This window comes from Alteromonas sp. AWM4_230 (assembly GCF_056158305.1).
On record NZ_JBSWTB010000001.1, the window covers coordinates 3,334,361 to 3,392,031 of the forward strand.

Below are 57,671 nucleotides of genomic sequence, written 5' to 3' on the forward strand. Positions count from 1 at the left end.
CACCCTAGCTGCAAGCGCGTCACAACCAGAAAAATTCACTAATACGCATATCGAATATAAAACGACATGGCGAGACATGTGGAAAGTGACTAAAGCGTATTTTCGTGACAATAGAGATTCTGCAACGCCAACGTTTGACATACCCGTGTCGGCACTTACACCACAAATGCTTGACGCAGTTGCAGAAGATAGCGTGATAAAGCTGGGCCACTCTACTACCCTATTGAAACTTGCCGAGCGTTATATATTGATCGACCCAGTATTTAGTGAACGGGCGTCTCCCGTTCAATGGATGGGACCCAAGCGTTTCCACCAAACGCCAATTTCACTGGAAGACTTGCCTAAATTAGATGCCGTTATCATAAGTCACGATCATTACGACCATTTAGATAAGGGCAGTATTGAAATATTAAAAAACAAAGTGGACATGTTCATCACACCGCTAAAAGTAGGTAATCATTTACGTGACTGGGGTGTAGATGCAAACAGAATTGTTGAATTGGATTGGTGGCAAAACACTGAGATTGGCGATATTGAAATTGTCGCCACCCCGTCTCAGCATTTTTCGGGCCGAGGTTTATTTGATAAAGATGAAACCCTTTGGGCTAGCTGGGTGATCAAATCTTCAACTACGAATATTTTCTACAGCGGTGACTCGGGCTATTTTGAAGGCTTTAAAGCGATTGGAGATAAATATGGCCCGTTTGATTTGTCGATGATTGAAACCGGCGCGTACAATGAGCTATGGTCTGAGATTCATATGATGCCTGAAGAGAGCTTGCAAGCACATATTGATATTCAAGCCAGCGTTATGATGCCAGTGCACAACAGCACCTTTGATTTAGCGCTGCATAATTGGAACGAGCCCTTAATAAAAATTACTAAACTTGCCAGTGCCAAAGGTGTCCCTACCAGCATTCCGGTTTTTGGCGAAATAGTGCCTATAAAACATGCTGGTGAAGCGCCTAATAAGACATGGTGGCTGGATAACAGGTAAAACGTATAGGCAAGGTAAACGCTTTATTACTACTCGCTTAACATTTTGTTTTACTGTACATTTGTGGTTACATTGTATAATTCGCACTCATCCATCGTATAAGCTACAATTATGTTGAGCGTCGCGTTTTTAAGTACGGTTTTTAAGCATTGGTACCGCGCTTCGAGTGAAGGCTCAGTGCGTTTTTAAATATTGGCGCAGTGCGCTTTGAGTGTAAATTGCTCAGCGTGGTTTTGCATAATATTGCACAGTAAAGCTAAGTGACCACTAAAGCGAAAATCAATTTTTCAGTCGAAGGAGATAACTGCTAGTAATGAAGCTATCTAGCCAAACTAATTTGGGTATTGTAACCCTTTTGCTTTTAGCATTTACTGCATTGTCTGTCGCCGAATTACGTAAGTTGCAATTAAACGCGTCCGAGGCGGTAACGCTGCAGGCTGAAAAAAGTGCGTTAGTTTATAAGAAGGCTGTTGCTCAACAGGTTCCTCTTTCCCCTCAAGCCGAGCGTCTATTGCTTGAAACTCTACTAGAAAGTGCTGTGTCACAACCCAACATTTCTGCCGCATCGATTATTGGCGCAGACGGTAAAGAAGCGTTGAGCGCAAACGCCGTAAGTGAAAACACGGTGCCATCGTGGTATTCACTCGTTGACCCAAGCACTGCATATGTGAAGCGCGTCGCTTTATACAATAGTGAGAACAACCTCGTACTTACGGCGAGTAAAGGTACGCTTTCGGCTAGTTTCATCACTGTACTCGTTAAAAATATCGCTGCTTTTCTCGTCCTCGCAGTGCTTCTTTCACTTTTCGTTCTACTCGTCAACCGGCGCATAAAACGCCCCGTTGACGACACCGTAAAAAAGCTTAATGAAATTGGCAGCCATAATTTCACGTCGCCTGAAATATCGGCGTCGAGTGAAGATTTTAAGCCATTAACTGAAGCGGCAAACTCACTTGCAGGCACATTATCCACTAAATTCGATGAACTAAAGCGCCAATCAGAACTATTCAAAAAAGAAGCCAGTAAAGACTCGCTCACGATGCTAGCAAATAGAAGCGCTTTTGAGCGTCATATGCGCGCTCTATTAAATGAAAATGCTTCTGCGCAAGAAAAAGAGCTTATTATTGTCAGACTAGCTCACCTAGGCAGTATAAATACAAAATTGGGTATGGTACCGGGCGATAATTACATTAAAGCGGTGGCAAACATTTTGGTAGAAGAAACCAAAAACAACCACAATATCCGCTTTATATTTCGATTGTCGGGCGGTGATTTCGCACTCATTAGCGAAGCAATGGAAAGCGCAGCACGAGAAGTTATGCTTAACAATCTCGCGAAGCAATGTTTAAGCGCGTCACCGCTTCGAGATGGAACAAAAGCAACCTTCATGGGGATCACGCGGTTTGTCGGTACTATGACAATGCCGCAAATCATGGAAAGTGTAGATAGCGCTCTTATTACTGCAATGAAAACCCAAAGTGGCTGGCAGCTGGCATCTGAAATATCAAAAGTGCATAGCAATACCCAGTGGCGTGAGCGACTGAATTACATTGTGTCTCAACAGTACGCAGATATTATGATACAGCCTGTAATGAACACAGACCAAAACGTTCCCGCCTATTACGAAGCATCAGGACGCTTCAAAGATAAGGACACGAATGACGTAATTCCTATGGCGCAGCTGATTCCGGCCTCGGAGCGATTAGATCTTATCCCACAGGTAGACAAGCTTGTCACTACTATCGTACTGAAAAAGTTAGAGGTAACCTCACAACATGTTGCTGTGAACTTGAGCATAGCTTCCATTGCGAATACTGAGTTTAGAGACTGGTTAGTGAAAGAAATCGCTAAGCGCAAGGCCCTAAGCCATCGACTGTTTTTTGAAGTAGAAGATGCCGCTTTAATTCAGTATAGAGAGGTTACAGAATCGCTTTGCCGCCAGTTAATTAGCATAGGCTGTGGAATTACCATTGAGCGTTTTGGTGATAATTTTGCTTCACTATCTGGCCTTCGGGCGATACAACCGCAGTTTGTAAAACTCTCTGGCAGGCTAACGCAAGGCATTCACACAAATAAAGACAACCAGCTATTTGTTTCAAGCCTTGTTAGCATAGCCAAAGGCTTGAACATAAAGGTAATATCCGAAATGGTAGAAAACGAAGCGGAATCGGTGGCGTTGAATAAGCTAGGGGTTGATCATCAGCAGGGCTACTATTTTGCAAAGCCATCACTGTGGAATGTGTATTAATACAGCGCTTTTTGATGATACTTGATAGGCGTTTACCGTGAACGAATGTGTGAAGACGGCACGGATGTGTGAAAAATACTTAGCGCCTTAAACGACTTTTTAAACCTAACGACTTTGCTCCTTATATAAGCTCTCTATGGCGTCAGCGCTTATTGGCCTTGAATACAGATAGCCTTGTACAAATTCTACATTTAGGGATTTACAATAGTCAGATTGGCTTTCTGTTTCCACTCCTTCCACAACAATCTTCAAGTTTAGCTTATGGCCCACGTTAACTATGGCTGCCATTAATGCACTGTCGTACTCATTTTCTGGAGCGCCCTCTAGAAAAGAGCGATCAATTTTAAGATGTGTAACCGGAAAATGCTTCAAATAACTTAGTGAAGAATAGCCAGTCCCGAAATCGTCAATTGAGATTTCCACGCCTAAATCCCGCTGTGCTCGAAGATCTTCTAAAATAGTACTGTCTGATTTTATTAGCACGTTTTCAGTAAGCTCTAAACCGATATCTTTAGGTTGCAAGTTGTATTCGTCGCGACAAGCAGTAAGGCATTTAAAATACGAGCTTTTTTCTAGCTCTTTGCCTGACACGTTTATATCGATACGAATTTCAATACCTTTTTGCTTCCATTCTTGCGCCTGTTGGCACGCTTTTCTAAGCACCCAGTTTCCTATATCGCCTATAAGCTCACCGCGTTCAGCGATAGGTATAAATACATCAGGAGGTACGGCTTTGGTTTTATCTACAGGGCACCATCTAAGCAGTGCTTCACATGAAGTAAACCTACCGGTGTTACAATCGACTTGGGGCTGAAATACAAGTTTAAATTCATCATTGCGCAGCGATTCCCGTAAGTTAACTGCTACGTTTCTTTGCTCGCGAAGCCGCTGACTTAGTGCGCTTGTGAAAAAATGATACCTGTTACGACCTTCAGCCTTCGCTTGGTACATAGCTGCATCAGCATGCTTAAGAAGGTCGTCAATCACATCGCCATCACGAGGATACAAACTGATGCCAATGCTAGAGGTAATATGGACATTTTCAGTACTTAGCGCAAAGCTCTCACGAAAACAGTCGGACAGGGTTTTAGCGATTTCCTCACACTTAATTTCGCAGCTTACATCGTTAGCCAAGTAAACAAACTCATCGCCACCAAATCGGGCTAGTACCCCGTTGGTGCTGTCAATGCAGCCTGACAAGCGCTTGGCAACTGATTTTAGAAGTTCATCACCCCAACTATGCCCTAGGGTATCGTTAACCTCTTTAAACATATCTAAGTCGATAAAAAACAACGCAAAACCTGTGTTAGACGACCTTGCATCTTCAATAACAGAGGTTAAACATAGCTCTAGCGCGCGCCTGTTGGGCAAGTTAGTGAGTAAGTCAGTTGACGCCATTAGCTCTAGCTCTTGACGTATCTCGTGCTGTTCAGTTAAGTCAATATCAACACAATACATCTCTGGCGAATCAGTGCCTTGCTTTAACATTACGTGAGAAGAAAAAACGTGGATGGGTTTACCGCCCTTTTTCTTTAACACCAACTCATCGGAGAGGATAGGCTCACCGAACTCTATCCAGCGCTGATGAAGTCTGATAACGTCATCTCGCATAAAGTTTGGGATAATGAGGTCTTCAAGCTTTTTACCCAACGCTTCGGTTTCGCTGTAGCCATAAATATCTTCACTTGATTTATTCCAGTAAATGACGTTTCTGTTCTTGTCGTACCCTTGCACGGATACCTTTGGTAAGGCACTAATAAGCTCCAGGAACCGCCTCTCGGCAGCACCATGTTGTCCAAACAACAGGGGCTCTTCGTATCTCTGTAAGCTCATCGTACTCCCGTAACTACTGTTTAAGTACTCAGCGTAAGAAAAAAATTATCAGCACTATTTCAGTGTAGCCTAAAACCAGTAATTAGATGGTCTTATAAGATACAATACTGAACACGGATGAATAAATGAATACTGTAACTGCCTATACACCATACCGTGTCAATAGAACAAGTAGGATACGACAAAGGTTGCAATCTTTGTGATGGAAAAATAGATGGTGCGTCTACCCTGATTCGAACAGGGGACCTCTACCATGTCAAGGTAGCGCTCTAACCAACTGAGCTATAGACGCATTTAGAAATTTTGTTGCACCTGTGAGGTGGGCGATTGCCAGACAACGGCGCGTATAATACTGAGCATAGGCGCCACCTGCAAGAAAAACTTATTAAAAGAAGGTTCAAGTGACTAATTTGACAGCAATTAGCCATTTACTTAAAGAATTGCAGTTCCTTTATATCATTTTAAAAGGAAGTGGCTTGATAGCGTCAACTAAGGTCCCGTCGTTTACAGCACGCATAAAGTATTCACCCAACCTGTCGGTTTCCTTGAGCACCGTTTGCCAGTATTTAATGCGCGTGTCAGCATCGAGCACTTCAAAGTCTTTCCTGTCTGGAATTTTGCTGTAAGGCAAATTTGCTACAAAAGACGCTGAAGGAACTAACATCACTACATTATCGTAGCTTGAACTATGGGGCACCCTGCCCTTTAAGCCCTTATCAAACCATCCTGGGATAGGCTTATCGTAAAAATGCGGGTACAGCACTAATCCGTCGTCAGGTCCAAATGACAAATCGAAATGGTAGTCGATAATACCGCCATCGCGATACATACCTACAGGTGCACCTTCTATTTCCGGTACACCTTCAATCACAATGGGAATAGAACCCGATGCAAGTAACGCAGAGTGTATATTCCCCTGTGTTAGATCATGGTACTTAGTAGGAAGCTGGTAAGGGTCGTTAATGGCAAAGTCCGTATTCGGGGTAGAAAAGACATAACGTGTGTATAAGCGCGACAAATTTTTGCGATTAACTGTGTTAGCCGCTGCGCTCATAGCTAAGCCCGAAAGCTGCCTGAATTTACTTTCAAAACGGGTAGCCCCTAAACACTTAGCAACAATAAGGTGGGCTTTGAAGCGAGAATTAGACAGCACCTCTTGCTTGCCCGCGTCGTTTACCATTTCTTTCAACAAGTCTTCGGCTTTAGCGGTGATTTCTCTCGGTGTTGGTTTTTCGCTGTACGTTGTAGTCGAGTAAGAAGTCGCTAGACGGTTTATAGCAGCCAACGGGTCGTCTTGAACAGCGCAAATTGCACGGAACGCCCCCGCAGATGAACCTATAACATGTATTTGATGGTCAATATTGGCAAACCATTCAGGAAATAGCACGCGGTCTAAGCCAGCAAGTGAAAACCATTTAGGGCCGCCAGAAGCCCCTAAAAAATAGCTGAACAACTCTGGCGTAAACCCGTTTTTCATTATGGTTTCACGTGCTTTTTTACCTGCGTATATATCTAGGGGGGCCACTCAATTTCCTTGCTAAGTTTTCTTAATGAAGCTCTTATAAATGCTTTGCTACAAGCGCTGACTAATAGCGACTGCTGAATATTTATAGGGCAAAAAGCTATGAATAATAGACGCCACTGCTGCGTCATTTGATTAGTTCAGAGGAATTTAACAGTTAAAGGGATAAAAGTAATCTTTATGGCGTGTAACACACGTCTGCTCAGACCAGACCCATCAAGGATTTCACCCGAATTTTAAGGCTTGAGCGCATCTATCACTTTTAGAAATATTTGGTACTCAGCGTCAGTGATATTTTCTAATCGCCTATTTTGCCAGCGGATGATTCTCGGTAACAAGGTTTGGTAAATTTGCACACCTTTTATAGACAGTGAAATAAAGGTGGCGCGTTTGTCATCTTCACAGGAGCGTTTATGGATAGCGTCTCGTTTCGCCAGTCGCTCTAGCGCTCGTGAAACTTGAACCTTGTCAAGATGCGTCGCCATAGCGAGTTCTTTTGCCGTTAGCGAAAACTCTTGCGCACTATCGATGGTAGCACCTAACGTGGCTAGAATACGCCACTCTGGGACAGTGAGATTAAAGTCAGCATATTCTTTTGCGAGCGACTCACTTAAACCACTGGCTAACATGGCTACCTTGTAGGCCAGCATGTCTTCTAGCTTCATGTGCTATTTCCTTTTATAAAAGAAAGCCAGTTAACGCCTATTACTAAAGGTGTAAAGCTAGCGTACCAACACCTGCTTTACCCTTAACCCGCCAACTGTCTGCCTATTATTGATTTACATTTCATTTACCTCTAGCCTAAAACATATAGTTTCATTTGTAACTACTTTATTATTGATTCGGGAACAGGATCCAACACTGAGCCCGCCTATTGGAGGGTATATGGAAAACTTGTCTTATTTAACGGGCTTTAACAATGAGCACGAGACTGAAGCGCTGCCAGGCGCACTTCCTAAAGGCCAGTTCAGCCCACAGAAAGTGAACTATAAGCTTTATGCTGAACAGTTTAGCAGTACTGCATTTACTGCTCCTAGGGCTGAGAATCGCCGCAGCTGGACGTATCGTCTGCGCCCATCTATCGCAATGGGGGACTTTGTAAGAATTGATAATGGCTTGGTAAGAACTGCCCCAGAGACTGACGTGCATTGCCCACCTAATGTATTGAGATGGAGTCCAATACCGCTCCCTGAACAAGACATTGATTTTGTAGATTCGCTAATTACCATTGCCACAAACGGTGATGCCAAGACGCAAGTGGGTATGGGCATTCACTGCTACAGTGCTAATGCAAATATGCAAAACCGTGTTTTCTATTCATCTGATGGTGAAATGCTTATTGTCCCTCAACTTGGCGACATGCTCATTACCACCGAATTCGGCAAGCTCAATTTGTCTGTGGGTGAAATTGCGGTTATCCCTCGTGGTGTTCGTTACGCTGTTAACCCTACTAATGGCCCGATTCGCGGGTATGTTTGCGAAAACTACGGCCACCCTTTTGTATTGCCTGAACGCGGCCCGGTTGGCGCAAATGGCTATGCTAACCAACGAGACTTTTGTTACCCCACGGCTTGGTTTGAAGATAACGATACGCCTCATACCATGATCAACAAGTTCTGCGCTAATCTATTTGAAGCGCAACTTGATCATTCGCCCTTTGATGTGGTGGCTTGGGTAGGTAACTCTGCACCTTACAAATACGATCTTTCTCGTTTCAACGTAATGAATACCGTGAGTTTCGATCACCCTGATCCGTCTATTTTCACCGTACTTACCTCACCGTCTGAGCTAGAGGGTACAGCCAACGTAGACTTCGTTATTTTTCCACCAAGGTGGATGGTAGCAGAAAATACCTTTCGCCCACCGTATTACCACAGAAACATCATGAGTGAATTTATGGGGCTTATTGAAGGTACGTACGATGCAAAAGAACACGGCTTCGTGCCGGGGGGTATGAGTCTCCACAACTGCATGACCCCTCATGGACCTGAAGCGGAAGTTTTTGAAAAAGCATCTAACGCTGATTTAGCCCCCCAGCGCTACGAAAACACATTGGCATTTATGTTTGAGTCTCGCTATGCCATTGCACCGACGGAATTTGCTTTAAATAATGACATTCGCCAACGGGACTATTTGGCGTGTTGGAAAGGTCTTAAGAAATATTATGATGGGCAGAAGTAGACGCGCGACTCCCACTGATGCTTACAAGTATTAAAAGGTTTACTTGTTTTGCTACCTGTATCAATTTATGAACACAGGAATCGGCCGTAAAACTTGTTATATAAATAATAATTTCAATAGGTTAGAGCGTGTCTATTTGCTCTAACCTAAGGTTACAGCCACAGGTGAAAACTAAACGTTACAGCCTCGCTTTCCATTCGCAAAAAGGTCATACACGCTACCTATTGCTTGCTTTTTCACTGCAGCTTTACAATCGAGCAACAATTATAAAGTATGATTTACGTTGAGGATGTATTGCTATGGCTGATTTGTTTGAAAACCCAATTGGTTTGGATGGGTTTGAATTTCTAGAGTTCACTGCGCCAGAAAAAGGCATACTGGAGCCTATCTTTGAAGCGATGGGCTTTACCCTTGTCGCACGCCACAAATCAAAAGACGTCGAGCTATGGCGTCAGGGCGACATCAACCTACTGAGTAACTACGAAAAAGACTGTCATGCAGGCTACTATGCTGAAGAGCACGGTCCTTCAGCGTGTGGCATGGCTTTTCGCGTTAAAGATTCCCAGCACGCTTATAAAGAAGTACTTACTCGCGGTGCACAGCCTATGGACACACACACGGGCCCAATGGAATTGAAACTCCCTGCAATAAAAGGCATTGGTGGTGCCATGCTGTACCTTATTGACCGTTATGAAGGCGAGAACACTATCTATGATATCGACTTCAACTGGATTGAAGGGGTAGATCGCCACCCTGAAGGATGCGGATTCCATACCCTCGACCACCTTACCCACAATGTGTATCGCGGTCGCATGGATTTCTGGGCAGGATTTTACGAAAAGCTATTTAATTTCAGAGAAATTCGCTACTTCGACATTAAAGGGGAATATACCGGCCTACTGTCGAAAGCTATGACAGCGCCAGACGGTAAAATTCGAATTCCGCTAAACGAAGAAGCGGTTGGCGGTGGCGGCCAAATCGAAGAATTCTTAATGAAGTATAACGGTGAAGGTATACAGCATATCGCTTTTGCTTGTGACGACCTAGTGGCGTGCTTAGATAAGCTGAAAGCAAGAGGCATGAAGTTTATGACCCCTCCGCCCAATACCTATTATGAAATGCTGGAAGAGCGCTTGCCTGGTCATGGTGAGAACGTTGACGAGCTTCAAAAACGCGGTATTTTGCTTGATGGTACTACCGAGAATGGAGAACCTCGCTTGTTACTTCAGATTTTCTCTGAAACCGTATTTGGCCCGGTATTCTTTGAATTTATTCAGCGCAAGCAGGATGAAGGTTTTGGAGAGGGTAACTTCAAAGCTCTGTTTGAATCTATTGAACGGGATCAAGTTAACCGCGGTGTGCTGAACAAGTAGCCCCGACACAAAAAAGTAACCCCGGGCGTATTTAGCAAGCGAGCGCGTAACGCTGAGCAAGTAATCCCGTCGCGCTAGGCGAGCTAAATCGCTTAGTAGGCTGTCGAAAAAAGCAGCGAGTAGCTCTACACGCTGCTTTTTAATTTTTCGATTTTAGAGCGCTATTTCTAATCGTAGTGATTATTTAATCCCTGCTTAGCTTTGTCCTTTTTCATAAAGCGCACATGCTGCACCACTTGGGTCAGTAATTACACAAAAGCTGTCTTTGCCATGGTGGCGTATGTCACCCACCTGCTTTCCGCCCTTTTCAATAACCGCATTTAAAGCTGACTCGAGGTTTTCCACCGTGAAATAGTTAATCCACCCGCCTGGGTACTGCGCATTAACACCTTGCTTATGACAAATACCGCCTACTGGCGTACCGTCAGGCTTCAACATGACGTAATCGTTGTAGCCTCCCATATCAATGGGTTCTTTCTTCCACCCCATCACTGCTTCATAAAAGCTGACGAGCTCATCTGCGTTTTCTACAGTTATATCGCACCATGAAGAATCTGACATTGTTTTTTTCTCTTTTGTTAGAGTTAGGAATAAGGTCAATCGCTTTCGTAAAAGCTTAGGCTAAACGTGCAATAAAACTGTTTTGCTATAGCTGTTTTGTTATAACTGAATCATGCTTTTGCTGTGCTTTGACCCGACGTTTGTTCTTACTTTTGCCTCAAGCCTTAACCCAAATCTTGTTCTTGTACTTTGGAGAAAACCCTCCACCTTGTTTCTGACTTTAGTACTTTCCGAATTATTTGTTAAATAAAAGATCGATTTAACTTACTCACGGTTTTAAACAAAAGTTTTTAAGCGGTAGATCCCTGGTAAGTCGTCGCTTATTACTGTTCTAAATTTTTTAAAAAAGTGACGCTTGTCAAGCTAAGAAATTGCAAAATGACCAAACATTTTTTATTTTAGTTGTAGACATGACCTGTGGAAAATGCTTGTAAAATAGAGAATGTTATCCACTGAACATTGTTTGTACAGTTTATTTAATTATTTAATATCAACAACTTACAATAAGACCCCAAACTACTCAACAAACTTATCCACAGATTAAGTGGATAACACGTAGCACTTAATCACAGTTAGTGGTTTAATGTGAATATCTTCGAAGTTATCTTTTTTCCGATTTTTTCATGCCAAAACAAACACTGCTAGTTAGAGAATCTTTGTTTACAATTCATAGCCTGGATCCAGAAAGTGATATCCCAGCCTCTGTACTCAATAGCCCGCTCTTTTTTCTGGGTAAAACAGAAGATGAATTGTCTATCGTTGTGCCAGACTCTATCAATGTTCCCTCCCTTGATAGCGACGAAGGTTGGCGTGCACTCGAGCTGCTAGGGCCTTTGCATTTGTCTATGGTAGGGATCATGGCACAAATAGGCGAAGTATTAGCATCGGCTAAGGTGGCAATTTTCGTTGTCTCAACCTTTGATACTGATTTCTTTCTAGTAAAAGATAACAAACTAAAAGATGCTATTAGCGCCCTCAAAGGCGCGGGTTATACAGTAAGTCAGGACATTTAAAACCGTGAACGCTAAGCAATTGCAGTGCCCGCCAAACAGTTATACCAAGCAATTCGTCATCTTAAGTCCATTTTCGGGGCAGGTAGTATCACTTTGCGATATTGACGACCCTTTTTATAAAAATGGGCTTATGGGGCCAGGCGCCGCCATAAGTTCTAATTCAAATTCCGTGATTTCGCCTTTCGCTGGCAAAGTTTTAAGCGTTTCGCCGCTAGACTATGCTATCGATATACAGTCTACCGCTGGTCTTAAATGCAAAATTAAATACGGCGGTGATACAACTCATCTGCATGGCGCACAATTTGTCTGCGCGTTGAAGCGCGGCGACCAAATTAAACCCAACCAGGTACTTTTTACTGTAAATGCCGCATGGCTGAAACAACGTGGTGTAAGCAACACGTGTGCGCTAACCTTGCTTAATGCCCAAGCGCTTACCGGTGTGCTGTCCACCCACCAAAAATTTGTAGAAGCCGGTGAAGACACACTTCTAACACTCTATCTATAACTTCATTCTTAACCTAAATATGGGTTTTCACTTCCAAAAACCAACGCCAGTGAGTTTAACAACGTATCAACTGCTTGTATGATGTAGCGAATAAGAAAAGTCGACAGCTGAAATACTGTTGGTGCGCAAGACGCGCTTAGCGTTTTTCTTTTTATGCACCGGCATAAATACTGGGCTTCATGGCACGCTACCAGCAGTGCCTTTATCAACAAAGTAGTACGGAATAAATTACCATGAGCACAATCCTTTATGGGATCCCAAACTGTGACACCATTAAAAAAGCGAAAAAATGGTTAGCAGATAACGATATCCCGTTCACCTTTCACGATTACCGTAAAGACGGTATCGACAACGATTTCCTTGTACGCGCTGAGTCTGAGCTTGGCTGGGAAACCATGTTAAACAAACGTGGAACAACCTATCGCCAGCTAGAAGAGCAAGAAAAAGCAAGCTTAGATAAAGACAAAGCGCTCGCTTTGCTAGAGCTTCATCCCGCTATGGTTAAACGCCCTATTCTGTATCACAACAATGCTTTTCACATTGGTTTTAAGCCTGCACAGTATGAGGAAATATTTTGTTAAACGACTCTGTTATTGAAATTGCCAAGCAACTCATAAATCGCCGCTCTGTAACGCCCTATGATGCAGGCTGCCAAGAAGCCATGGGCGAGTTTTTAGGCGCTTTGGGGTTTGACAATGAAACTATGGTGTTTGAAGACACCACTAACCTTTGGTCTCGCCGAGGAAAAGAAGGCCCTGTATTTTGTTTTGCAGGCCATACCGATGTGGTACCAAGCGGCCCGGAGTCAGCATGGAAAACACCACCATTTACGGCGACAGAAGTTGATGGCTATTTGCACGGGCGCGGCGCGGCCGACATGAAAGGCAGCCTTGCTGCTATGCTAGTCGCCACCCGTGAATTTGTGAACAAATATCCTGATCACAAGGGAAGCATTGCTTACCTGATTACGAGCGACGAAGAAGGCCCATTTATTAACGGTACTACACGCGTTATCGACACCCTAGAAGCGCGAAATGAAAAAATTGACTGGTGTATTGTTGGTGAACCTTCTTCAACAGACGAAGTTGGTGATATTGTCAAAAATGGTCGTAGAGGCTCATTAACGGGTGATCTAGTTGTAAAGGGCGTGCAAGGCCATGTTGCCTACCCTCACCTAGCTAACAACCCTGTGCACAGCGCCATGGCAGCCCTTGATGAATTAGCAAAATCACATTGGGATAACGGCAACGACTTCTTCCCACCCACCAGCTTTCAGATTTCGAATATTCACGCAGGTACAGGTGCAGGTAATGTAATACCAGGCGAACTTCACGTTTGCTTCAACTTCCGCTTTTCGACAGAAGTGACCGACCAACTTCTTATTGAACGTGTCACCGCTATTTTAGACGCCCACGATTTTGAGTACGAGATAAACTGGACCTTTAATGGACAACCATTTTTGACCGACACAGGCGCGCTATTAGAAGCAACCCAAGGTGCGATTGCTGCAGTTAAAGGTACGCCTACAGTACTCTCTACTGCTGGCGGCACATCTGACGGCCGCTTTATTGCACCTACGGGGGCACAAGTTATTGAGCTAGGCCCGGTTAACGCCACTATTCACAAAATTGACGAGTGCGTAAAAATGGCTGACCTAGAGCAACTTGCAGATATGTACTTCGGTATCTTAGAACGCTTGCTGGCTAAATAGCTTTTTTGTCTTACATGAATCAGATTCCGCAACAAGCATGGCTAGGCCAGCACAACGACTACCTTGTTGATGCTGGCAATGGCCATAGGCTTCATCAAGACGTTATTTCGCCCTTTCTTGCTATGCAAGATGCTGCGCACAATGACGGCATAGACTTACAGTTAGTCAGTAGCTTTCGCGATTTTGACCGGCAAACCGCCATTTTTAACCGTAAATGGACGGGGCAGGCGCAGCTTCTTGATGTTAACGGCACAGCACTTCCTTTCGAAACGCTAAGTGACGATGAAAAACTCCATGCTATTTTGACCTGGTCTGCGCTACCTGGCGGCAGTCGTCATCATTGGGGTACCGATGTTGACGTTTATGACAGAGCTGCTGTGCACAATTGGGACGGCACCTTTAACCTTGTAGAAAGCGAATATCTTAGTGGCGGCCCCTGCCATAACCTTTCCTGTTGGCTAGCTGATAATATGGAACAGTTCGGTTTCTACCGTCCTTTCTCTGTCAATAGTGGTGGTGTTGCCGTTGAACCTTGGCATTTGAGCTTTAAAAGTACTGCAAGTACCTTTGAAAGTGCAAGGAACCTAGACGGTTTCACACAAGCTATCGAACAAAGCGGTATAGAAGGTAAATCGTGTATTTTGCCGCAGCTGCCTAACTTGTATAATCGCTACGTTTTGAACAAAGGGCGCTAGCCTACGGAATCCTTATGAGTACTACCTGGGTCATTATCGTTATTGTTTTAGTATTAGGCGTAGTTATTGGAAATATCACGTTACTCAAATACAGTGCTAAGTTTAAATTCCCTACCCCCTCCAAGCCTTTTGAGGATGACGAAGACGGTGACGAGTACGGCAATCCAAACAAAGACGCTACTCGCCCACATGCCGAGAATGAAACGGCGGGCGACCATGCTTCGTTGACACAAACAAATAATGGTAGTGGCGACAACGACAAGAAACCCGTGAAATAGCTTTTTCATTTAACTCTATTATCGCTCATTACCGTCCTTTATCGATAGTGACGCTTGAAGCGAGCACCTAACCCAATTTTTTTAGTTAGGCGCTTTTAGTCAACATGTGCATCAAAGGATGTCGATTAGGCTAGTTGCTAGCACAGACCACTCACTATCTTTCCATCACATAAATACACTCTACGAGGTTCTAGACGTGTCTAATAAACAATCCTTACTTGCCAATATCGGCGTACAAGTTGTCATTGCTATGGTCATTGGTACTGCCGTTGGTGCCTTTATGGGTGAAAGCGCCGAAATGTTCGCACCTTTGGGAGCTATTTTTATTAACCTGATAAAAATGTTGGTTATTCCACTGGTTGCTGTGGCGCTTATCTCAGGTGCAGCCGGGCTTGGCAACAGCACCAACGCGGGAAAAGTGGGGCTATCTACCCTAGCCTATTTTGGTTTAACCTCTGCTCTAGCTGTAGGGCTTGCGCTAATAATGGGCGAAGTGTTTAAGCCAGGTATCGGTATTGATGTATCATCAGTACAAGGCATGTTCTCTGGCGAATACGCATCTAAAGGTGAACTCCCCTCTTTTTGGGCAACCGTGACAGGCATGATCCCGACCAATGTGTTTGCATCATTAACTAACGCAAACATTCTGCAAATTTTGGTGTTTTGCTTATTCTTCGGTCTTGCCCTTTCCAAACAGCCGAAAAAGAACCGTGAGCCTATTTTAAATGGAGTAAACACCATTGTTGATGCCATGGTGTGGATGATTAACTGCGTAATGAAAATTGCCCCTATCGGCGTTTTCGGCTTAATGGCAGAGGCTGTAGGCACATTCGGTTTTGCCGCGCTTATGGTGGTGTTCAAACTTTTCTTAGTGTTTACTGCTGCTATTTTAGTGTTTGGTTTTGTGGTCTACCCCCTACTGGTTCAACTATTTACAAAAACATCGGCTAAGTCTTTTCTTGTTGCGATGAAAAAGCCGCAAGCAGTGGCGCTATCAACTGCTTCATCTATGGCAACGCTACCAGTTACTATGAATACTGTTGAAAACGAGCTAGGTGTAAGAAATGCAACGGCGTCGTTTGTACTGCCTTTAGGTGCTACCATTAATATGAGCGGAAACGCTATTTATTACGGCCTAGTCGCGGTGTTTTTTGCACAGCTTTTCAATATCGATTTATCCATGGGCGCCTATGTTGCCATTATCCTGACTTCTACTCTTGGCGCCGTTGGTCAAGCAGGGGTACCTGGCCCGTCATTCTTGGTCGTTGCCGTGTTACTTGCTGCAGGCATACCTATTGAGGGCTTACCCTTGTTGTTTGCCCTCGACAGAATTTTCGACATGATCCGTACCGCGCTAAACATTACCGGTGATGCGGCTTGTGCCGTAATTATTGATGAAATTGCTATTGATAAAACTAACGCTGACGATAGTGCTATTGATAAAGCTGACATTAATGATAATGCTGGCGATGCAACTTTCAAAGAGAAGATGGGCACAGATAAAAGCTAGATACATGTGCACTCAATTGGTAGTGAAACTACCAAGATGGAAATGAGCTTTATAGCAAAAGAAAAAGGTGGTCACTTAATAGGTGACCACCTTTTTTTAGTTACGCTATGAATTAATAGATAATGTTACCGTAACTATTTAGCGCCTTTGTTTTTCACATACTTTTCAAGCCACTGGTCTTGTTCCCAAAGGGTGTGTAACACACTTTCTTTCGCTCGGTATCCATGACTTTCCTTTGGCAACATAACTAGTCGCGTCACTGCGCCTAAGCCTTTCAAAGCGTTAAAATAACGCTCACTTTGCATAGGATACGTACCCGAATTATTGTCTGCTTCACCATGTATTAGTAAAAGTGGCGTCTTCATTTTCTCAGCGTGCATAAATGGCGACATAGTGTAATACACGTCTGGCGCATCCCAGTAGTGGCGCTCTTCCGACTGAAAACCAAATGGGGTCAGTGTACGATTGTAGGCACCAGAACGGGCAATACCGGCAGCAAATAAGTCCGAATGGGACAACAGGTTTGCTACCATGAAGGCACCATAGCTATGCCCGCCTACCGCGACGCGCTCGGGGTCAATAAGCCCTTTTTCGTCTAGCGCATCAATCGCTGCCTTTGCGTTGGCAACTAGCTGGGGTCTAAAGGTGTCGTTAGGCTCTTCGTCTCCCTCCCCTACAATTGGGAAAGAAGCATCGTCTAGCACCACATAGCCTTTGGTTACCCAATAGATAGGCGAGCCGTACCATGGATAAATAAAACGATTAGGGTTTTGTGTATTTTGACCTGCGCTAGATTTATCCTTAAATTCCTCTGGGTAGGCCCATAGGATCATGGGGTAGCGTTTGCCTTCCTCGTAATCAGTTGGCAAATATAAGGTACCTGTTAAATCTAAACCGTCGTTACGCTTGTACGTAATCACCTCTTTCTTAACGTTTTGAATGCTTTCGAAAGGGTTTTCAAAGTGGGTTAACTGAGTCAGCGTGTTATCTTTTAAGCTACGGAAATAGTAGTTCGGGTAATCTCGCTTAGACTCAATTCTTACCAACAAGCGGTCATTTTTCATATTGAAATCGCGCAAGTCTTCAAATTTATCAGTGTACTCACTTGAATACACCCGCGATGTTTCAAGGGTGTTAAGATTTAATTTATCTAAGAACGGGAATTGCCCTTCAGGCGTAAAACCATCTCCAAGCAAAAACGCATTCTCTCCTTCTAGCGCAAGCACATCTTTGAAGTACTCATTTTTGCGGGTAACAAAGCTGCCTGGGTCGCTGTATTTATCTTGATAGCTTCGGTTTGAAATAATCTTCGCAGGTTTACTTTGATCAGGGCTAAACAGATAAGTTTTAAGATTGCGGGTATTCCACCAATAATCCATGGCTACCGCAGTGCTGTCGTCGCTCCAAATAAAGCGATAAAACCTGTCCTCTGTTTTAAGGATTTGCTCGGCATCGCCACTAAATGGCGCTTCAAGCTGCATTAGCTTGTCACGGTGCGTAACTTCTGTGTCAGGGTCTCCTCCGTCTAGCGCTTCAGCATATACGATTGTATTCGGTTTATCGTTGCGCCACTGTACGTCGCGAGGCCCGGTCCGAACAGCCATGAAACCTTGTGGTAAGTCTTCAATGAGCGGAACGTCGACAAGTGTTTTAGCCAGCGTTCCATTTTTATTATACAAGCTGATAGTGTGGGGAAAACGGCGGTAGGTCACTAAATAAGAAAACGGCGTGTTGTACTCCTGCACCATCACGTAGTCGCCGGCCGGAGAAACGCTAATATCGCCATACATCCCTGACGCTAACCACGGCGAAGGCTTCCCTTTTAATGGCACTTTATACACTTCAGAACGGGCTAATTGCTCAAAATTGAACTCGTCGTTCTTGTTTTTCAGCAAGTCTTGATATGTGCGGTTTTGTGCTTTTTTACCGTTGCTCACTGAGATCGTTGGGCCAGTCGGCACTGCTACGCTGGTGTCGATTAAATCTTTTCTATCTGTGGGTACTACTTTTACCAAAAGTGAAAGGCTATCTGCATTCCAATTTAAGGTATCCCCCATGTTCGCATTTATAGGTTTATCAAACAGCTTTCTCGCTGCAGCCGCTTTGATATCAAGCACCCATAGCTCAACACCTTTACTTGTGGTGTGAGTGAACGCCATATAGCGCTGATTCGGTGACCAAGAAAAGTTAGTTAGACGCGGAGTTTCAGGCATGCCTTCGACCGTAACGCTGTCCTTGCTGCCGACTCGCTGAACCTCTAATTTATTATAGTAAGTGACGCGACTTCCAATGTTTGTGGCAGGGTCAATTCTAAGGCCTGCTAAGCGAAGCTCTTCTTTAGATAAGTCTTCTATCGACTTATAGTTATCGCGAAACAACAGCACCATATTCTTCTGTGCATCGTCTACGAGAGTCGCTGGTGCAAGCGTAACATCCACTAAATCTAGAATTTCTTTAGACGGTTTTTGATACTGAAGGCCATCCTGTGCAAATAGATGGCAGGAGCATGCGGCAAATAGGACAAACATCCATTTTCTTAGCATTCTATTTCCTTAATTAGGTTTTCTTGAGGGTAAAAAACAAAAAAAGCGAGACATTGCCACCGTTGATAAACAACTGACTTAAGCCTCGCTTCAATTGATTAATAAGCGCATACTTTAAAAACTATACACTTTTTGTAGTTATACTGGCGTCGTTTTAACTGCAGTACCGCTAATGCTCACCATTAGCATGCTGCCTTTATCACCAATGACTTGATAGTCTAGGTCTATACCAACCACAGCGTTTGCGCCCATGCTTCTTGCTTCGTGTTCTAGTTCGGTAAACGCGAGTTTTCGCGCAGTGGTAAGCTCTTCTTCATAAGACCCCGAACGACCGCCCACGATATCGCGAATAGACGCGAAGAGATCTTTGAACACATTTGCGCCCATTACGGCCTCGCCCACGACAATACCGTAATAGGCTTCAATTTTGTGACCTTCCAAGGTTGGGGTAGTTGAAACAATCATGCGTAACTCCTTTTAATGTGAACTGTTAATTTACCGCTATTTAGGCATACCCGCCTAACCGTTGTCTTTAAACCATTGCTTGATGGTCTCAACAAGAGCTTGCGCTTCACTGGTGTCATAGGCCACTGTAGGCTGATTACCCCATACAGGTTTTGGCCAAGCACAGTCGTTTTCAAAACGCGCGACATGGTGTACATGAAGCTGTCTTACCACGTTACCTAATGCGGCTACATTTAGTTTTAATGGTGAAAATATGGCCTGCATCGCTTTTGAAGCCAGCGCAGATTCTCTTAGCAAGACCACCTGCTCATCTTCTGATAAGTCGATAATTTCCGCGATATCATTTTTCATCGGCACCAGTATCAGCCACGGAAATTGACTGTCGTTCATTAACAGTACACGACACAGCGAGAGATCACAGACAAAAAATGTATCATTGTGTAAACGGCTATCAAGTTTAAACATCTAGCTTATCCAGTGTGGTAGGCACTACGGTTAATAAGGCACGTTGGCCAATGGCAACCTTTGCATTAGGAAAAACGATAGCTTCACCGTCTTGCTCAGCTACGTATTCTTTGTTTGGCTCAGACGCCAATACGGTGCCTTTAGGGTAGTCAGTGAAGTTTGGGGTATCGTCGTCGAAATGAAGTGTAAACGCTTCTTCCTGGCGGTTTATTACTTGGTTCACGCGGTAGATATCAAGGTCGTCCATATTTACCGAAGGAGCAAAGTCTTGTTCAGTTATAAGTTGCGTAAGTGCGGTTTTAGCATCCGCAAACCGGCTCATATCGTTCTGCCCAAACGGGCGTACTTTTCCAAGTTCAACGGTAAACGCATGAGCGTTATATTGATAAGAAGAGAAATAGCTAAACGTGGTGGTTGAACTTTCAGAAAGTAGAATGGTTTTTACCCCACACGCCGCAAGGAACGCTAGTTGCCCTTTGCTATGAACTCTGTCGTGAAGATAAGGATATACCGCAAACTTTTCATTTTTCGAAGCGCGAATTGCCGTGTGCAGGTCGTAGTGATAACGGGTGCCTTCAGCTGCTTCAAAGAAAGACGCCACCGCATCTTCTAGCTGCTTAGCACGCACACGTTCAGCGTTCACTAAACCCTCGCCAGTTGAGTGCGCCCCGCTAAACAAGCGGTTCATGTTCTCTTCGACAAAGCGCTCAGCAATATCCATGGCCGGTAAATTACCGAATAAGAACAGTACATCGTGTGCTAACGTCATTGCCCCTGTAAGGATGCCTTTAACTAATTCATCACAAATTTCGATAGGTGCAGTTTCATTACCGTGAACACCACAGGACAAAACAATGCGTTTACTTGGCGTAGAGGTAGGCTGTACGGAAAAACTAATGATGCCAGGCGCAGTGATACTAACGTCAGTGCCGTTGGCTAGCGTAAATTGATGAGCGCGTTCGAATAACTCGGGTTGACGGCGAGAAAGTGTTAAAAATTGGCCGTTTTCGATAAGTTCTTGCATAAGTGTGAGCTTTGTTGACTTTGTCTAATCTCGAATAACTTAAGTGTACCGAGACAGTCTATCAAAATCACCTTATCTCAAGGTTTTATTGCGCTAGGCTGTAACTAATAAATAACGCTTTTCTGCACTAGTCGCGATATTCTACAAGACTACGCAGTTTCTTTAGTACTAAGGGGGTAGCAATACTTAACCTAATTAGGCGCCCCAAAATAAAAAACTAGAAACAAAGACGCAATAAAGTACAAAGCTACTGAGGTTAATTACGATTGGCTAGCGGTGGTAGTGGCTAGGCTTGGGCCCTTCTTGGCGAACTACCGACAATGATTTCTTGCTGAATAAGTTGCACGAATTCAGTAAAAGGTATAGCACGCGAGAATAAATACCCCTGACCTTGAGAGACCCCGACCTCTCGAAGAATGTGAAGCTGCTCTACGGTTTCAATGCCCTCAGCAACCACACAACAATTCTTAGCTTGGCCTATTACTTTCGCCGCCTCAATTATCGCCCTATTAACCGGATGTGCTTCTAATTCCATCACGAAAGATTTATCTATTTTCAGGGCATCGATATCTAGGTCGCGAATATAAGCAAGGTTGGAATATCCCTTGCCGAAGTCGTCTACTGATATAGCCACACCAAGGTTTCTTAATTCATCTAACTGTTTTTTCACCATCAGTGAATTAGATAGCGCAACGTCTTCGGTGAGTTCTAATTCAATAAGAGACAGCGGTAAACCATAGGTGTCGCTTAACATTTTCAGTGTAGGTATTAACTGATTGTCATAAAGCTGAGTAGGTGAAATGTTTACTGACAGTGAAATAGGCATCCTAAATCCATCCAGTTCAGCGAGTGCTCTAAATGCTTGCTCCAATGTCCAGTAACCCAGCTCATTCATCATATTGTATGACTCTGCAGCCTCAATCAAGGGTCCCGGAAACAAAACGCCATCAAGAGGATGATTCCAACGCAATAGACACTCTGCCCCCACTACCTCAAGGGTATTTAGGTCTACCTTGGGTTGATAGTAAAGCTCAAGTTCATTCTGGGACAGTGCGCGTTTTAGGTCAGCTTTTAGCGCTAAACTTCTGCCCGTGTCAGATTTATCTGACTTGGTCAGTGCGAAGTAGTTTTCGTACTTATTCTCTTTGGCCTGCTTTAATGCTGATTCTGCCCGAGATACAAACGCGGTAATATCAAACTTGTCGTTTTCGCCACATACCACGCCTACATTAAAGTCAGCGATAAATGCCGTACCTTCATAATGCATGGGCGTTTTAAAATGCTCGACAAGACGTTCGAACATTTGTCGCATCACCGCTTCCCTATTTTCGTTGGGAAAAACGATTCCAAATACATCGCCGCTAATTCGGCCAATAAGCACTTGCTGACCAAAAAGGCGTTGGATACGGTTGGCAATTTCTAGCAAGAAGCGGTCGCCGACGTGAATGCCTAGACTCGTTGTTACATCGGAGAAACGCACAACATCAACTAGCATCAAAGATACAGACGTGCTTTGAGAAGCTTGTTTTAAAACGCTATCGATAAATGCATAGCGATTGGGAATGGTTGCCAGTGATGTATGTTGGCTCATGATGTTTTCCTTGAGCTTTACGCTTCTAGGTACTAAAAACAACTACTTATATAAGACCATGCCGATACAAATGGCGCAACGGCACGTGAGTATGATTTTGCATACCTTCTTATACTTTTGTACAACAAAAGTATAATTCTGGTCCTCGTCTAACCTATAGCTAATTAGCTATCGTTATTAAAATAACACGCGAACCTTTAAAACAAGGCAGTGCCGTAATACGAAACACTGCTATAACAATATAGACGTTTTTTAAGAGGTATAAAAAAACCCGGCAAGTTTACCACTGCCGGGTTATTTCTATACGCTTCTGCGATTAGCTTTCAATCTTACACGGTGAAAGTTTCCAAACGCGCTCTACGTAATCACGAATTGAACGATCTGAAGTAAACTTACCCATCTTCGCTGTGTTGATAATCGCCATTTCCGCCCAGCGCTCTTTGTCGCGATACGCTGCATCAACGGCAATTTGCGCGTCAGAATAGGCGCGGAAATCCGCTAGTACCATGTAGGGGTCGCCGTTATCTAGCAAGCTTTGCTTGATAGATACCAGGGCACCTGGTTTACCCGGAGTGAAGTAATCGGTTTCTAACCAATCCAGCACAGCTTTAATTTCAGGATCTTTATAGTAGTAGTCGTGCGGGTTGTAGCCGCTAGCTTTAAGCTCGTTAACTTCTTCTACCGTAAGACCAAAGATAAAGATGTTGTCGTCGCCTACTTCTTCAGCAATCTCAACGTTTGCCCCGTCAAGTGTACCAATAGTAACCGCACCATTTAGTGCAAGTTTCATATTACCTGTACCTGATGCCTCTTTACCTGCCGTACTGATTTGTTCAGATACATCTGCTGCAGGGATCATCTTCTCCGCTAGCGACACGCGATAGTTTGGTAAGAATGCCACTTTAATCTTGTTATTAACGCGCGGGTCGTTATTGATTTTGTCAGCAACTTTATTAATCGCGTAAATAATGTCTTTTGCTAGCTTGTAGCCCGGTGCCGCTTTTGCACCGAATACAAATACACGTGGGTGCATATCGTAATCAGGATTCTCAAGAATACGACGGTACAAGGCCATAATATTTAATAGTGCTAAATGTTGACGCTTATATTCGTGCAAACGCTTAATTTGCACGTCAAAAATAGCATTAACGTCTACTTCTATATCCAGTGACTTGCGGATCTCTTCTGCTAACAACTCTTTGTTCTCAAGCTTCACTTTCATGAATTGCTTCTGGAACGTTTTGTTGCTTGCGAATTTTGCTAAGCCCTGCAGCTTATCTAAGTCGCGCGGCCAGTCATCACCAATTTTCTTATCAATAAGTTTAGACAGTCCTGGGTTACACGCTTTCAACCAGCGACGCGGCGTAATACCGTTGGTCACGTTAGTAAGCTTACCCGGATACAGTTCATCGAACTCTGGGAAAAGCGATGATTTAACAAGACGAGAGTGCATTTCTGCCACGCCGTTAACCGCAAACGAGCCGATTACTGAAAGATGACCCATTCGCACCATCTTCTCGTTACCTTCCTCAATGATTGAAAGCTTGCTTTTCATTGCATTGTCGCCAGGCCACTTCTTATCAACCTCTGCCATAAAGCGGTGGTTGATTTCGTAAATGATTTCCAAGTGACGAGGAAGAATTTTCTCAATCATGCGCGCAGGCCACTTTTCTAGCGCCTCTGGCAGCAACGTATGGTTAGTGTAGGCGAATACTTTCGTGCAGATACCCCAAGCTTCGTCCCAACCTAACTCTGCGCGGTCCACAAGAATACGCATTAGCTCTGGTATTGAAATAGCTGGGTGAGTGTCGTTTAGCTGAATAACAACTTGATCTGCGAAACGGCTCCAATCGTCACCGTGGGCGCGCTTGTAACGACGGATAATGTCTTTAAGCGAGCACGAGCAGAAGAAGTATTGCTGAATAAGGCGTAGCTCTTTACCCGCTTCGGTTTCATCGTTTGGATAAAGTACTTTTGAAATGGTTTCTGCCTGCACATTTTCACGCTGTGCATCAACGTAGCCACCCGCATTGAATACGTCCCAGTTGAAGTAGTCAGACGCTTCTGACTGCCACAAACGCAGTACGTTTACGGTTTTACCTTCATAGCCTACAACGGGAATATCCCATGGAACACCTTTTACAATGGAGCCTGGGTGCCATTCTTTAAGCACGCGACCATTTTCGCCGTACTTTGTTTCTACGTAACCATAAAGCGAGACTTCTTGTATAGATTCTGGACGGCAGATTTCCCAAGGGTTACCGTAATCACGCCAGCTATCTGGACGCTCGATTTGTGCACCGCTCTTAATTTCCTGACGGAACAGACCGTGTTCGTAGTGAATACCATACCCAATAGCAGGTAATTCCATGGTTGCAAGGGAGTCAATAAAACATGCTGCTAGTCGGCCAAGGCCGCCGTTACCCAGTGCCATGTCAGGCTCTTCTTCAAGAATATCTGAAATCTCAACGCCTAACTCTTTCAGTGCACCGCCAGCAACATCGAACAAGCCAAAGTTTTGCAGGTTGTTTGAAAGTAAACGCCCCATAAGGAACTCGGCCGAGAAGTAATGAACGGCGCGGGTGTCGTTCAAATAGTGACTCTTCTGCGTCTTGCGCAATCCTTCAAGCACTTGCTCTTGGATTGCCGCACAGGTTGCTTTCCACCAAGCGTGGTTGTTTGCTTTGTTTTCGTCGGTGCCTAGCGTGCAGTGCAAGTGTTTGATAACCGCTGCTTTGAATGCAGCCTTATCGATCACTGGAGAGGGTTGCGTCTTGGTCGCTTTTGCGTTCATTTTGCGTCTCACTCTTAAGTAGAAGCGGTGTTTACACACCAAAAACGTAATTTAATTACAGAATAACTTCAGAATATGACAGCAATATAGCAGCGCTTAAACGATTATGTTGTAATTATTTTGTTAAAATAACAAAAAATCGCATGAATTCGTATGCATTCATGCGATTTTTAACATTTCACTTACAAAATAAGATTAAAAACGGTTTATTTTTGTACTTACTTTATGATTTTACCAACTAAAGCTTCGGCTTCAGCAATTAACTCCTGTAAGTGACTTTCACCGTTAAAGCTCTCTGCATAAATTTTGTAGATCTGCTCAGTACCAGAAGGACGTGCTGCAAACCAGCCATTTTCCGTCGATACTTTAACACCACCAATGGCTGCATTATTACCCGGAGCATGGGTTTGTACAGAAGTTATAGACTCTCCTGCTAACGTATCGCTAGTGACTACAGACGCATCCATTGCTGAAAGTTTCTGCTTTTGCTCAAGTGTTGCTGCTACGTCTACACGGCTGTATACCGGTGCTGCAAACTTTTCCGTTAGCGCTTTGTAGTGCTCGCCCGGATCTTTACCCGTAACGGCTAAAATTTCTGCTGCTAGTAAACAAAGAATAAAGCCATCTTTATCTGTCGCCCATGTGCTTCCATTACGCTCAAGGAAAATACCACCCGCACTTTCTTCACCCGCAAAACCAATAGTGCTGTTAGATAAACCGTCTACAAACCATTTGAAGCCAACAGGCATTTCAGCCAGCGGCTTACCTAGACTATTCGCTACGCGGTCAATCATGCTGCTGGATACGAGTGTCTTACCGATATTCAAATCACTAGGCCAGTCCGGACGGTGGGTATAAAGGTAATTAATCGCCACAGCCAAATAATGGTTAGGGTTCATCAGCCCTGCGCTTTTGCACACAATACCATGACGGTCAAAATCTGGGTCGTTGCCCCATGCTAAATCGAAGTTGTCTTTTAGCTCAATCAACCCTGCCATGGCGTAAGCAGATGAACAATCCATGCGAAGCTTGCCGTCTTTGTCACGACGCATAAAACCAAACTGAGGGTCGACAGCATCATTAACCACTGTAATGTTTAACCCGTATTTTTCAGAAATACGCGACCAATACCCTACCCCGGCGCCTCCCAGAGGGTCAGTGCCTAGTTTTAAGTTCGCTTTTGCAATCGCTTCCATGTCGATGACTTTGGCTAAGTCCTCGATGTAAGGCTCCATAAAGTCTTCTTCACGGACCAGTTTGCGATCGGTAGCTTGGCGAATATCAATACGCTGAACATCTTTGTTGCCATCAGCAATTAACGTATTTGCGCGATCTTGAATTTGCTTAGTTACATCGCTATCGGCAGGGCCACCGTGTGGGGGATTGTATTTAAAGCCGCCGTCTGAAGGAGGGTTATGAGAGGGCGTAATAACAATTCCGTCCGCCTTGTCTTTATTACCAGCACGATTATAACGAATGATAGTGCGGGAAATAACAGGCGTTGGCGTATAGCCCATGCTTTCGTTATCTGAACGTTGCACTACAACATCTACGCCGTTAGCACATAAAACTTCTATGGCGGTGATCATGGCCGGTTCAGATAACGCGTGGGTATCTTTACCAACGTACAACGGGCCGTCGATACCTTCCTGCTTGCGGTATTCTACCAAAGCTTGGCAAATTGCACTGATGTGAGTGTCAGTAAAAGTAGCGTTCGACGCCGTGCCACGGTGGCCAGAAGTACCAAAAGACACTGACTGTCCCGGGTCATTCATATCCGGTTTGTAGCTGTAATACTGGCTCACTAACTGGGGTACGTTAATGAGTTGCTCCTTTGCTGCATGCTCTCCAGCCTGCGGATGTAATGCCATGAAAAAAGTCCTTATTTAGAAGTTTCGTTGTTTGTTACTTGGCTTGCTATTTACCTTCTGAAGAGAAACGCGCAACAACGGTTTCAATTACATCTGGTTGATAACCTAGGTTACGCAAAACTTGTTCCAGCATGTTTGTTTTCTTGGCAGTGTTGTTATTTGTCACCACCCAGAAAGGGCTATCTGGTATAGCTTTCGGATTAGTGCTGCTGCCGTTTTCAAGTAACGCTTCCTTACTTGTCGCAAAGTAAGTACGGTTTTTCCCCTTGATACTTTCAACACTCGCAAAATTTTCTGCATTAAGCTTGTGCGCTGCACTCAAAACAAACAAGAACTGATCAACCCGTTTAGTAAAGGTGCTTAATGCATCTTTTGAAACGGCATCCAAAATATCTCGTTTGGTGTGGGCTTCGTTTGAAAGCGGTGTTTCAGTAGGTGCCGATGGCTTTTTCGCCGCTCTGGTGCCTGCGGATGTTTTCGCTGCAGCAGTTTTTGCCGGCGTGGCCTTTGCTGGAGTGGCCTTTGCTGGCGCTTTCTTTGCCGCAGTTCTACTTACCGAGGCTTTATTCGCCGTTGACTTTACCGAAGCGTTAGACGCTTTTGTAGCAGTTTTAGCTAATGGCGCTTTAGGCTCTACTTCTACTTCTGCCGCCGTGCTTGGCTTACTTGTCGACTCTGTAACGTCTGCACTTTTTGTTTCGCTTGTTTTTGCAGGCGTCGATGATGCTGCACTAGGCTCTGTGCCCTGCGATACAGCTCCGTCTTCAGGTAAAAGTAAACGTCTTAAAATTTGCGATGCACTCTCACCAATATGCTTAGTCTGGCTGGCGATGAAGGCATATAAATCGTCATCTATTTCAATGCTTTTCATAACTACTTCCTTTTTAAGAGGCACCATTATAGACAACACAGTTAAACTACGCAGCACTTAATAGCAGATGTTTTGAGGAATCGTGAATATTAAACGTTGAACAGACCTATTGCATACCAACGTATAAATTTACAGAGGTATTAGAATAGAAAGCGATACCCTATCGTTGCTACTATGATTAAAACTATCATTTATAGAATGACAGAGTATTTTTAAATAAAAGTGACAAAACTATGCGCCAAGATATTATTCGTATTCAGCAAGCTCTTAGTCAAAAGATTATTGGCAAAGAGCATCAGCTGAAACTCGCCATTACGTGTTTACTGGCCAACGGTCACTTGTTAATTGAAGACTTACCAGGGATGGGTAAAACCACCCTATCACATGCCCTCTCTCAAGTTTTTGGTCTTCACTATGCGCGTATTCAATTTACGTCAGACTTGCTTCCATCGGACATGTTGGGCGTAAACATTTTTCACAGTCACGAAAGCGATGAGCAAAAACGCTTCTCTTTTAAACACGGCCCTATTTTCAGCCAAGTGGTTCTAGCCGACGAACTAAATAGAGCAAGCCCTAAAACTCAAAGTGCCCTATTAGAGGCAATGGAAGAGCGCCAAGTGAGTATTGATGGAGTAACCCATGCACTCCCGTCGCCTTTTTTTGTAATTGCAACACAAAACCCTAGCTATCAATCTGGCACTTACCCTTTACCAGAGTCGCAGCTAGACCGCTTCTTTATGCGTATTTCACTGGGCTATCCTGCTTGGGAAGCAGAGAAAGCGATGCTTATGCAGCAAGACGCTTCATCGCCTCTTAGCCAAATTCTAACTGAAGCAAACTTACACCAGATGCAAAGTGAAGTGTCTGCTGTTCATACGAGCGATGCCATTCTCGACTATATTTTGCGACTGGTAAGTGAAAGCAGAGAGAGCGGCGACTACCCTAACCCGCTTTCACCGAGAGCAAGCCGAGCAATACTTCAAGGTGCTAAGGCATGGGCATATGTGTGTGGTAGAGATTATGTGACGCCCGACGATGTTCAGGCTGTATTTGTGGCAATTACCGCACACCGATTAAGTTTACCTTACTACCAAGCTCCTCAGGGGCAACATAACCAAACTTTTGATGGAGAAAAACTGAGCCAAAAATTACTTAATAGTATCGACCCATTAGCAGCGTAGTATTTATGGATTGTTGGAGTATTACACGTGCGTAAAGTGCCAGCCTCCTTATCAAATTACTTCAAACATCGACTACTGAAGTGGCTAGATAAGCGTGTTCCGGCTTCCCCCGAACATCACCTAAACTTGAACAGTATTTTTATACTACCAAGTGGGTTTGGGTGGTCGTTTATTATTTTGTCACTGTGCTTGTTTTTACTCGGGACCAACTATCAAAACAACTTGATGTTACTGCTTAGCTATTTATGCTTAAGCATTATGCTGCTCACGTTATTTTACACTCATCAAAACTTTGCCCGTTTAGCACTTAAAGCGCTTCCGCCCGACTCATTTCACTGCAACCTAGACGGTGAAATACACCTTCAGATCATCCCTCATAAGAACACACCAACGAGAGCCTGCAATGGCGTACTGTCGGTAAAATGGCTGAATGTAGTACGCACAGCAGATACGCACACTCAAAAGACAGCTGATGGCGACACATCAGCATTTTTAGAGCGAAGCTTTAGCTTTGCGTTAAATAAACATCCAGGTTCAAACAAAGATCAACGACAAAGCCTCAGGGTACCTTTGCAAATACCAAAGCGGGGACCGTTTACTTTGGGGCGAATGACCATCGCCTGCGACTTTCCTCTTGGGCTTTATAAATGCTGGACTCACCTTGATTTTGACCAGCAAGTTGTTGTGTATGCTAAGCCTGAAGAAGGCCCTATCACTATCGATAAGATTGCAAATACAAATGAATCAGAAAGTGTCAGTGAATTGAGCGACCCAAGCAGTAGTGAAGACTTTTACGCTTTGAAGGATTATGAAGTTGGACAGCCACTTAACCGGGTATCGTGGAAGCATGTAGCTAAAAATGGAAATTGGGTTTCTAAATCTTTTACTTCTCTGCAAAGCGACAGCTATATATTTTCGATACCGTCGAATACAGATTTAGAAACTGCTGTTTCAGCACTTACTCATGCCATTCTTTCTTGGACAAATGCGGGCTCTTGGGCGAGTGCGGAACGCGGGTTCGGTGTACAGTTCAAAGGGCTAAATATTGCGCCTGACCATGGAGCTGAGCACATACATGAATGCCTTAGCGCACTTGCTTGTTTAGCACCTGTAAGTAACACAAACCATAATACTTCGTCGTTCAGCTCAACCATAAACAGGCCCGTTTCTTTAGCTTCCAAGCAAAAGAAGAAGATAAGGCCTTTAAGATGAACATCCTTACTTCTAGCCAGTTTTCACAATTAGCAGTTTTAAAAAACGTATTTAGCCAACCCCAGCCTGTGGCTGTTCTTCTACTTTGCGCAGCCTTTTCTCTAATACTCTCTACGCTTACCTCACCTTTAATGATTTGGGTATTGATGCTTAGCGGGTGTGCTGTGGTGGTGAGAATCGCAGGCCTTAGCACACTGCATAGCTTACCTACTTCACGTACGGTGAATTTGCTTGCTGTACTTGCCGTATTTGCTTTGTCTTGGTTCGGGTTCTCAGTAGGTCTTCTTGATAGCATGATCAATTTGTTGACTATTGCGTGCGCCCTAAAAATCATGCTCGTTAAGAATAAGCGAGACTTTCATCTACTAATATGTACCTGCTTATTCTTAATCGGCTGCGGGTTTATTTCGTCACTGAGTGTATTTGCATGGATAGGCTATACAGCTATATTAACATTATTGCTCGTCGCAACGGCCATTTATCACGGTGCTGGTGTTTCTATAGCGAAAAGCTTTAAATTCGTCAGTGTACTTGTTGTTCAAGCTTTTCCCATTGCGCTACTTTTATTTCTGCTGTTGCCTCAGCTTCCGCCCCTTTGGCAAATGCCCACATCAAAATCCACGGAAACCGGGCTTTCCGATACAGTTACGCCTGGTGATATAGCATCACTTGCCAGTTCATCTGAACTCGCTTTTAGTGCTACCTTCAATAGTGAAGAGGAGGTGCCCGATACACCTTTTAGATACTGGCGTGCAATGACACTTGAGCATTTTGATGGAAAAACCTGGTCTATCAGTGATAAACGTAAACAGGCCGAGCAACAGTTAGCTTCCATGGGAAGGTCAACGCCTCTATCGAGTCTAGCAGAAAAAGAGTTCCCCCTTGTAACTGATTATGAATTGATTGTAGAGCCTACTCAACAAAGGTGGATATTCGCACTAGAACCTTCATTGCCTAATAACCTTAAGAACAGTATTGCTGTCAGCACGCTATTTGATTACACCTTGCGTGCCGACACGCCCATATCCAGTAAAAAAGCTTTTTATTTACGCCACTTTCCGAACACACCGATCATAAACGGAATAGGAAACTTTGAAGCGCAACTAAATTTGCAAGTTTCAACAAATGGCAACCCCAAAGCTAGGGCTTGGGGACAAACGCTAGCTAATCAATACAGCAATGCGCAAGAGCTCGTCAATGCAGTAATGCGTGAATTCAATCAAGGGGGCTTCCGCTATACTCTTTCCCCAAACGCTATGCCTGTGGACCCTGTAGACAGCTTTTTATTTGAACAACGGGCCGGCTTTTGTGCTCACTATGCTGGCGCTATGGTCTACGTGCTTCGCGCAGCTGGCGTGCCTGCTAGAATGGTAACCGGCTACCAAGGTGGCAGCGCACTCAGTGATAAGGTCCTACAAATAAGACAGTACGATGCCCACGCCTGGGTAGAAGCATTAGTAGACGGAAAGTGGATACGTTTCGACCCCACCAGCATGGTCGCGCCGTCTCGATTATCTTTTGGGCTTGAACACGCATTAGAAAAATTAGGAGAGTCACGGGAAACAACCATACTAAGTGAATTTGGCAATTCTGCATTTTTTACAACCTTGCAAAGCTGGTTTCAACAACTTGACTATTCGTGGAGCAAGTGGGTGCTAGGCTTTGATAATGCAGCTCAGACCAACATGCTCGAGGAGCTATTAGGCGCGCTGACTCCGCAAAAAATGCGTGCCGTATTTTTATCGGCGCTTGGGCTAATTGGGCTCATATTAGCGCTATACTTTTTACCTAAAAAACAAAAGGAACATTTGTCGCCTTCGTATCGCATATTGCTAAAAGCGATAAAGCTTGTTGAAACAAAGACAGGGGTACATAGAGATAATAAAACCTTATCAGCCTATATTAATGAAACCAGCGCTTTTTTATCCCCGCATGCAGCTAGGGCCTTTAAACAACTGTGTGAGCTATTTGAACATGAGCATTATGCAAAGAGGGATCAAGGTTCTGATAGACATGTAGCCATGAAGCTTCAATTAAAAACACTCAAACAGTCACTCAAATAAAGAACCTAGCTAAAAGCGTTAGTGTGCTTGTGAAATAGATAGCGACATTGCACCTTAAACATTCACGAACCCACCTTTTTAGTGCAAATGGCTGATATTTTCACCGAGGTCACTTTTCACCCTGCCAAAAAAACAACATTAACATTTTGTTTTATATGCTTTTTTCGACACCATTGCTAATTTTTTATCTATTGGCACTTTTTTGGCTACTCTCTTGTTGTTTTAAAACCATAGATAGTAAAAAGTTCAAAGCGATGGCTGCAATGTATTATTGCTTAAGAACTTTAGTGTACAAAGGCGTGCACATATAAAGCGTTTTAAAAAATTACATCTGATAGCTACTACAATGCACAATTTTTGGACAAAGGCGTCCCCAGTTCTCTCTAACGAGAGTGCTGCGGACGCCTTTTTTTGATCTGCAAGAGCGCATGTAGATAGCTAACTTTCGGATGGCAACTGGCAACTTATTAATAACGACAACGTGAGGTGAAACCATGGCTTATCTTCTCCCCGCTGAGTTTGCGACCAAAATGGTAGATGCAGGCGAAGCAAAGATTTATATGTCTACACGAGATACTCTAATACGCGCTTATATGGCAGGTGCAATCTTGGCACTCGCTGCCGTTTTTGCAATTACCATAGCCGTTCAAACTGGCATTTTCCTGCTAGGAGCCGTGCTGTTCCCAGTTGGTTTTTGTATGCTTTACCTGATGGGTTTCGACCTTTTAACCGGCGTGTTTGTATTAACGCCGCTAGCATGGCTTGCCCAGCGCCCAGGGGTTACGCCAAAACAGATATTACGAAACTGGGGCTTAGTCTTTTTAGGTAATTTCGGCGGTGCTCTGACCGTTGCCTTTATGATGTCGTTTATTTTTACCATGGGATACAACGTAGATGGCGGCGCGATTGCGACCAAGGTTGCCAGTATTGGCGAAGCCCGTACGTTAGGCTATGCAGAGCATGGCGCAGCCGGCTGGTTCACCATTTTCATCCGCGGCATGCTATGTAACTGGATGGTGTCACTAGGTGTTGTAGGAGCGATGATCTCAACCCACGTAAGCGGTAAGGTGTTGGCTATGTGGATGCCCATCATGCTGTTCTTCTTCATGGGTTTTGAACACTCTGTGGTAAATATGTTCCTTTTCCCATTTGGTCTTATTATGGGCGGTGATTTCTCTGTAATGGATTACTTCATTTGGAATGAAATCCCAACAGCACTAGGCAACTTGGTAGGCGGTTTAGCTTTTACTGGCCTAACGCTTTATACCACCCACGTGAAGACATTGCCAAAGCGTACAATCCCTGTTGATAAAGCAGCGGCATCTCAAACGCTACCTATCTAATCAAGCTATATAGCCAAACCGCCATCACGACATCAACCTCTATGTTAAGTCGTGATGGCAACATTCTTTCCTATTTAAAAGTAAGTCGATAGTACAATGTACAGGTAACAAGCCATTGAATATGAATCAGCAAGCAGCGCTACAAACATCGAACTACTCGCTACCTTGCACACTTTCAGTAAGTGCTTTTTCAACACCTGGCGTTAAAGACATAAACCAAGATGCTTACACCTACCACGTATCTTCTGATGAGTTAAATCAAAGTAGTATTTTTGTGGTTGCTGACGGTGTCAGCAGTAGCACGGTAAGCCAGATTGCTAGCGATTTTGCTACCCGTCAGTTTATTAAGCTGTTTAGCATAGCGCCTGAACAATGGTCGGTTAAAACCCGCGCCGAAACCATTATCAAAGAAATTAATGCGCTGCTTTATACCCGAACGCAGAAAAGCGCTTTTTGCTACACCCCAGAAAAAGGCTATGTGTGCACGTTCTCAGTAGCAATCGTAACAGGCAATCACCTAGACGTATTTCACGTTGGAGATAGCCAGATTCAAGTTGTTACAAGCGACGCTAAAGACCCTATATTGCTAACTCGTCCTCATCGACAAGCATCAGATAGTGAACCTTTACAAACTTACCTTGCTAATGCATTGGGCGTGATAGCAAACATCGATATTGACCATACGTCATTAACGTTAACCTCACCAAGTACCATTGCGATAAGTACCGATGGCGTTTATGAATTCGTCGCGCTGCCGAGCATACTCAATAAAATAAATAATGCCAATACGCTATCTGAAAACCAAGCTGCTTTAGTTGTACACGAGGCGTTTAACAATGGAAGCGACGATAACCTCACCCTTCTGCTTGTAAAAGTCGAGTTCGCTCATATTGATTTCGATGGAAAACAAAACCTTATCTCGGCTATCGGAGAAATAGATACCAACTGTCAAGGCATATCTAATACTGCCGACTCTAACGATGGTAAATTACCACTAAAAACTACCGGCGAGTTAGCGTTTACCGAACTTAAAACCGGTGATGAAATAGATGGCTTTAAACTAGAGCGACAGCTTTATACCTCTGCGCGAAGCCATGTGTTTATCGCCACGCGACGCACGTCACCCGTTGCAAACCTGAATGATAATGTGGTTGTAAAAACACCAGCCACTGATTTTTCTCAATCTTCTGAAATGCTAAACGGTTTTCTAATAGAGAATTGGTTTTTAAGGCGGGTTGATTCACCCCATATTGTAAAAAGCCCTAGTTTTATGAACTTGGGTTATCAAAACACGCCCACAGCCTTTTATAGCGTGAGTAGCTATGTGCAAGGGCAGACCTTGGCACAATGGTCTATTGATAACCCTACGCCTACGTTAGAGCAAATTAGAAACATCATTGAGCAGGTTGGTAAAGGGTTACAGGCAATGCATCGCCAGGGCATTCTTCATAGGGATATACGCCCCGAAAATATTATCATCAGCGAACACGGTCACTGTACCCTTATAGACCTTGGTTCAGCGGCTTTAAAAAACGCCCCTAGTCTTTATAGTGATGCGCCTATTCCTGGCGCAGCACTCTTTGCTGCACCAGAGTACTTTTTAGGAAATATAGGCAGCGAGCGCTCCGATTTATTTTCCTTAGCCGTACTCACTTATTATCTTTTATGTGGTCGTTATCCTTACCATACCAAGCTTGCCCACTGTCGCACTTTTGCTGAACAGAAAAAACTAAAATACGAGACGGCGTTAGATCCTAAACGTCCAATACCTTCTTGGGTTGATAGTGCGCTCAAACGTGCTTTACACATAAACCCTGACAAACGCTACTCTTCGCTTTCAGAGTTTATGCACTCGCTGCGCTACCCAAATCCTTCTGAGCACACAACTTATCAGCCCTTAGTAAAGCGCCACCCGCTTTTTGTCTACAAAGCATTAATACTGGCCCTTATTGTTTGCAACCTAGTAACGCTCATTTTGTTTAATTAACCGTAGAGGAAATACTAATGATTACATCAAGAACACAAGTTACCGACATGATTCAATCAGCTAAGATTTTAAAAGGCATAAAATGGAGCCAAATTGCTGAGGTTGTAGGTCAGTCTAAAGAGTGGAGTACAGCTGCATGCTTAGGCCAGATGGCCATGACAAAGCAACAAGCAGAAGCGGTAGGCGAATTACTTGAACTTACCGACGAAGCCATTGCTTGGCTTCAAATCGTACCTTATAAAGGCTCGTTACCCACAGAAGTCCCTACCGACCCGCTTATTTATCGCTGGTATGAACTCGTAAATGTATATGGCACTACCTTAAAAGAACTTATTCATGAAGAGTTTGGCGACGGTATTATGAGCGCCATTGATTTCTCAATGGATTTACAGCGTGAGAGCGACCCTAAAGGCGACCGCGTTAGCGTAGTTATGTCTGGGAAGTTTTTGCCGTACAAAATGTACTAAAGCCATGCACTAGAGCCCTGCGCTGTAGGCATAAAAAAAGCCGGTCGAATGACCGGCTTTTTTGTATTTTTTTAAAGCGATAGCTAACACAAGTTAGCTAACGTTCGAAAAGGCTAATTACTTAGCGTCTTTACGTGCTTTCGCTTCTTCAATTACTTTGTCAGCTACGTTCTGAGGACATGCTGAGTAGTGGCTGAATTCCATAGAGAACTGACCACGACCAGATGTAATAGTACGTAGGTGACCGATGTAACCAAACATCTCAGATAGCGGTACGTCAGCCTTGATGCGAACGCCAGTAGCGCCAGCTTCTTGGTCTTTGATCATACCACGACGACGGTTAAGGTCACCGATTACGTCACCAACGTTGTCTTCTGGGCTGAATACGTCAACTTTCATCACAGGCTCAAGAATCTGAGGACCTGCTTTTGGCATTGACTGACGGAATGCACCTTTCGCTGCAATTTCGAACGCGATTGCTGATGAGTCAACTGCGTGGAAACCACCGTCGTATAGCTCGACTTCAACGTCTAGTACTGGGTAACCAGCTAGAGGACCTACTTCCATCATACCTGCGAAACCTTTTTCGATTGCAGGGAAGAATTCTTTAGGTACGTTACCGCCCACAACAGTAGATGTGAACTTGAAGCCAGAGTTAGTTTCGCCTGGCTTGATGCGGTAATCAATCTTACCGAACTGACCAGAACCACCAGACTGCTTCTTGTGCGTGTAGCTGTCTTCAACAGGTAGCGTGATAGTTTCACGGTATGCAACCTGTGGCTGACCAACTTCTAGCTCAACGCCGTAAGTACGCTTCAAGATGTCTACTTTGATGTCTAGGTGAAGCTCACCCATACCTTTAAGGATGGTTTCGCCTGAATCTTCGTCAGTTTCAACTTGGAAAGATGGATCTTCTGCTACTAGCTTACCGATAGCGATAGACATCTTTTCGTTAGCGCCTTTGTCTTTTGGCTTAACAGCAATCGAGATTACTGGCTCAGGGAAGATCATTGGCTCTAGTGTACAAGCATTCTTAGGATCACAAAGTGTGTGACCAGTTTGAACGTTCTTCATACCAACAACAGCTAGGATGTCACCGGCTTGTGCAGAAGTAAGTTCAGTACGCTCATCAGCGTGCATCTCAACCATACGGCCGATACGCTCAGTTTTACCGGTAGCACTGTTTAGGACAGTGTCACCCTTGTTAAGTACACCAGAGTAAATACGGATAAACGTAAGCGCACCGAAGCGGTCGTCCATAATTTTGAACGCAAGCGCACGGAACGGCTCGTCAACAGATACTGTTGCTACTTCACCAGTAGGTTCACCAGTCTCTTCATCTGTAAGAGGCTGAGGGTCTACTTCTGTTGGAGAAGGTAGGAAGTCGATAACCGCGTCAAGAACTAGCTGAATACCTTTGTTCTTAAATGCAGAACCACAGTAAGTTGGGAAGAACGCTAGGTCACGAGTACCTTTACGGATACAACGCTTGATGTCTTCTAGAGACGGCTCTTCGCCATCCATGTAAGCCATCATTAGGTCGTCGTCTTGCTCAACTGCAGTCTCGATTAGTTGCTCACGGTATTCGTTAGCTTTCTCAACCATATCTTCTGGGATATCTACTACTTCGTAGTTCTCAGGTAGGCCTGAGTCGTCCCAGATGTACGCTTTCATGTCTAGAAGGTTTACAACACCTGTAAACTCGTCTTCGATACCGATTGGAAGTGTCATTACTAGTGGGTTAGCAGCAAGTACTTTCTTAACTTGGCCAACAACACGGTAGAAGTCTGCACCCATACGGTCTAGCTTGTTAACGAAAATACAGCGTGCAACGCCAGATTCGTTAGCATAACGCCAGTTAGTTTCTGACTGTGGCTCAACACCGCCAGAACCACAGAATACACCGATACCGCCGTCTAGTACTTTAAGTGAACGATATACTTCAACTGTAAAGTCAACGTGTCCCGGAGTATCGATGATGTTCATGCGATGATCTTTCCAGAAACAGGTTGTTGCCGCTGACTGGATGGTAATACCACGCTCAGCTTCCTGCTCCATGAAGTCAGTTGTTGATTCACCATCGTGAACCTCACCAGTTTTATGGATTTTACCAGTAAGCTTCAAGATACGTTCTGTTGTGGTAGTTTTACCCGCGTCTACGTGGGCGAAAATACCAATGTTTCTGTATAAAGATAAGTCTGACATTAGTTCACTTTCATTGGTTCAGAGTAAAAAAACGGCTGGATTATAAAGGATTTCTATACCAGATTTACACCTTTTTTAGCATAAACCTAAAATTCGCTTGCCAAAATCCGCGCCAGCATCAATTCTTTTCTATAAGTATCAACAACTTAATATGTTATGACACTTTTTTGAAAAATAACAAAATCACACCTCATCAGCTGAAGTGCGAACAATTGTTACTGTAACTTCATCTCTGTCGTGGTAGAGATGCCTAACCTTAACCGCGAATGCATCATCTAAGGCATTTAAACGGCTATTTAACAACGCCATGGCTTCGACTACAGTTTCATAGCGTTGTTTCATAGGTAGCTTTAAGTTAAAAATGGCGTGGGTCGCCCAGTGCTTGACCAGCCAATCCCCCATCAATTTCGCTACTCTATCGGGTTGCTCTATCATATCACAGACAAGCAGATCGACGCGACCAAATTGTGGTCGATAAGTAAAGCCGTCTGCTGCGTGATGTTCAACCAACCCGGTACTCATTAAACTATCAGCTACAAGTCCATTATCGATAGCTTCCACATACATGCCGCGCTTCACCAATTGATAGGTCCAGCCGCCAGGGCACGCCCCTAAGTCAACCGCACGACCACCGCTTCGAAGTACTTTCGTTTGCTGAGTGTCACTCAGCATGTTTACAAGTGCATCTTCGAGTTTAAGGGTAGACCGGCTAGGCGCATCACTTGGAAATTTCAATCGGCAGATACCGAGATGATCACGACTTGCGTGGCTAGGTAATGTATAGCCAATATGACAAATTTCAAATGACTCAAAGAAAATATGCAGCTTAGGTTTACCTAAATTTTCTTTTGCAGTGAGCCACCCCGCCTTTCTTAGCGCTTGGCGAAGGGGTACGGTAAACTTTCGGCAAAACTTAGCGAGGGTTTTCCCATCCTCGGTATCTGGGTACTCCACGTCGATAGCACCAAATATAGAGTACGGCTTTTCTACTTCTTTTAGTGCTTCAAGTACCTGCCCCACTCTATCTTCTTTTTCCACTTCATTTAACGTGGTAAAAACGGCCACTAACTGGCGAGGAAAGATGCTGTCGTGAACAGTAAACTGGGTAATGGTTTGCTCTAATTGCGAAGCATCGTATAAATGGTAATGCACAAAGCCACTATTCTTCTTAGACACAGGGTAACCGTAGCACTGCGCTTCACCATATTTCGAGGTGAGTTCATTCGCCGTGTCATTTTCATACCCCGGTCGGCAATAGCCTAAAATACTAGCATTAGACATTACCTGCTCCTCTGTTTTTATCGTTTGTTTCGGCTTGCGCCATGTGTTTAGCATTTGTCCGGTCTAAATCAGATAAGTTTTGCTGTGCGCTTTCGTTCTCTTTAGACCGCCCAACAAGCAAACCAATCATTATTAAAGTCCACCCAGCGATAAAGAATAGGCCGCCTAATGGGGTAACTGGACCAAACCATTTGATACCGCTGATGGCAAGCGCGTATAAACTTCCGCTAAACAATACCGTACCGGTAACGAAACAAAACGCCGCACGATTAACCCACTTCGATGAAACATAAGTTGACAGAGCAGGCAACAGTATCAAAGCTAACGCGTGATACATTTGGTAGCGCACACCTATTTCAAATGTATTGAGCTGCTGTGCACTTAATACACTTTTTAAACCATGTGCGCCAAACGCGCCTAGCACAACCGCTAAGCCTGCAAGCAGCGCTCCAATAACAAGATAAGGTTTCGCAAGGCTAGTAAGCTTAAGTTTTTCGTTACTCATTAATTTAATCGTTCGCTTTCATTAAAATGTTGTTTTGAATATCACCTAGACAGATTGCGGGTTATAAACGCCGCAGTTAATTCAGCGCCTTTAACAATATGCCCTTGTTGGGTTTTGCCGCTGGCCTTTCTTGGTTTGAAGCTGTGGTCTCCGTCTTCTAAAAATACGCACTCAATAGTTGATGGTAGCGCGTAGTTCTCTTCACCACTTTCAATCTCATTTTTATTACCAAAGGTATCCCTTTCCCCTTGAATAATAAGCAAAGGTTTCGCCGCCGTTAGTAAGTGTTCTGTGCGAGTTTTCTCCGGCTTGCCTGGTGGGTGAAATGGATAACCTAGCGCTATCGCGCCTTTTACGTTGCTTATACCTTCATATACCATGGTGGACATACGCCCGCCCATGGACTTCCCGCCAATGAACACGGGTAAGTTATGCAGGGCTTTGTTATCTTTGCTGCACGACTCTATTACCGCAGTAAAATGTGACATGAGTTTGTCGGCCTTATCAGGAGGTCTGTGCTTACCAGTAGCCTTAATGGTTTGCATATAAGGGAAATTGAATAGCACCGTAGATATGTTTTGAGCAACAAGTTCGTTTGCCATGTCTTGCATGAACTCATGCTCTTTACCGGCACCCGCGCCGTGCCCAAGTATTAAGCATGCGATAGGCGCTTCGGCTACGTGCACTTCCATATCAAAAACAACGTCGTTTGTATTCGTTTCTGTATCAGTTTGTGTGTTGCTTTCTTTTACTTTAGCCATACTACAACAGATCCTCTTGTTCAGCTTCAACCAGCGCTAAGATCCAGTCTCTAAATGCTGCAATCTTTCCTAATTCAGCCTGTGATTCTTCACACACTAAATAAAATGCGTCGCGACTCTCTACCCGTTCTTCAAACGGCATCACGAGTCTCCCTGCTTCAATTTCTGGCCTAGCCAATATTGTATTACCCAACGCGATACCTTGTCCTAACGCAGCCGCTTGCAATACCAACATAGAATGGCTAAAAACCGGGCCATGATTTACATTCACGCCAACAACGCCAACATGTTTTAACCAGTTTTTCCACGCAGTACGGCTTAAGTCGTGAAGCAACACGTGGTGTCGTAAGTCAGACAAACTAGAAAGAGGCTTAGGTCCTTGAAAAAGCATAGGTGAACATAGCGGCGTTAAAAACTCTCGGTGCAGCTGATCAGCCTGTAGCCCTGCCCAGCGGCCTTTACCGTAATATATGGCAACGTCCACATCGTCTTCTAGGAAACCTTCGTCGAAATCTACTGCTTTTATGCGTACGTCAATATCTGGGTGTGCCAAACTAAATTTATGAATACGGGGTACCAACCATTGGCTTGCAAAGCTCGGCGGCATGGCGACTGTGATGGCACCTTTACTGCCCTTTGCGAGCAATCTTTCTGTCGCGTCCTGTAAGTTTTTAAAGATATCTTTCAACTCTAGGAAATAGGCCTGCCCCTCCTCGGTAAGAAGCAAAGTTCTATTTCTTCTTAAAAACAGCTTCATAGATAAGAAATCTTCAAGCGCTTTTATTTGATGACTTACTGCTGCTTGAGTAACAAACAGCTCATCGGCAGCCTTAGTAAAGCTCAAATGGCGCGCAGCCGCTTCAAACGATTTGAGGGCATTAAGAGGGGGTAACCGTCGGTGCATAGTTTGTTTTGAATCCAGTGTGACCGAAGCATGACAAATTCATTAGTTTTTCTAATGACAACCCATACTTTTACTCGTTTTATTTTTCACCGCCTGCTGATTATAATTTACCCGAAATTAAGAAAGAGCATTAAATTTCAGTACATTATGATGATTAAATGTTAAACATTTTAACATTCATCAACAATTTATTAATTATTTTTATTAGGTGTGAAAATGAAAAAATTACTTTTAGCTAGCGTTTCTGTTATGGCTTTCGTAAGCGCTGCTGCAAATGCTAACGCACAACCAGAAAAGATCAATCTACAATCGTTAATCAATACAGCAATGACCAGCGTAAAAATGGCTGAAGTATTGCCAGAAAACGATGCTCACATTGTTGTTAAGAAGCAATCAAAGGCGATTTTAGCTGAAGAGACGCAAGTTCAGCTTCACAAAAATTTATTAGCAATGGCAAAAGGTGAAGAGCGCGTAAACGTTTCTGAAGCGGAATAAGCTACTCACACACCTGATACGCATGCCGGTGCTTGCACCGGCATACGCCATCAATACATGCTTAGGTATTGCTTGTATCTAACGCGTCAAAACCTTTCACTAACTCGTCTAACGCTTTCATTTGTTGCAAATAAGGCTCTAATTTCGCCAACGGCAATGCACAAGGCCCATCACAAAGTGCTTCATCAGGGTTAGGATGCGCTTCTATAAATAGTCCTGCCAAACCTAATGCCATACCGCTTCTTGCTAGTTGAGCAGCTTGCGCTCGTCGACCATCTGCAGACGTTGCACGACCACCTGGCATCTGTAGTGCGTGAGTCGCATCAAATATCACAGGCGCGTACTCTTTCATTGCGTCCATACCCAGCATATCTACAACTAGGTTGTTGTAGCCAAAGCAACTGCCGCGTTCACAAAGAATAACCTTATCGTTGCCCGCTTCACCGAGCTTTCCAATAATATGACGCATTTCGTGAGGCGCTAAGAACTGAGGCTTCTTAACATTTATTACGGCACCTGTTTTTGCCATTGCAACCACAAGGTCGGTCTGACGCGCCAAAAAAGCAGGTAACTGAATAACATCAACCACTTCTGCTACAGGTGCCGCTTGGTGCGGTTCGTGTACATCAGTGATAAGAGGAACGTTAAAAGTCGACTTAATCTCTTCAAAAATACGTAAGCCTTCTTCCATACCAGGGCCGCGGTACGAGGTTACAGATGAACGGTTAGCTTTATCAAACGAGGCTTTAAAAACGTAAGGGATATTGAGCTTTTGTGTTACTTCAACATAGTGCTCGGCAATACGCATCGCAAGGTCACGAGACTCGAGTACGTTCATCCCGCCGAACAGTACAAAAGGTAAATGATTGGCAACCTCGACGTTACCTACATTAATAATCTGTTTTGATTCAGACATTATTTATTTCCAATTAAATCTTAAAAAAGAGGTTGTTTGGTTACAGCAACCATTGCTGTTGCCATAAGCACAACGAGTGCTGCTACGAAAAAGCTCCATTTGCCCAAGGTTGTTTTGGCTTTTTTCAATGCAAATAATCCAAACACAATGTACAAAACTACGCCGATAACTTTGAATGTAAGCCATGCATTGACAATAGGATATTGAGATAAAATGAAGCATAGCCAAATTGCACTAGCTAACAGCACAGTATCAATGATATGAGGGAGGATTTTAACCCACTTCTTGCTTAATGCTGTTGCGTCGAATTGGCTCCAAATAAACCGAAAGACAAAGAATAAAATGCTTAAGCCAACGGCGGTTAAATGAAGGTGTTTTGCCATCATGTACATAGTGTGTTCCTGTTTTTATTAGATGATGAGCCTGCTGCTCGTTACTCTACCACATGTGCTAATTGGGCATTGCTTGATCTTTAATATCAAAATCAAAAACCCTGTGAAAGACAACTAAGTTGAGGTCATTCTCTTTAAGGTATTTTGCTATAAGTATTTCACTACAAGAGCTAAGGCAATATGCAATTACCTTAGCCTCACGTCTTAAAGTACGAGCTGTCATCTTAAAGGCAGATGCATTTGCTTACTCCTGCCTTATTTTTATGGCGCCTGTTTAAAGGCGTTTATTGTAACGTATTACAATACGTAAATAACGGGGAAATGCATCACTTCGCGTCAGGATATTGAGCTTGTATCGCTATAAATGCTGGGAGCTCAGTCAGCATAATTTGAACCAGGCCAGGGTCGAAGTGCTTACCACTTTCCTCTTTCAATACAGCTTCGACCTTATCAACTGCCCATGCTGGCTTGTAGGGTCGCGAGTTTATTAGCGCATCAAACACATCTACCAATGTGGCAATACGGCTTTTAATATCTATTTCTTCGCCCTTAAGCCCATCGGGATAACCTGTCCCATCCCAACGCTCGTGATGCTGTTTTGCTAACATGGCGGCAAGCTGAACCGTTGGGCGGCTTGAGTCTTGCAAAATTTGATACCCAAACTCTGCATGCTGGCGTATTTTAAAAACCTCTTCTTCGGTTAAAGACGTTGTTTTTTGCAAAATAGCTTTAGGCACAATAGAGGTACCAATATCATGCAACGGTATAGCAAGGCGCAGAGTATCAACTTCCTGTTCACTAAGCCCTGCTTTTTCTGCCAGTAGTTGCGCCATCTCAACCATTCTCGTTAGATGTTTTGACGCATTTGATTCATGCTCTAAAGCGCGGCCTAAACGTTCAATAATTTCTTTCTGCGTTGCTTCAACATCAACGGTTTTTAGTACGTTATCGAACGCCAGCTGCACACTATCTGAAAAGCGTTTTACCAAATGTCGATCATTATCACCAATTCTTCTGGGCAAGCCCGACAAATACAACAATGCACCGTCGTGAGTTTTGCTGTTGCAGTAAGCCACCACGTGATCTTCTGCATATACAATCTGTTTATCGCGCATTGCCTGTGCACATAGTGCATATTCTTCTGCACTAATCGCCTCTTTTAGCGGCACGCCTTCTTTGCTGGCGTATTGGCCATTTCCTGCAAACACATACAGTTCGTCTTTGCCCAACTGACTATTGTTTGTATTGATTGTTCGCGATGTAGTGGCAACCGCAGTAGTGATATAGGCGGCATCTTTCGAGCAGCCTAAAATCGAGGCCAGCTGTTGGATAATGCCCTGCATGAATTTTTCGAGAGAACGTGAAGAAAACAAATCAACAGATGCATCAATGATCTTTTCTAGCCCGCACCTGTTTTCTTCTATAACAATAATATCGCGATAAGAGCGCAGTGCAGCAATAATAACAGTGAATAGTTTTTGTGCAGTTAGTTCGGTTTTAGATTTATAGTCATTGATGTCGTAGTTAATGATGACATCTTTTTCTGGAGCTTGGCCGGGTTGACCGGTGCGTAAAATAATGCGAGTGAAGTGATTATCGAGTTCGTTGCGAATGTAGTCTGCCACTTGAAGGCCGGCATCATCGGTTTCCATGACTACATCTAGTAACACAACTGCTATATCGTCATGGGTTTTAAAAATAGATTTGGCTTCCTCACCGCTATAGGCACTTACGAACTCTAATGTTTTACCATTTAAGCTAAAGTCATTTAGCGCCAACTTGGTAACGGCGTGCACTTCAGGTTCATCATCAACGATAAGTACTTTCCAGCTACCCAGATCATCCACTTCATTTTCATCGTCGTCTTCTGCGAAAAGAAAGTCATCATTCATCTGGTACGTCCTGTAGTGTAAGAGGTTGTTTAGCTTAGCGCTTTTTAGTTTTCTTTGATGCTACACAAATACTAATGCAAAACCAGATATAAGCAAGTTAGCAATTAATCAGCAATAGTTACGGCCAAATTTAAGCGAGGTCAAAGTAATTGAAAAGCTAACACCACTGACCTAGCGTCACGCGGTCGTTGTTACCGAAATCTTTGACTGTTTTAACCTTAACAAAGCCTGCATTGGTGAGCAGTTTATTTACCGCATTTCCTTGATCGAAACCGTGTTCAAAGGCTAATAAAGCCCCTTTGTTGAGGTATTCAGGCGCATTCTTAATGATGTGTTTTATATCGTTTAAGCCATCATGGCCCGAGGTTAACGCTGTTTTCGGTTCAAAACGCACGTCGCCTTCATCAAGGTATGGGCTGGCTTCTTCGATATAAGGCGGGTTTGAAACAATAATGTCGAAAGTTTGGCCATTGAGTGCACTAAACCAGTCACTTTGCACGAAGCAGGCATTAGTTAAGTTGTTAGCTTGTGCATTGCGAGTAGCAAGTTTTACCGCTCCCTGCTGGAAGTCCACACCAGTAACTGATGATTCAGGTAATTCGCTTGCTAACGCCAGAGCAATAGCGCCCGTGCCTGTTCCTAAGTCGCAGATTGATAGAGGATGAGCTAGATGTTCATTGGCCCAGTTAAGCACTTGCTCAACCAGCACTTCAGTATCAGGGCGCGGTATTAACGTATCCGGCGAGGTAAATAGTGATAGAGTCCAGAAATCGCGCTTGCCGATAATATAAGCAACAGGCTCACCCCGTTTTCTTTTTTCCACTGCAGCTTTAAATTGCGCCTGCTCAGTGTCATCCAAGGTTTTATCTGGCCATGTGAAAAGGTAAGTTTGAGACTTGCCTAGAATATTTGCCAATATCACTTTGGCATCAACAGAGGGTGACTCACCACCCTCTAGTTGTTTAACAGCCCATGCTAGGGCGCTATCTATGCGCATTATCTTTTTTAACGCTATTTTTGCTGCAAGACGAATTTACTCGTCAGAAAGCGAGGCTAACAAGTCAGCCTGATGTTCTTGCAAAATCGGATCGACGAGCTGTTTTAGATCCCCTTCTATTACTTCATCTAAACGATAGATAGTCAGGTTGATACGGTGATCGGTAACGCGACCTTGCGGGAAGTTGTAAGTACGAATACGCTCTGAGCGGTCACCACTGCCTACTAAGCTCTTACGGGTAGAAGCTTCTTCAGCCGCGCGCTTTTCTTCTTCAATTTGGTTTAAACGCGCTTGAAGTACTGACATAGCCTTAGCACGGTTTTTGTGCTGTGAACGTTCGTCCTGACACTCTACAACCAAGCCTGTTGGCAAGTGAGTAATACGAATAGCAGAGTCAGTTTTGTTAACGTGCTGACCACCTGCGCCCGATGCACGGAAGGTATCGATACGAAGCTCAGCCGGGTTGATTTCGATGGCTTCTGACTCAGGGATCTCAGGTAATACGGCAACAGTACATGCAGAGGTATGAATACGACCCTGTGATTCGGTTTCTGGTACACGCTGTACGCGGTGACCGCCCGACTCGAACTTGAGTACGCCGTAAACGCCATCACCACTAACGTTCGCAACCACCTCTTTATAGCCACCGTGTTCACTTTCGTTGGCATTCACCAACTCAACACGCCAACCGCGGCTTTCTGCGTAACGGCTATACATACGGAATAAATCGCCTGCAAATATTGCCGCTTCGTCGCCACCAGCACCTGCGCGAATTTCTAAGAAGCAGTTGTTGTCATCGTTTGGATCTTTAGGCAGAAGTAATACCTGAAGCTCAGTTTCAAGGCGCTCAATGTCTGCCTTAGCTTCTTTCATCTCTTCTTGTGCCATTTCACGCATTTCAGCATCATCTTCGTTCAGCATTTCCTGTGCTGAGCTTAAGTTTTCTTGCGCTTGCTGATAGGCATTAAAGCCAGAGACTACATCTTCTAGCTGACTGAACTCTTTTGACAAGTTGCGAAACTTATCCTGATCGCCGATAACTTCAGGGTCACCGAGTAACGCCTGAACTTCTTCGAAACGCTCGACTAAGTGTTCGAGTTTCCTAACTACCGACTCTTTCATATGCTTCTTATTACCTTATTTATTATTGTCTGACGAAAAGTCAGATAAATCTAATGCCTGTCCCATCCAACGGCTTAACGCCGGGTCATCGTGCATGGCAGCTTCGCGTAACGCTAGGGTTGTTGAATGCAACAGCGTATTGGTTAGTTTATACGCCATTTCTTCTAATACCGCTTCGGCATTCTTACCTTCCGCTAGTTGCGCTTTGGCTTTTTCCACAATATCGTCACGCTGCGCCATGCCTTTCTGGCGATACTGTCTTACTAAATCTATAGATTGCTGCGACTGTTTCCATGTCATATAGTCGCCAGCTTGCTTGTCGATAAGCTTTTCCGCTTCTTTTGCAGCTTGCTCGCGGTTTTCTAAATTCTTTTGAACAATGTGCTGTAAGTCATCGACAGTATAAAGATAGGCATCACCTAGCTCGTTTACTTCTGACTCTATATCTCGCGGTACTGCCAAGTCGACCAAAAACATAGGCATGTTTCTACGCTGTTTAAGCGCTTTTTCCACCATACCTTTGCCAATTAAGGGCAGTTGGCTAGCGGTAGAGCTTATCACGATATCAAAATCTTTTAAGTGCTCTGGTACTTGTGACAAGGTAAACACGCTCGCATCCAGTGTTTCGGCTAAGGCTTCTGCTCTAGCCACCGTCCTGTTTGCAACGGCTAAGCAGCTTACCCCCTGCTCTTTCAAATGCTGTGCAACCAATTCAATAGTTTCACCAGCGCCTACTAGTAGCACTGAACGCTTAGGTAATTCAGCAAAAATATGCTTGGCTAATTGCACTGCTGCATAGGCTACGCTAACTGCGTTTGCCCCTATATCAGTTTCACTGCGAACGCGCTTCGCCACTGAAAAGGTATGTTGAAACAGCTTGTCAAATTCGCTGCTCACCATCCCTGAATGTTTTGCATCACCAAACGCCTGCTTCACCTGCCCTAATATCTGAGGCTCGCCTAAGATGAGTGAATCAAGGCCGCTGGCTACTCGCATAATGTGCTTTACTGCTTCATCCTGCGCGAGCACATAGCTGTTGCTGGCAATCTCTTCTACGTCTAAGTGATGAAAATCACTTAACCATTGTAGAAGCTTTTGACCCGTATCGTCCTGGCTATTGACGTAAAGTTCGGTGCGGTTACAGGTGGATACAATGACAGACTCATCTATGCCATCCAGCTTTTTTAAACTCGCAAGCGCTTCCACCAGAGAATCTGGTGTAAAAGCCACTTTTTCGCGAAGTGCTACTGGTGCTGTTTTATGGTTAATACCGAGGGCGAGTAAAGTCATTAAAATCTGTGCTGGCAACGTCGGAGCGGCATTGTACGAAAAACGCAAAATGATTGAAAGTGTTGGTGAAACTGTGTTCCCATAATGTCACAACTAAATGTGTTTTATTTTTATACGGGTATGTTGCCTTAATGATTCGCTTATTTTCCTTATTATTTGCCATTTGCTTTTTATTAAGTGCATGTACCACCGCTCCGAAAGGCCCAGAAAATGCGGTAAACCTTACCGCGCAACTCGAAAAAGTGGCTGAAGTCCACAAGTGGCAAATGCGCGGAAAAATTGCTTTTCGCCAAGGAAAAGAAGCGGCAAGTCTTAATTTAGTCTGGAAAAACGATTCCGGCGATTTCGATTTTCGATTAACTAATTTCTTAGGAGTAAGTCTAGTTAATCTAAACGTGAACAAAAACCAGTCAGTATTAGAGGCTGACGGCGAAACCTATGTAGATGCCTTACCAGAACCACTTATTTACCAGATCACGGGAATGGTAATTCCTGTGGAATCACTATTGTCTTGGGTAAAAGGTTTACCGCTGGACGGTGACAAATTCACCCTAACTGAAAAAGGTTTGGTTAATACCTTGGAAAGCTATTGCCAAGGTTGCCGCAATTGGCAAGTTGCTTACGGCAACTATGGTAGTGTTGAGCTAGAAGATGAAACATCTGTATGGCTACCGCACAGCATCACGCTTACCCAGGATGAAACACCGAACATGCCTAAAACTCAGCTTAAAATTAAAATTTATCAGTGGACTCTGTAGTGAACTCATCTGTTTCTCAACAAAAGGATTGGTGGCCTTCCCCCGCTAAACTTAACCTGTTCTTACACATTCTAGGTCGATACGACAACGGCTACCATCAGCTTCAAAGTTTATTCCAAATGCTGGATTACGGCGATGCCCTCGCCTTTGACGTAAGCACAAGTGATACGGCCATTCGCATGGAAACATCTCTTGATGGTGTGCCAGACGATGACAATTTAATTGTAAAAGCAGCGCGATTGCTGGCAGCAAAAACTAAGTGCAATAAAGGTGCTGTTATTTCGATTGATAAACGACTACCCATGGGTGGCGGCATTGGGGGTGGCTCATCAAATGCAGCAACAACCCTTGTCGCGCTTAATCATTTATGGAATACAGGGCTAAGTGAAAACGAACTAGCCGAGTTAGGATTAAGTTTAGGTGCCGATGTACCTATTTTTGTGCGAGGTCTAACCGCATTTGCTGGAGGCGTTGGAGAAGACATAACGCCAGCTCCTCAAAAAGAACAGTACTTTCTTGTCGCAAACCCTAACGTGCATGTCAGCACAGCCGAAGTTTTTACCTCGCCGGATTTGCCCAGAAATACACCAGCGATGCGTTGGGAAGACTATAAATTTGAAAAAACTTGGAATGATTGTCAGCAATTAGTCGCGAATCGCTATCCTGAAGTTGCAAAATTATTACAGTGGTTGGTACACTACGCACCGTCGCGAATGACGGGCACAGGTGCATGCGTGTTTGCCACTTTTTCTGACTACACTTTAGCCGAACAAGTTAGGGCTCAAATGCCTGAAGCTTGGCAGAGTTTTGTCGCAAAAGGTGTGAATCGCTCACCACTATTAGACAAATTAGAACAACAAAGATAGCGTGTACGCCACATCGGACAAGAACTTAAAAATTGGGGTATAGCCAAGTTGGTAAGGCAGCGGGTTTTGATCCCGCCATTCGTAGGTTCGAGTCCTGCTACCCCAGCCAAACCTCTTTTATCAACGCACTGAGGAACCACTTGTGCCAGATATGAAGCTCTTTGCAGGTAATGCCGTACCAGAACTTGCCCAGAAAGTCGCCGATCGCCTCTATACCAAACTTGGAAATGCCAAAGTTGGCCGTTTCAGTGACGGTGAAATTAGCGTAGAAATTCATGAAAACGTCCGTGGCTCGGACGTTTTTATTATCCAGTCTACGTGTGCGCCTACTAACGATAACCTTATGGAACTTATTGTGATGATCGACGCACTACGTCGAGCATCCGCTGGTCGTATTACAGCAGTAATTCCTTACTTTGGTTATGCACGCCAAGACCGTCGTGTTCGTTCAGCTAGGGTGCCAATTACTGCGAAAGTAGTGGCTGACTTCCTGTCTAACGTTGGTGTTGACCGCGTTCTTACTATCGACCTACACGCCGAACAGATTCAAGGTTTCTTTGATGTTCCGGTGGACAACGCTTTCGGTACTCCTATCCTTCTTGCTGACATGGTAAGACGTGACTTTGCCGACCCGGTTGTCGTTTCTCCTGACATTGGCGGTGTTGTTCGTGCACGTGCTACTGCGAAACTACTTAACGACACCGACCTTGCTATTATCGATAAACGTCGCCCTAAAGCGAACGTGGCTCAGGTAATGAACATTATTGGTGATGTTAAAGATAGAGACTGCATCATCGTTGATGACATGATTGATACAGGCGGTACGCTTGCAAAAGCAGCAGAAGCACTTAAAGCACATGGTGCTCGCCGTGTTTATGCTTACGCTACTCACGCTATTTTTTCGGGTAACGCTGCAAACAACCTTAAAGAGTCTGTTATTGACGAGATTATCGTTACCGACTCGATTCCATTAAGTGCGGATATGAAGCAAATCGGAAAGGTAAAACAGCTTACTCTTTCTGAGATGCTTGCTGAAACCATTCGTCGCATTAGCAACGAAGAATCTATTTCAGCGATGTTTGAATACTAATTCAAACTAAAAAACGAGTGAAACAGTGATATAAATAAGCACTGTTTCACTCGCTTCTTTTACGGGAAGTTTTGTTTAGTTACCCGTTTCGTCTTCTTCGTCGTCTTCTGGCATATCCACGTCAACAACAGGTACTTCAACTTCTTTAGTCTTCGTTTTTACGTCAACGTCCATCGTATCAACGTCATATTCAGGCATTTCGCCACCTTCAACATCAACGTCTGGCATTTGTCCATCATCGGTTTTCTTTACTTCATATTCAGGCAGTTCACCAGACTCAACGTCAACATCAGGCATTTCACCCTCTTCAGTTTTGTTAACATCGCATGCAGTTGCCGCTAGTGCCAAACTCGATACTGCAAAAATTTTAGTTAAGTGCTTCATTTTCTCTCCTTAAAAACGTTGCTTTTGATAATCCCCAAATAAAGTTACGGAAATTATGCTAGCTGCGTAATACATTGCCTTTTGACTAAACAAGTAAGCCCCGGGCGCTGTTATTACATAAGTCGATGTTGATAAAGCAGGCTCTGTGCCAATCACTTTATAATATAGGGGAGAGCGCGGGGGTTGAAACTTCACTTCAAACTATACTGTCCATTTCGATAAAGAAAGTTCTATGTTTTTTTGCTACATCGCTAGATAAAAAAGTTGTTGCCATCGCCTTATAAACGGCAGTTTTAAGCAGACTTATAAAACAATTTTTTCCGTCAGTTATTGTGAAAAAAAACATTCTTAACGGTTTCGTAAAAGTGCTGCGCCTTTGTAAAAATCAAAATATTTTTTATTCAAAAAAATGCGCTCTACTTTTTGAAACATGAAAAAGATATATAGGTATCTGCGTTTTTTGTAGAAATTACTTAAACACCATGGAAGACTGTTAAACAAAGAAAAGCTTGAATCGGTAAAAAGCCAAAGTTATGCATTGCTGTAGATTTGGTTCTAACTGGGCGCGAATTGAAAGCTAACGATAAAACCCTACTTTTATTAAATAGAGGAATATAAGAATGAAAACACACCGCCTTAAACTCGCAATTATGTTTACTTCTGCACTTACACTTGTAGCTTGCTCTGAAGAAGAAGCCAATAAGGACGTCACCATGGTAGATAAAGAAAAACAAATGGACATAAAAGCTGAATCAATGCCTAAAGAACTGGTTGCCGAGCCTGTCACACAAGCTGAGGCCGTTGAAGAAAACGTAAAAGGTGAAGTTTCTATGAAAGGCAGCATTATATATAAAGACCTAGAAGGCGGTTTTTATGCATTTATTGCAGAGAATGGCGATCGTTACACCCTACATGGATTAGATGAAACTTATCAAAAAAATGGCCTTGTTGTGGAAGTTAAAGGTACACCTAAGCCCGATCTGATGACCTTCACCCAATTTGGTACTGTACTTCAAGTATCAAGCGTTAAGGTGCTTGATACCAGCAAAGTCATTGATAACCTGCAAACGAAATAGACGTGTTTCGTGCTAGGCAAGTAGCCTGTTATTGGAATAACGCCGGATAGAAACCTGACTTTGCTGTTCTTGATAGAATAAAAGCGCGCTTCGGCGCGTTTTTAATATTGGCAACGTCGTTTTATACTTTTCGCTTCTATTTTTATCTGCGTTGGCAATTGTATGTTGTAGTGGGTGGTGTTAGAATTCGCCGCCCTTGAATTTTGGGCTGATGGTTTATTGTGCGTAAGAATGTATTTTCAAACGCGATAAACATCGAATTACAGTGGGTTTTGGTCGCAAAAATCCACATCATTAGACTTATATTTTTTGGAGACAGACAATGTCTGAAGCAAATTTCAAACTAGATGCTTCTGTTCGTACAGACCTAGGGAAAGGTGCGAGCCGCCGCCTACGTCGCGAAGATAAGCTTCCTGGTATCATCTACGGTGGTGAAGAAGCACCAGTTTCTATCACTCTAGATCACAACAAAGTAAACAACTCTGCTGACTTTGAAGCGTTTTACTCTCACGTTCTTGAACTAAACCTTGACGGTAAAGTTGTTGAAGTTCTAGTTAAAGACATGCAGCGTCACCCGTACAAGCCAAAGATCATGCACATTGACTTCCAACGTGTTATCGCTGGTCAAGACGTTCACACTAACGTTCCAATTCACTTCGTAAATGAAGAAGCTTCTGCTGCTGTTAAAGCTGGCGGTATTGCTGAGCACCACGTAACTGAAATTGAAGTTACTTGTCAGCCTAAGAACCTTCCAGAGTTCATCGAAGTAGATATGGCTGCTGTTGAAATGGGTCAAACGCTACACCTTTCTGACCTAACACTTCCAGCTGGCGTTTCTTCAGTAGAACTTGCTAAGAACGACGAAGCTCACGACCTAGCAGTTGTGACTGTTAAGCCTGCTCCTAAAGCGGCTGATACAGAAGAAGACGGCGAAGAAGCAGCTTCAGAGGAATAATCCTCTTGGCTGATATCCGCCTAATCGTGGGCCTGGGTAATCCAGGCCCCGAATATGAAAATACCCGACACAATGCCGGTGAATGGTTTCTCAACCAACTTGCCGACACCTATAACGCCCCGCTAAAACCAGAAACCAAATTCTTCGGTAAGACTGCTCGCATTACTATTGCTGGCAAAGATGTCCGCTTGCTCTACCCCACTACGTTTATGAATAAGAGTGGACAAGCCGTAGCAGCACTGGCTAATTTTTACCGTATAGAACCAGAACAAATATTAGTAGCATTTGACGAATTAGATTTGCCCCCCGGCGTAGCAAAATACAAAGTGGGTGGAAGTTCTAGTCAAAACGGCGTACGTGACATTGTGGCTAAAATGGGTAACAACAAGAATTTTTTGCGTTTGCGCATAGGTATTGGTCATCCAGGTCATAAAAGCCGAGTAACCGGCCATGTTCTTGGTAAGCCACCAGCAGATGAAAAGGCAGCTATTGAAAGCGCCGTTGATGAAGCGGTACGCTGTACAGAAATTTTGCTGAAAGAAGACCTTAAGCAAGCACAAAACAGGTTGCACTCTCACAAAGGGTAAACCTAGCCAGTTTTCACTTTTCCAAACTAAGGATCCATACCATGGGTTTTAAATGCGGTATTGTTGGCCTACCAAACGTAGGTAAATCAACACTTTTCAATGCATTAACAAAAGCAGGTATCGAAGCGGCCAACTTCCCTTTCTGTACCATCGAGCCAAACACAGGCGTAGTACCTGTGCCAGATCTTCGTTTGGACAAGTTGGCTGAAATCGTAAACCCACAGCGCGTTATTCCCACTACCATGGAATTCGTTGATATTGCGGGTTTGGTAGAAGGCGCATCTAAAGGTGAAGGCTTAGGTAATAAATTCCTAGCGAACATTCGTGAAACCGACGCTATTGGTCACGTAGTACGCTGCTTCGACGATGAAAACATTGTTCACGTTGCAGGTCGCGTTAGCCCTAAAGATGACATCGACGTTATTAACACCGAGCTTGCGCTATCTGATTTAGAAACCACAGAAAAAGCACTTCACCGTGTAGCAAAACGCGCTAAAGGCGGCGACGCTGATGCTAAGTACGAAATGAAAGTGCTTGAAAAGATTAAGCCGCACCTAGATGAAGGCTTATTACTTCGTTCACTTGAGCTTAGTAAAGAAGAACTGGCGGCAATCAGCTACATGAACATGCTTACCCTTAAGCCAACCATGTACATTGCTAACGTGAATGAAGACGGCTTTGAAAACAACCCGTACCTTGACCAGGTAAAAGAAATTGCAGCAGGCGAGAATGCTACGGTAGTAGCAGTTTGTGCATCTATTGAGTCTGATATTGCAGAGCTTGAAGATGACGAGCGCGAAGAATTCATGCAGGACATGGGCTTAGAAGAACCTGGTCTTAACCGTGTAATTCGTGCCGGTTATAACTTGCTAACGCTTCAAACCTACTTTACTGCCGGTGTTAAAGAAGTGCGCGCTTGGACCTTCCCAGAAGGTTCAACAGCGCCACAAGCCGCGGGTAAAATCCACACCGACTTCGAAAAAGGCTTTATTCGCGCCGAAATCGTGAGCTACGACCACTTTGTGGAGTTTAACGGCGAACAAGGTGCTAAAGATGCAGGTAAATGGCGTCTTGAAGGTAAAGACTACATTGTTAAAGATGGTGACGTTATCCACTTCCGCTTTAACGTATAATTTCTAATGTAGAAATTAGTGCTGTTTACTAAAGCCACCGCAAGGTGGCTTTTTTGTTTGCCGTAAAAAATTGTGAAGCTTTCATAGGGCTGATATAACTTACAAAAAACTAACGGCCCTTATAATGATTCTAAAACAGCTTAGCAATTTACAACCGTTCGCGTTATTGCAAAATAAATCGCAGCGAGACACACAGCTAAAAAACCGACTATCCCTTTTTAAGGCCTCGGTTAGAACGTTATGTTTACTAGGTTTTACTAGTTTTTCCATTGCCAATGAAACTCAGATTAAAGCGGAAAACACACAATCTGACATCAGCGGCGGTGAAATGGCGCCAACATTGGTAAGCAATGCCGATAATTGGTATCAGGTACCCCAAGCTAACACGGTAACCTTCAAAACCGCACATGGCGACGTGGTTATTGCACTTCACCCTACCCTTGCGCCAAAGCATGTGGCTAGGTTCAAAGCCCTTATAGAGGCAGGCTTTTACAACGAGCAAGCGTTTTATCGTGTAGTAGACGGCTTTGTGGCACAGGCTGGCAGCAATGATACCCACGACACATCTCAATTTGCAGCAAATCTGCTTAAGCCAATAAGCGCTGAATTTACTCAGCCACTTAACAGCAATGTAAACGTCGTTGAATCTAAAGATATGTTTGCACCTAATACTGGCTTTTTAGACGGCTTCCCTGTGGGCATTGATAAAAGCCGTAAAGAAATGTGGGGGCTTCACTGCCCTGGCGTTGTGGCGTTTGCTCGTAATAGCGAGAAAGATACCGCCAGTACAGAGTTTTATATTGTAATTGGGCAAGCTCCGCGACATTTAGATAGAAATATGTCGGTGGTAGGTCGTGTAGTGAAAGGTATGGATGTGCTTCAAAAATTACCTAGAGGCAATATGGACACAGGTGGTGTACTAGATGACATTACCCAAGAGAGTAAAATAAAGCAGGCTTTTGTGCATACTAGCAACTCAACGCCTTACTTTTTACAAACACCACATCATGAAGAATACAAAAAGCGAGCTAATACGGGAAGAAACCTAGATAACCCGTTTTTTCATGACAATACCTATGGTCCGCGCCCTATTGACGTGTGTTATTACCAGACAAAAGCCAGTGACAAAACTTGGTAAATCGGTACTTAACCCCTTGCAAGTTGTTCAAATTCACGGCTTTTTGTGCGTATTTCGCCCTAATGCGCACACTTAATGAGCATTTAAAAAAAGTTAGTAAAAAAGGGGTTGACGGTTGCCAGTCATATACGCATAATACGCGCCACTTCCTGAGAGGGAAGAGAATAGCAAGGCTACGTAGCTCAGTTGGTTAGAGCACATCACTCATAATGATGGGGTCGCAAGTTCGAATCTCGCCGTAGCCACCAATTCTCTGTTATCTCTTTTAGGAAAGTCTAGCTGCGCGGAAGTGGTGGAATTGGTAGACACGCTGGATTTAGGTTCCAGTGCTTCACGGCGTGAGAGTTCAAGTCTCTCCTTCCGCACCACGACTGGGGTATAGCCAAGTTGGTAAGGCAGCGGGTTTTGATCCCGCCATTCATAGGTTCGAGTCCTGTTACCCCAGCCATTCTTTTTTGAATGACTATTATAGCTAGCGTCTACGCGGAAGTGGTGGAATTGGTAGACACGCTGGATTTAGGTTCCAGTGCTTCACGGCGTGAGAGTTCAAGTCTCTCCTTCCGCACCATTTGGGGTATAGCCAAGTTGGTAAGGCAGCGGGTTTTGATCCCGCCATTCAT

General features: G+C 44.0%; 50 protein-coding genes and 7 tRNA genes (2 of these 57 running past the window's edge). 32 read left to right on the top strand and 25 right to left on the bottom strand.

Annotated features, from left to right (window positions below; all coding sequences use genetic code 11):
• Together ACXACS_RS14290 and ACXACS_RS14295 are read left to right on the top strand one after the other, a co-directional pair.
• On the top strand, window positions 1–997 hold the 3' portion of the coding sequence (locus ACXACS_RS14290) for an MBL fold metallo-hydrolase (protein ID WP_474807550.1). 26 nt of this gene lie to the left of the window's left edge; 997 of the gene's 1,023 nt are visible here — the last part of the coding sequence; its start codon lies off the left edge, out of view; its stop codon occupies window positions 995–997.
• Window positions 998–1,310: 313 nt separating this feature from the next.
• On the top strand, window positions 1,311–3,245 hold the full coding sequence (locus ACXACS_RS14295; RefSeq protein ID WP_474807552.1) for an EAL domain-containing protein: 1,935 nt from the start codon (window positions 1,311–1,313) through the stop codon (window positions 3,243–3,245).
• Between the two features lie 105 nt (window positions 3,246–3,350).
• Here the strand turns inward: ACXACS_RS14295 and ACXACS_RS14300 are convergent, their stop codons facing one another.
• The 4 genes from ACXACS_RS14300 to ACXACS_RS14315 all read right to left on the bottom strand — a co-directional run bounded on the left by ACXACS_RS14300 (window position 3,351) and on the right by ACXACS_RS14315 (window position 7,265).
• Window positions 3,351–5,078, bottom strand: a complete 1,728-nt coding sequence (locus ACXACS_RS14300) for a sensor domain-containing protein (protein ID WP_474807554.1) — start codon at window positions 5,076–5,078, stop codon at window positions 3,351–3,353.
• 215 nt (window positions 5,079–5,293) lie between these two features.
• Window positions 5,294–5,370: transfer RNA gene (locus tag ACXACS_RS14305), tRNA-Val, on the bottom strand.
• Window positions 5,371–5,529: 159 nt separating this feature from the next.
• Window positions 5,530–6,603 (bottom strand): patatin-like phospholipase family protein, encoded by a 1,074-nt coding sequence (locus tag ACXACS_RS14310; RefSeq protein WP_474807556.1) that lies wholly within the window; start codon window positions 6,601–6,603, stop codon window positions 5,530–5,532.
• 233 nt (window positions 6,604–6,836) lie between these two features.
• Entirely contained in the window at window positions 6,837–7,265 is a 429-nt protein-coding gene (locus ACXACS_RS14315) for a MarR family winged helix-turn-helix transcriptional regulator (RefSeq protein ID WP_474807557.1), read from the bottom strand.
• Between the two features lie 220 nt (window positions 7,266–7,485).
• Between ACXACS_RS14315 and hmgA the strand changes: the two genes are divergently transcribed.
• Together hmgA and hppD are read left to right on the top strand one after the other, a co-directional pair.
• Window positions 7,486–8,781, top strand: coding sequence for a homogentisate 1,2-dioxygenase (gene hmgA, locus ACXACS_RS14320; protein ID WP_474807559.1), 1,296 nt, complete (start codon window positions 7,486–7,488; stop codon window positions 8,779–8,781).
• 299 nt (window positions 8,782–9,080) lie between these two features.
• Window positions 9,081–10,154, top strand: coding sequence for a 4-hydroxyphenylpyruvate dioxygenase (gene hppD, locus ACXACS_RS14325; protein ID WP_474807561.1), 1,074 nt, complete (start codon window positions 9,081–9,083; stop codon window positions 10,152–10,154).
• Between the two features lie 195 nt (window positions 10,155–10,349).
• On the opposite strand, the gene ACXACS_RS14330 is transcribed toward hppD, so the two are convergent.
• Complete coding sequence (locus tag ACXACS_RS14330) at window positions 10,350–10,715, bottom strand: VOC family protein (protein ID WP_474807563.1); 366 nt, start codon at window positions 10,713–10,715, stop codon at window positions 10,350–10,352.
• Between the two features lie 623 nt (window positions 10,716–11,338).
• Here ACXACS_RS14330 and ACXACS_RS14335 point away from each other — a divergent pair.
• From ACXACS_RS14335 to ACXACS_RS14365, 7 genes are all read left to right on the top strand, one after another.
• Window positions 11,339–11,728, top strand: coding sequence for an ACT domain-containing protein (locus ACXACS_RS14335; protein ID WP_474807565.1), 390 nt, complete (start codon window positions 11,339–11,341; stop codon window positions 11,726–11,728).
• Between the two features lie 4 nt (window positions 11,729–11,732).
• Window positions 11,733–12,233, top strand: coding sequence for a PTS sugar transporter subunit IIA (locus ACXACS_RS14340; protein WP_474807567.1), 501 nt, complete (start codon window positions 11,733–11,735; stop codon window positions 12,231–12,233).
• Between the two features lie 233 nt (window positions 12,234–12,466).
• Window positions 12,467–12,814 carry an ArsC family reductase gene (locus ACXACS_RS14345; protein WP_474807569.1) on the top strand — a complete coding sequence of 116 codons (348 nt, stop codon included), beginning with the start codon at window positions 12,467–12,469 and terminating at the stop codon, window positions 12,812–12,814.
• Complete coding sequence (dapE, locus tag ACXACS_RS14350; RefSeq protein WP_474807571.1) at window positions 12,808–13,944, top strand: succinyl-diaminopimelate desuccinylase; 1,137 nt, start codon at window positions 12,808–12,810, stop codon at window positions 13,942–13,944. Before ACXACS_RS14345 ends, dapE begins: the two co-directional genes overlap by 7 nt.
• 14 nt (window positions 13,945–13,958) lie before the next feature.
• Window positions 13,959–14,639 carry a M15 family metallopeptidase gene (locus tag ACXACS_RS14355; RefSeq protein WP_474807573.1) on the top strand — a complete coding sequence of 227 codons (681 nt, stop codon included), beginning with the start codon at window positions 13,959–13,961 and terminating at the stop codon, window positions 14,637–14,639.
• 14 nt (window positions 14,640–14,653) lie between these two features.
• The gene (locus ACXACS_RS14360; protein ID WP_474807575.1) at window positions 14,654–14,917 is read left to right on the top strand and encodes a DUF2897 family protein; all 264 of its coding nucleotides are present in this window, start codon (window positions 14,654–14,656) and stop codon (window positions 14,915–14,917) included.
• A gap of 196 nt (window positions 14,918–15,113) precedes the next feature.
• Window positions 15,114–16,427, top strand: coding sequence for a dicarboxylate/amino acid:cation symporter (locus ACXACS_RS14365; RefSeq protein WP_474807577.1), 1,314 nt, complete (start codon window positions 15,114–15,116; stop codon window positions 16,425–16,427).
• A 134-nt stretch (window positions 16,428–16,561) separates the two neighbouring features.
• Here ACXACS_RS14365 and ACXACS_RS14370 read toward each other — a convergent pair whose 3' ends face one another.
• From ACXACS_RS14370 to seqA, 8 genes are all read right to left on the bottom strand, one after another.
• Window positions 16,562–18,970: an alpha/beta hydrolase family protein gene (locus ACXACS_RS14370; RefSeq protein ID WP_474807579.1), complete on the bottom strand. Its 2,409-nt coding sequence runs from the start codon at window positions 18,968–18,970 to the stop codon at window positions 16,562–16,564.
• Between the two features lie 138 nt (window positions 18,971–19,108).
• Window positions 19,109–19,435, bottom strand: a complete 327-nt coding sequence (locus ACXACS_RS14375) for a heavy metal-binding domain-containing protein (RefSeq protein WP_025254804.1) — start codon at window positions 19,433–19,435, stop codon at window positions 19,109–19,111.
• Window positions 19,436–19,489: 54 nt separating this feature from the next.
• Window positions 19,490–19,900 (bottom strand): HIT domain-containing protein, encoded by a 411-nt coding sequence (locus ACXACS_RS14380; protein ID WP_474807581.1) that lies wholly within the window; start codon window positions 19,898–19,900, stop codon window positions 19,490–19,492.
• Entirely contained in the window at window positions 19,893–20,924 is a 1,032-nt protein-coding gene (gene astE, locus ACXACS_RS14385) for a succinylglutamate desuccinylase (protein WP_474807583.1), read from the bottom strand. Before astE ends, ACXACS_RS14380 begins: the two co-directional genes overlap by 8 nt.
• Window positions 20,925–21,210: 286 nt before the next feature.
• Window positions 21,211–22,515: a putative bifunctional diguanylate cyclase/phosphodiesterase gene (locus ACXACS_RS14390; RefSeq protein ID WP_474807585.1), complete on the bottom strand. Its 1,305-nt coding sequence runs from the start codon at window positions 22,513–22,515 to the stop codon at window positions 21,211–21,213.
• Between the two features lie 316 nt (window positions 22,516–22,831).
• Window positions 22,832–25,309 carry a glycogen/starch/alpha-glucan phosphorylase gene (locus ACXACS_RS14395; RefSeq protein ID WP_474807587.1) on the bottom strand — a complete coding sequence of 826 codons (2,478 nt, stop codon included), beginning with the start codon at window positions 25,307–25,309 and terminating at the stop codon, window positions 22,832–22,834.
• 218 nt (window positions 25,310–25,527) lie between these two features.
• Window positions 25,528–27,180, bottom strand: coding sequence for a phosphoglucomutase (alpha-D-glucose-1,6-bisphosphate-dependent) (gene pgm / locus ACXACS_RS14400; RefSeq protein WP_474807589.1), 1,653 nt, complete (start codon window positions 27,178–27,180; stop codon window positions 25,528–25,530).
• 46 nt (window positions 27,181–27,226) lie between these two features.
• Window positions 27,227–28,051, bottom strand: a complete 825-nt coding sequence (gene seqA / locus ACXACS_RS14405; RefSeq protein ID WP_474807591.1) for a replication initiation negative regulator SeqA — start codon at window positions 28,049–28,051, stop codon at window positions 27,227–27,229.
• 233 nt (window positions 28,052–28,284) lie between these two features.
• On the opposite strand from seqA, the gene ACXACS_RS14410 reads away from it, so the two are divergent.
• The 6 genes from ACXACS_RS14410 (at window position 28,285) to cynS (ending at window position 36,304) form a co-directional block, all read left to right on the top strand.
• Window positions 28,285–29,232, top strand: a complete 948-nt coding sequence (locus tag ACXACS_RS14410) for an AAA family ATPase (RefSeq protein WP_474807593.1) — start codon at window positions 28,285–28,287, stop codon at window positions 29,230–29,232.
• 27 nt (window positions 29,233–29,259) lie between these two features.
• Window positions 29,260–30,444 (top strand): DUF58 domain-containing protein, encoded by a 1,185-nt coding sequence (locus ACXACS_RS14415; RefSeq protein WP_474807595.1) that lies wholly within the window; start codon window positions 29,260–29,262, stop codon window positions 30,442–30,444.
• Window positions 30,441–32,507 (top strand): transglutaminase TgpA family protein, encoded by a 2,067-nt coding sequence (locus ACXACS_RS14420; protein WP_474807597.1) that lies wholly within the window; start codon window positions 30,441–30,443, stop codon window positions 32,505–32,507. The genes ACXACS_RS14415 and ACXACS_RS14420 overlap by 4 nt, the downstream gene beginning before the upstream one ends.
• 494 nt (window positions 32,508–33,001) lie before the next feature.
• Window positions 33,002–33,850 carry a formate/nitrite transporter family protein gene (locus tag ACXACS_RS14425; RefSeq protein WP_179982984.1) on the top strand — a complete coding sequence of 283 codons (849 nt, stop codon included), beginning with the start codon at window positions 33,002–33,004 and terminating at the stop codon, window positions 33,848–33,850.
• Window positions 33,851–33,971: 121 nt separating this feature from the next.
• Window positions 33,972–35,837 carry a bifunctional protein-serine/threonine kinase/phosphatase gene (locus ACXACS_RS14430; RefSeq protein ID WP_474807600.1) on the top strand — a complete coding sequence of 622 codons (1,866 nt, stop codon included), beginning with the start codon at window positions 33,972–33,974 and terminating at the stop codon, window positions 35,835–35,837.
• A 17-nt stretch (window positions 35,838–35,854) separates the two neighbouring features.
• Window positions 35,855–36,304 (top strand): cyanase, encoded by a 450-nt coding sequence (gene cynS / locus ACXACS_RS14435; protein WP_474807602.1) that lies wholly within the window; start codon window positions 35,855–35,857, stop codon window positions 36,302–36,304.
• Between the two features lie 117 nt (window positions 36,305–36,421).
• Here cynS and fusA read toward each other — a convergent pair whose 3' ends face one another.
• From fusA to ACXACS_RS14460, 5 genes are all read right to left on the bottom strand, one after another.
• Window positions 36,422–38,509 carry an elongation factor G gene (gene fusA, locus ACXACS_RS14440; RefSeq protein ID WP_474807604.1) on the bottom strand — a complete coding sequence of 696 codons (2,088 nt, stop codon included), beginning with the start codon at window positions 38,507–38,509 and terminating at the stop codon, window positions 36,422–36,424.
• A 183-nt stretch (window positions 38,510–38,692) separates the two neighbouring features.
• Window positions 38,693–39,790 carry a 23S rRNA (cytidine(2498)-2'-O)-methyltransferase RlmM gene (gene rlmM / locus ACXACS_RS14445; RefSeq protein WP_474807606.1) on the bottom strand — a complete coding sequence of 366 codons (1,098 nt, stop codon included), beginning with the start codon at window positions 39,788–39,790 and terminating at the stop codon, window positions 38,693–38,695.
• Window positions 39,783–40,295 (bottom strand): DUF423 domain-containing protein, encoded by a 513-nt coding sequence (locus tag ACXACS_RS14450; RefSeq protein ID WP_474807608.1) that lies wholly within the window; start codon window positions 40,293–40,295, stop codon window positions 39,783–39,785. The genes rlmM and ACXACS_RS14450 overlap by 8 nt, the downstream gene beginning before the upstream one ends.
• A gap of 41 nt (window positions 40,296–40,336) precedes the next feature.
• On the bottom strand, window positions 40,337–40,987 hold the full coding sequence (locus ACXACS_RS14455; RefSeq protein WP_474809284.1) for an alpha/beta family hydrolase: 651 nt from the start codon (window positions 40,985–40,987) through the stop codon (window positions 40,337–40,339).
• A gap of 70 nt (window positions 40,988–41,057) precedes the next feature.
• Window positions 41,058–41,960, bottom strand: coding sequence for a transcriptional regulator GcvA (locus tag ACXACS_RS14460; protein WP_474807609.1), 903 nt, complete (start codon window positions 41,958–41,960; stop codon window positions 41,058–41,060).
• A 216-nt stretch (window positions 41,961–42,176) separates the two neighbouring features.
• On the opposite strand from ACXACS_RS14460, the gene ACXACS_RS14465 reads away from it, so the two are divergent.
• Window positions 42,177–42,455, top strand: coding sequence for a hypothetical protein (locus ACXACS_RS14465; protein ID WP_474807611.1), 279 nt, complete (start codon window positions 42,177–42,179; stop codon window positions 42,453–42,455).
• 61 nt (window positions 42,456–42,516) lie between these two features.
• Here the strand turns inward: ACXACS_RS14465 and kdsA are convergent, their stop codons facing one another.
• From kdsA to hemA, 6 genes are all read right to left on the bottom strand, one after another.
• Window positions 42,517–43,371, bottom strand: coding sequence for a 3-deoxy-8-phosphooctulonate synthase (gene kdsA / locus ACXACS_RS14470; RefSeq protein ID WP_474807613.1), 855 nt, complete (start codon window positions 43,369–43,371; stop codon window positions 42,517–42,519).
• 20 nt (window positions 43,372–43,391) lie between these two features.
• Window positions 43,392–43,757 (bottom strand): SirB2 family protein, encoded by a 366-nt coding sequence (locus ACXACS_RS14475; protein ID WP_474807615.1) that lies wholly within the window; start codon window positions 43,755–43,757, stop codon window positions 43,392–43,394.
• A gap of 332 nt (window positions 43,758–44,089) precedes the next feature.
• Window positions 44,090–45,655: a DUF3369 domain-containing protein gene (locus ACXACS_RS14480; RefSeq protein ID WP_474807617.1), complete on the bottom strand. Its 1,566-nt coding sequence runs from the start codon at window positions 45,653–45,655 to the stop codon at window positions 44,090–44,092.
• A 157-nt stretch (window positions 45,656–45,812) separates the two neighbouring features.
• Window positions 45,813–46,652 carry a peptide chain release factor N(5)-glutamine methyltransferase gene (gene prmC, locus ACXACS_RS14485; protein WP_474807619.1) on the bottom strand — a complete coding sequence of 280 codons (840 nt, stop codon included), beginning with the start codon at window positions 46,650–46,652 and terminating at the stop codon, window positions 45,813–45,815.
• 36 nt (window positions 46,653–46,688) lie between these two features.
• The gene (gene prfA / locus ACXACS_RS14490; protein ID WP_474807620.1) at window positions 46,689–47,774 is read right to left on the bottom strand and encodes a peptide chain release factor 1; all 1,086 of its coding nucleotides are present in this window, start codon (window positions 47,772–47,774) and stop codon (window positions 46,689–46,691) included.
• Between the two features lie 15 nt (window positions 47,775–47,789).
• Window positions 47,790–49,064 carry a glutamyl-tRNA reductase gene (gene hemA / locus ACXACS_RS14495; protein ID WP_474807622.1) on the bottom strand — a complete coding sequence of 425 codons (1,275 nt, stop codon included), beginning with the start codon at window positions 49,062–49,064 and terminating at the stop codon, window positions 47,790–47,792.
• Between the two features lie 131 nt (window positions 49,065–49,195).
• On the opposite strand from hemA, the gene lolB reads away from it, so the two are divergent.
• From lolB to ACXACS_RS14515, 4 genes are all read left to right on the top strand, one after another.
• Complete coding sequence (gene lolB / locus ACXACS_RS14500) at window positions 49,196–49,822, top strand: lipoprotein insertase outer membrane protein LolB (protein WP_474807624.1); 627 nt, start codon at window positions 49,196–49,198, stop codon at window positions 49,820–49,822.
• Window positions 49,822–50,688: a 4-(cytidine 5'-diphospho)-2-C-methyl-D-erythritol kinase gene (gene ispE, locus ACXACS_RS14505; protein WP_474807626.1), complete on the top strand. Its 867-nt coding sequence runs from the start codon at window positions 49,822–49,824 to the stop codon at window positions 50,686–50,688. Before lolB ends, ispE begins: the two co-directional genes overlap by 1 nt.
• Window positions 50,689–50,721: 33 nt before the next feature.
• Window positions 50,722–50,797, top strand: a tRNA-Gln gene (locus ACXACS_RS14510).
• Window positions 50,798–50,830: 33 nt separating this feature from the next.
• Window positions 50,831–51,778 (top strand): ribose-phosphate pyrophosphokinase, encoded by a 948-nt coding sequence (locus tag ACXACS_RS14515; RefSeq protein ID WP_012517998.1) that lies wholly within the window; start codon window positions 50,831–50,833, stop codon window positions 51,776–51,778.
• A gap of 75 nt (window positions 51,779–51,853) precedes the next feature.
• Here the strand turns inward: ACXACS_RS14515 and ACXACS_RS14520 are convergent, their stop codons facing one another.
• Window positions 51,854–52,162: a hypothetical protein gene (locus tag ACXACS_RS14520; RefSeq protein ID WP_474807628.1), complete on the bottom strand. Its 309-nt coding sequence runs from the start codon at window positions 52,160–52,162 to the stop codon at window positions 51,854–51,856.
• 620 nt (window positions 52,163–52,782) lie between these two features.
• Here ACXACS_RS14520 and ACXACS_RS14525 point away from each other — a divergent pair.
• From ACXACS_RS14525 to ACXACS_RS14570, 10 genes are all read left to right on the top strand, one after another.
• On the top strand, window positions 52,783–53,238 hold the full coding sequence (locus ACXACS_RS14525; protein WP_474807630.1) for a ribose-phosphate pyrophosphokinase: 456 nt from the start codon (window positions 52,783–52,785) through the stop codon (window positions 53,236–53,238).
• Window positions 53,239–53,560: 322 nt separating this feature from the next.
• Window positions 53,561–54,193, top strand: a complete 633-nt coding sequence (locus tag ACXACS_RS14530; RefSeq protein ID WP_474807632.1) for a 50S ribosomal protein L25/general stress protein Ctc — start codon at window positions 53,561–53,563, stop codon at window positions 54,191–54,193.
• 5 nt (window positions 54,194–54,198) lie between these two features.
• The gene (gene pth / locus ACXACS_RS14535; RefSeq protein WP_025254772.1) at window positions 54,199–54,780 is read left to right on the top strand and encodes an aminoacyl-tRNA hydrolase; all 582 of its coding nucleotides are present in this window, start codon (window positions 54,199–54,201) and stop codon (window positions 54,778–54,780) included.
• Between the two features lie 41 nt (window positions 54,781–54,821).
• On the top strand, window positions 54,822–55,913 hold the full coding sequence (gene ychF, locus ACXACS_RS14540; protein WP_118489665.1) for a redox-regulated ATPase YchF: 1,092 nt from the start codon (window positions 54,822–54,824) through the stop codon (window positions 55,911–55,913).
• 124 nt (window positions 55,914–56,037) lie between these two features.
• Window positions 56,038–57,051 carry a peptidylprolyl isomerase gene (locus tag ACXACS_RS14545; protein WP_474807635.1) on the top strand — a complete coding sequence of 338 codons (1,014 nt, stop codon included), beginning with the start codon at window positions 56,038–56,040 and terminating at the stop codon, window positions 57,049–57,051.
• 171 nt (window positions 57,052–57,222) lie between these two features.
• A tRNA-Met gene (locus tag ACXACS_RS14550) sits at window positions 57,223–57,299 on the top strand.
• A gap of 35 nt (window positions 57,300–57,334) precedes the next feature.
• Window positions 57,335–57,419: transfer RNA gene (locus ACXACS_RS14555), tRNA-Leu, on the top strand.
• A 4-nt stretch (window positions 57,420–57,423) separates the two neighbouring features.
• Window positions 57,424–57,499, top strand: a tRNA-Gln gene (locus ACXACS_RS14560).
• A 35-nt stretch (window positions 57,500–57,534) separates the two neighbouring features.
• Window positions 57,535–57,619 (top strand) — tRNA-Leu (locus tag ACXACS_RS14565).
• 2 nt (window positions 57,620–57,621) lie between these two features.
• Window positions 57,622–57,671 (top strand) — tRNA-Gln (locus ACXACS_RS14570); it runs 26 nt beyond the window's last position.

Coding starts and splice junctions, on each gene's coding strand:
- ACXACS_RS14395 (WP_474807587.1), bottom strand. CDS start 25,309: ATGAACGCAAAAGCGACCAAGACGCAACCCTCTCCAGTGATCGATAAG.
- ACXACS_RS14420 (WP_474807597.1), top strand. CDS start 30,441: ATGAACATCCTTACTTCTAGCCAGTTTTCACAATTAGCAGTTTTAAAA.
- ACXACS_RS14370 (WP_474807579.1), bottom strand. CDS start 18,970: ATGCTAAGAAAATGGATGTTTGTCCTATTTGCCGCATGCTCCTGCCAT.
- ACXACS_RS14375 (WP_025254804.1), bottom strand. CDS start 19,435: ATGATTGTTTCAACTACCCCAACCTTGGAAGGTCACAAAATTGAAGCC.
- ACXACS_RS14410 (WP_474807593.1), top strand. CDS start 28,285: ATGCGCCAAGATATTATTCGTATTCAGCAAGCTCTTAGTCAAAAGATT.
- prfA (WP_474807620.1), bottom strand. CDS start 47,774: ATGAAAGAGTCGGTAGTTAGGAAACTCGAACACTTAGTCGAGCGTTTC.
- rlmM (WP_474807606.1), bottom strand. CDS start 39,790: ATGTCTAATGCTAGTATTTTAGGCTATTGCCGACCGGGGTATGAAAAT.
- cynS (WP_474807602.1), top strand. CDS start 35,855: ATGATTACATCAAGAACACAAGTTACCGACATGATTCAATCAGCTAAG.
- ACXACS_RS14525 (WP_474807630.1), top strand. CDS start 52,783: ATGAAAACACACCGCCTTAAACTCGCAATTATGTTTACTTCTGCACTT.
- ACXACS_RS14300 (WP_474807554.1), bottom strand. CDS start 5,078: ATGAGCTTACAGAGATACGAAGAGCCCCTGTTGTTTGGACAACATGGT.
- seqA (WP_474807591.1), bottom strand. CDS start 28,051: ATGAAAAGCATTGAAATAGATGACGATTTATATGCCTTCATCGCCAGC.
- ACXACS_RS14380 (WP_474807581.1), bottom strand. CDS start 19,900: ATGTTTAAACTTGATAGCCGTTTACACAATGATACATTTTTTGTCTGT.
- ACXACS_RS14315 (WP_474807557.1), bottom strand. CDS start 7,265: ATGAAGCTAGAAGACATGCTGGCCTACAAGGTAGCCATGTTAGCCAGT.
- hppD (WP_474807561.1), top strand. CDS start 9,081: ATGGCTGATTTGTTTGAAAACCCAATTGGTTTGGATGGGTTTGAATTT.
- ACXACS_RS14530 (WP_474807632.1), top strand. CDS start 53,561: ATGTCTGAAGCAAATTTCAAACTAGATGCTTCTGTTCGTACAGACCTA.
- ACXACS_RS14520 (WP_474807628.1), bottom strand. CDS start 52,162: ATGAAGCACTTAACTAAAATTTTTGCAGTATCGAGTTTGGCACTAGCG.
- kdsA (WP_474807613.1), bottom strand. CDS start 43,371: ATGTCTGAATCAAAACAGATTATTAATGTAGGTAACGTCGAGGTTGCC.
- ACXACS_RS14425 (WP_179982984.1), top strand. CDS start 33,002: ATGGCTTATCTTCTCCCCGCTGAGTTTGCGACCAAAATGGTAGATGCA.
- prmC (WP_474807619.1), bottom strand. CDS start 46,652: ATGCGCATAGATAGCGCCCTAGCATGGGCTGTTAAACAACTAGAGGGT.
- ACXACS_RS14345 (WP_474807569.1), top strand. CDS start 12,467: ATGAGCACAATCCTTTATGGGATCCCAAACTGTGACACCATTAAAAAA.
- ACXACS_RS14295 (WP_474807552.1), top strand. CDS start 1,311: ATGAAGCTATCTAGCCAAACTAATTTGGGTATTGTAACCCTTTTGCTT.
- ychF (WP_118489665.1), top strand. CDS start 54,822: ATGGGTTTTAAATGCGGTATTGTTGGCCTACCAAACGTAGGTAAATCA.
- ACXACS_RS14465 (WP_474807611.1), top strand. CDS start 42,177: ATGAAAAAATTACTTTTAGCTAGCGTTTCTGTTATGGCTTTCGTAAGC.
- ACXACS_RS14450 (WP_474807608.1), bottom strand. CDS start 40,295: ATGAGTAACGAAAAACTTAAGCTTACTAGCCTTGCGAAACCTTATCTT.
- ACXACS_RS14355 (WP_474807573.1), top strand. CDS start 13,959: ATGAATCAGATTCCGCAACAAGCATGGCTAGGCCAGCACAACGACTAC.
- ACXACS_RS14430 (WP_474807600.1), top strand. CDS start 33,972: ATGAATCAGCAAGCAGCGCTACAAACATCGAACTACTCGCTACCTTGC.
- ACXACS_RS14545 (WP_474807635.1), top strand. CDS start 56,038: ATGATTCTAAAACAGCTTAGCAATTTACAACCGTTCGCGTTATTGCAA.
- pgm (WP_474807589.1), bottom strand. CDS start 27,180: ATGGCATTACATCCGCAGGCTGGAGAGCATGCAGCAAAGGAGCAACTC.
- ACXACS_RS14460 (WP_474807609.1), bottom strand. CDS start 41,960: ATGCACCGACGGTTACCCCCTCTTAATGCCCTCAAATCGTTTGAAGCG.
- ACXACS_RS14330 (WP_474807563.1), bottom strand. CDS start 10,715: ATGTCAGATTCTTCATGGTGCGATATAACTGTAGAAAACGCAGATGAG.
- ACXACS_RS14360 (WP_474807575.1), top strand. CDS start 14,654: ATGAGTACTACCTGGGTCATTATCGTTATTGTTTTAGTATTAGGCGTA.
- fusA (WP_474807604.1), bottom strand. CDS start 38,509: ATGTCAGACTTATCTTTATACAGAAACATTGGTATTTTCGCCCACGTA.
- lolB (WP_474807624.1), top strand. CDS start 49,196: ATGATTCGCTTATTTTCCTTATTATTTGCCATTTGCTTTTTATTAAGT.
- ACXACS_RS14455 (WP_474809284.1), bottom strand. CDS start 40,987: ATGGAAGTGCACGTAGCCGAAGCGCCTATCGCATGCTTAATACTTGGG.
- astE (WP_474807583.1), bottom strand. CDS start 20,924: ATGCAAGAACTTATCGAAAACGGCCAATTTTTAACACTTTCTCGCCGT.
- hemA (WP_474807622.1), bottom strand. CDS start 49,064: ATGACTTTACTCGCCCTCGGTATTAACCATAAAACAGCACCAGTAGCA.
- hmgA (WP_474807559.1), top strand. CDS start 7,486: ATGGAAAACTTGTCTTATTTAACGGGCTTTAACAATGAGCACGAGACT.
- ACXACS_RS14480 (WP_474807617.1), bottom strand. CDS start 45,655: ATGAATGATGACTTTCTTTTCGCAGAAGACGACGATGAAAATGAAGTG.
- ACXACS_RS14390 (WP_474807585.1), bottom strand. CDS start 22,515: ATGAGCCAACATACATCACTGGCAACCATTCCCAATCGCTATGCATTT.
- ACXACS_RS14335 (WP_474807565.1), top strand. CDS start 11,339: ATGCCAAAACAAACACTGCTAGTTAGAGAATCTTTGTTTACAATTCAT.
- ACXACS_RS14475 (WP_474807615.1), bottom strand. CDS start 43,757: ATGATGGCAAAACACCTTCATTTAACCGCCGTTGGCTTAAGCATTTTA.